45 protein-coding genes, 6 pseudogenes and 1 riboswitch are annotated in these 57537 nt (G+C 36.6%); of the genes and pseudogenes, 21 read left to right on the top strand and 30 right to left on the bottom strand.

All coding sequences use genetic code 11. The annotated features are described in order from the left end of the window. Nucleotides 1-185 precede the first annotated feature (185 nt). The 6 genes and pseudogenes from H0173_RS22745 to H0173_RS22275 form a co-directional block, all read right to left on the bottom strand. Entirely contained in the window at nucleotides 186-1136 is a 951-nt protein-coding gene (locus H0173_RS22745) for a methyl-accepting chemotaxis protein (protein WP_396021211.1), read from the bottom strand. Further along, nucleotides 1131-2186 (bottom strand): annotated as a pseudogene (locus H0173_RS22740) (HAMP domain-containing protein); the annotation flags it as partial. The gene H0173_RS22745 and the pseudogene H0173_RS22740, both read right to left, overlap by 6 nt. A gap of 561 nt (nucleotides 2187-2747) precedes the next feature. Beyond that, nucleotides 2748-5861 carry a DUF4073 domain-containing protein gene (locus tag H0173_RS10325; protein WP_221846370.1) on the bottom strand — a complete coding sequence of 1038 codons (3114 nt, stop codon included), beginning with the start codon at nucleotides 5859-5861 and terminating at the stop codon, nucleotides 2748-2750. Continuing rightward, nucleotides 5833-6297 (bottom strand): annotated as a pseudogene (locus H0173_RS10320) (InlB B-repeat-containing protein); the annotation flags it as partial. The pseudogene H0173_RS10320 and the gene H0173_RS10325, both read right to left, overlap by 29 nt. Nucleotides 6298-6324: 27 nt before the next feature. Beyond that, a complete protein-coding gene (locus tag H0173_RS10315; RefSeq protein ID WP_221846368.1) occupies nucleotides 6325-6939 on the bottom strand; it encodes a CBM96 family carbohydrate-binding protein in 615 nt (204 codons plus the stop codon). A 460-nt stretch (nucleotides 6940-7399) separates the two neighbouring features. Next, the gene (locus H0173_RS22275) at nucleotides 7400-7531 is read right to left on the bottom strand and encodes a hypothetical protein (protein WP_260631134.1); all 132 of its coding nucleotides are present in this window, start codon (nucleotides 7529-7531) and stop codon (nucleotides 7400-7402) included. A gap of 485 nt (nucleotides 7532-8016) precedes the next feature. On the opposite strand from H0173_RS22275, the gene H0173_RS10310 reads away from it, so the two are divergent. The 3 genes from H0173_RS10310 (at nucleotide 8017) to H0173_RS10300 (ending at nucleotide 10690) form a co-directional block, all read left to right on the top strand. Further along, complete coding sequence (locus H0173_RS10310) at nucleotides 8017-8904, top strand: hypothetical protein (protein ID WP_221846366.1); 888 nt, start codon at nucleotides 8017-8019, stop codon at nucleotides 8902-8904. Between the two features lie 176 nt (nucleotides 8905-9080). Continuing rightward, nucleotides 9081-9599 (top strand): hypothetical protein, encoded by a 519-nt coding sequence (locus H0173_RS10305; RefSeq protein WP_221846364.1) that lies wholly within the window; start codon nucleotides 9081-9083, stop codon nucleotides 9597-9599. Between the two features lie 743 nt (nucleotides 9600-10342). Beyond that, nucleotides 10343-10690 (top strand): hypothetical protein, encoded by a 348-nt coding sequence (locus H0173_RS10300; RefSeq protein WP_221846363.1) that lies wholly within the window; start codon nucleotides 10343-10345, stop codon nucleotides 10688-10690. 87 nt (nucleotides 10691-10777) lie between these two features. Here H0173_RS10300 and H0173_RS10295 read toward each other — a convergent pair whose 3' ends face one another. After that, a complete protein-coding gene (locus tag H0173_RS10295) occupies nucleotides 10778-11632 on the bottom strand; it encodes a GIY-YIG nuclease family protein (protein ID WP_221846361.1) in 855 nt (284 codons plus the stop codon). Nucleotides 11633-11908: 276 nt separating this feature from the next. Here H0173_RS10295 and H0173_RS22270 point away from each other — a divergent pair, with 276 nt between their 5' ends. From H0173_RS22270 to H0173_RS10275, 5 genes are all read left to right on the top strand, one after another. Beyond that, nucleotides 11909-12145, top strand: coding sequence for a hypothetical protein (locus H0173_RS22270; RefSeq protein ID WP_260631133.1), 237 nt, complete (start codon nucleotides 11909-11911; stop codon nucleotides 12143-12145). Between the two features lie 153 nt (nucleotides 12146-12298). Next, entirely contained in the window at nucleotides 12299-12748 is a 450-nt protein-coding gene (locus H0173_RS22265) for a hypothetical protein (RefSeq protein ID WP_260631132.1), read from the top strand. A gap of 404 nt (nucleotides 12749-13152) precedes the next feature. Further along, a complete protein-coding gene (locus H0173_RS22540; RefSeq protein ID WP_313770626.1) occupies nucleotides 13153-13455 on the top strand; it encodes a sigma-70 RNA polymerase sigma factor region 4 domain-containing protein in 303 nt (100 codons plus the stop codon). A 475-nt stretch (nucleotides 13456-13930) separates the two neighbouring features. Continuing rightward, the gene (locus H0173_RS10280) at nucleotides 13931-14167 is read left to right on the top strand and encodes a helix-turn-helix domain-containing protein (protein ID WP_221846358.1); all 237 of its coding nucleotides are present in this window, start codon (nucleotides 13931-13933) and stop codon (nucleotides 14165-14167) included. Between the two features lie 163 nt (nucleotides 14168-14330). After that, a complete protein-coding gene (locus tag H0173_RS10275; RefSeq protein WP_221846356.1) occupies nucleotides 14331-14870 on the top strand; it encodes a competence protein ComK in 540 nt (179 codons plus the stop codon). 37 nt (nucleotides 14871-14907) lie between these two features. Here H0173_RS10275 and H0173_RS22260 read toward each other — a convergent pair whose 3' ends face one another. From H0173_RS22260 to H0173_RS10235, 10 genes and pseudogenes are all read right to left on the bottom strand, one after another. Continuing rightward, nucleotides 14908-15288: a magnesium chelatase subunit ChlI family protein gene (locus H0173_RS22260; protein WP_260631135.1), complete on the bottom strand. Its 381-nt coding sequence runs from the start codon at nucleotides 15286-15288 to the stop codon at nucleotides 14908-14910. 33 nt (nucleotides 15289-15321) lie between these two features. Beyond that, nucleotides 15322-15546: pseudogene (locus tag H0173_RS22255) on the bottom strand (ATP-binding protein); the annotation flags it as partial. 158 nt (nucleotides 15547-15704) lie between these two features. Beyond that, nucleotides 15705-16799 (bottom strand): hypothetical protein, encoded by a 1095-nt coding sequence (locus H0173_RS10265; RefSeq protein WP_221846352.1) that lies wholly within the window; start codon nucleotides 16797-16799, stop codon nucleotides 15705-15707. Then, a complete protein-coding gene (locus H0173_RS10260; protein WP_221846350.1) occupies nucleotides 16792-17322 on the bottom strand; it encodes a hypothetical protein in 531 nt (176 codons plus the stop codon). Before H0173_RS10260 ends, H0173_RS10265 begins: the two co-directional genes overlap by 8 nt. 32 nt (nucleotides 17323-17354) lie before the next feature. Next, nucleotides 17355-18575, bottom strand: coding sequence for a hypothetical protein (locus H0173_RS10255; protein WP_221846348.1), 1221 nt, complete (start codon nucleotides 18573-18575; stop codon nucleotides 17355-17357). Nucleotides 18576-18786: 211 nt separating this feature from the next. After that, nucleotides 18787-18849, bottom strand: coding sequence for a hypothetical protein (locus H0173_RS22895; RefSeq protein WP_483862194.1), 63 nt, complete (start codon nucleotides 18847-18849; stop codon nucleotides 18787-18789). A gap of 164 nt (nucleotides 18850-19013) precedes the next feature. Continuing rightward, a pseudogene (locus tag H0173_RS22890) lies at nucleotides 19014-19139 on the bottom strand (DUF7686 domain-containing protein); the annotation flags it as partial. Between the two features lie 66 nt (nucleotides 19140-19205). Further along, complete coding sequence (locus H0173_RS10245) at nucleotides 19206-22523, bottom strand: S8 family serine peptidase (RefSeq protein ID WP_221846344.1); 3318 nt, start codon at nucleotides 22521-22523, stop codon at nucleotides 19206-19208. Between the two features lie 553 nt (nucleotides 22524-23076). Continuing rightward, nucleotides 23077-25704 (bottom strand): hypothetical protein, encoded by a 2628-nt coding sequence (locus tag H0173_RS10240; RefSeq protein ID WP_221846342.1) that lies wholly within the window; start codon nucleotides 25702-25704, stop codon nucleotides 23077-23079. A 240-nt stretch (nucleotides 25705-25944) separates the two neighbouring features. Next, on the bottom strand, nucleotides 25945-27975 hold the full coding sequence (locus H0173_RS10235) for a YncE family protein (protein WP_221846340.1): 2031 nt from the start codon (nucleotides 27973-27975) through the stop codon (nucleotides 25945-25947). A gap of 271 nt (nucleotides 27976-28246) precedes the next feature. Here H0173_RS10235 and H0173_RS10230 point away from each other — a divergent pair, with 271 nt between their 5' ends. Further along, on the top strand, nucleotides 28247-30811 hold the full coding sequence (locus H0173_RS10230; protein WP_221846339.1) for an Ig-like domain-containing protein: 2565 nt from the start codon (nucleotides 28247-28249) through the stop codon (nucleotides 30809-30811). 372 nt (nucleotides 30812-31183) lie between these two features. Here the strand turns inward: H0173_RS10230 and H0173_RS10225 are convergent, their stop codons facing one another. After that, nucleotides 31184-31609, bottom strand: a complete 426-nt coding sequence (locus tag H0173_RS10225; RefSeq protein WP_221846333.1) for a hypothetical protein — start codon at nucleotides 31607-31609, stop codon at nucleotides 31184-31186. A 327-nt stretch (nucleotides 31610-31936) separates the two neighbouring features. Continuing rightward, entirely contained in the window at nucleotides 31937-34174 is a 2238-nt protein-coding gene (locus H0173_RS10220; RefSeq protein WP_221846331.1) for a hypothetical protein, read from the bottom strand. A gap of 589 nt (nucleotides 34175-34763) precedes the next feature. Between H0173_RS10220 and H0173_RS10215 the strand changes: the two genes are divergently transcribed. The 3 genes from H0173_RS10215 to H0173_RS10205 are packed head-to-tail and all read left to right on the top strand — an operon-like array spanning nucleotide 34764 to nucleotide 36750. Then, on the top strand, nucleotides 34764-35750 hold the full coding sequence (locus H0173_RS10215; RefSeq protein ID WP_221846329.1) for an Ig-like domain-containing domain: 987 nt from the start codon (nucleotides 34764-34766) through the stop codon (nucleotides 35748-35750). A gap of 1 nt (nucleotide 35751) precedes the next feature. Beyond that, complete coding sequence (locus tag H0173_RS10210) at nucleotides 35752-36483, top strand: Ig-like domain-containing domain (protein WP_221846327.1); 732 nt, start codon at nucleotides 35752-35754, stop codon at nucleotides 36481-36483. Next, nucleotides 36484-36750 carry a hypothetical protein gene (locus tag H0173_RS10205; protein ID WP_221846326.1) on the top strand — a complete coding sequence of 89 codons (267 nt, stop codon included), beginning with the start codon at nucleotides 36484-36486 and terminating at the stop codon, nucleotides 36748-36750. 243 nt (nucleotides 36751-36993) lie between these two features. Here H0173_RS10205 and H0173_RS10200 read toward each other — a convergent pair whose 3' ends face one another. From H0173_RS10200 to H0173_RS10180, 5 genes and pseudogenes are all read right to left on the bottom strand, one after another. Then, nucleotides 36994-38769, bottom strand: a complete 1776-nt coding sequence (locus H0173_RS10200; RefSeq protein ID WP_221846324.1) for a coiled-coil domain-containing protein — start codon at nucleotides 38767-38769, stop codon at nucleotides 36994-36996. Nucleotides 38770-40035: 1266 nt separating this feature from the next. Then, on the bottom strand, nucleotides 40036-41418 hold the full coding sequence (locus H0173_RS10195; protein ID WP_221846322.1) for a S41 family peptidase: 1383 nt from the start codon (nucleotides 41416-41418) through the stop codon (nucleotides 40036-40038). 142 nt (nucleotides 41419-41560) lie between these two features. Further along, nucleotides 41561-41905 (bottom strand): annotated as a pseudogene (locus H0173_RS22735) (NUDIX hydrolase); the annotation flags it as partial. Between the two features lie 20 nt (nucleotides 41906-41925). Next, the gene (locus tag H0173_RS10185; protein ID WP_221846320.1) at nucleotides 41926-42300 is read right to left on the bottom strand and encodes a hypothetical protein; all 375 of its coding nucleotides are present in this window, start codon (nucleotides 42298-42300) and stop codon (nucleotides 41926-41928) included. Nucleotides 42301-42563: 263 nt separating this feature from the next. After that, nucleotides 42564-42679, bottom strand: a riboswitch (SAM riboswitch). A gap of 384 nt (nucleotides 42680-43063) precedes the next feature. Continuing rightward, the gene (locus tag H0173_RS10180; RefSeq protein ID WP_221846319.1) at nucleotides 43064-44158 is read right to left on the bottom strand and encodes an acyltransferase family protein; all 1095 of its coding nucleotides are present in this window, start codon (nucleotides 44156-44158) and stop codon (nucleotides 43064-43066) included. 747 nt (nucleotides 44159-44905) lie between these two features. Between H0173_RS10180 and H0173_RS10175 the strand changes: the two genes are divergently transcribed. From H0173_RS10175 to H0173_RS10160, 4 genes are all read left to right on the top strand, one after another. Further along, entirely contained in the window at nucleotides 44906-45790 is an 885-nt protein-coding gene (locus H0173_RS10175) for a helix-turn-helix domain-containing protein (RefSeq protein WP_221846317.1), read from the top strand. A gap of 44 nt (nucleotides 45791-45834) precedes the next feature. Next, a complete protein-coding gene (locus H0173_RS10170; RefSeq protein ID WP_221846315.1) occupies nucleotides 45835-46212 on the top strand; it encodes a hypothetical protein in 378 nt (125 codons plus the stop codon). Nucleotides 46213-46361: 149 nt separating this feature from the next. After that, nucleotides 46362-46580: a DUF1659 domain-containing protein gene (locus H0173_RS10165; protein WP_221846313.1), complete on the top strand. Its 219-nt coding sequence runs from the start codon at nucleotides 46362-46364 to the stop codon at nucleotides 46578-46580. A 47-nt stretch (nucleotides 46581-46627) separates the two neighbouring features. Next, a complete protein-coding gene (locus tag H0173_RS10160; protein ID WP_221846312.1) occupies nucleotides 46628-46846 on the top strand; it encodes a DUF2922 domain-containing protein in 219 nt (72 codons plus the stop codon). Between the two features lie 74 nt (nucleotides 46847-46920). On the opposite strand, the gene H0173_RS22730 is transcribed toward H0173_RS10160, so the two are convergent. Further along, nucleotides 46921-47790: a methyl-accepting chemotaxis protein gene (locus H0173_RS22730; protein ID WP_396021210.1), complete on the bottom strand. Its 870-nt coding sequence runs from the start codon at nucleotides 47788-47790 to the stop codon at nucleotides 46921-46923. A 69-nt stretch (nucleotides 47791-47859) separates the two neighbouring features. Further along, nucleotides 47860-48870 (bottom strand): annotated as a pseudogene (locus tag H0173_RS22725) (HAMP domain-containing protein); the annotation flags it as partial. A gap of 359 nt (nucleotides 48871-49229) precedes the next feature. Between H0173_RS22725 and H0173_RS10150 the strand changes: the two are divergent. Beyond that, nucleotides 49230-49784, top strand: coding sequence for a 3D domain-containing protein (locus H0173_RS10150; RefSeq protein WP_221846308.1), 555 nt, complete (start codon nucleotides 49230-49232; stop codon nucleotides 49782-49784). A gap of 97 nt (nucleotides 49785-49881) precedes the next feature. On the opposite strand, the gene H0173_RS10145 is transcribed toward H0173_RS10150, so the two are convergent. Then, the gene (locus H0173_RS10145; protein WP_221846307.1) at nucleotides 49882-50361 is read right to left on the bottom strand and encodes a CarD family transcriptional regulator; all 480 of its coding nucleotides are present in this window, start codon (nucleotides 50359-50361) and stop codon (nucleotides 49882-49884) included. Nucleotides 50362-50594: 233 nt separating this feature from the next. Here H0173_RS10145 and H0173_RS10140 point away from each other — a divergent pair, with 233 nt between their 5' ends. Then, entirely contained in the window at nucleotides 50595-52211 is a 1617-nt protein-coding gene (locus H0173_RS10140; RefSeq protein WP_221846305.1) for an SWIM zinc finger family protein, read from the top strand. Further along, a complete protein-coding gene (locus tag H0173_RS10135) occupies nucleotides 52204-55026 on the top strand; it encodes a DEAD/DEAH box helicase (protein WP_221846303.1) in 2823 nt (940 codons plus the stop codon). The genes H0173_RS10140 and H0173_RS10135 overlap by 8 nt, the downstream gene beginning before the upstream one ends. Nucleotides 55027-55040: 14 nt before the next feature. Here the strand turns inward: H0173_RS10135 and H0173_RS10130 are convergent, their stop codons facing one another. Further along, on the bottom strand, nucleotides 55041-55430 hold the full coding sequence (locus H0173_RS10130) for a hypothetical protein (protein WP_221846301.1): 390 nt from the start codon (nucleotides 55428-55430) through the stop codon (nucleotides 55041-55043). Nucleotides 55431-55645: 215 nt separating this feature from the next. Here H0173_RS10130 and H0173_RS10125 point away from each other — a divergent pair, with 215 nt between their 5' ends. Further along, a complete protein-coding gene (locus H0173_RS10125; protein WP_221846300.1) occupies nucleotides 55646-55909 on the top strand; it encodes a helix-turn-helix domain-containing protein in 264 nt (87 codons plus the stop codon). 242 nt (nucleotides 55910-56151) lie between these two features. On the opposite strand, the gene H0173_RS10120 is transcribed toward H0173_RS10125, so the two are convergent. Together H0173_RS10120 and ssb are read right to left on the bottom strand one after the other, a co-directional pair. Then, nucleotides 56152-56346 carry a hypothetical protein gene (locus H0173_RS10120; RefSeq protein WP_221846298.1) on the bottom strand — a complete coding sequence of 65 codons (195 nt, stop codon included), beginning with the start codon at nucleotides 56344-56346 and terminating at the stop codon, nucleotides 56152-56154. Between the two features lie 4 nt (nucleotides 56347-56350). Then, nucleotides 56351-56707, bottom strand: coding sequence for a single-stranded DNA-binding protein (gene ssb / locus H0173_RS10115; RefSeq protein ID WP_221846296.1), 357 nt, complete (start codon nucleotides 56705-56707; stop codon nucleotides 56351-56353). A gap of 279 nt (nucleotides 56708-56986) precedes the next feature. On the opposite strand from ssb, the gene H0173_RS10110 reads away from it, so the two are divergent. Next, on the top strand, nucleotides 56987-57421 hold the full coding sequence (locus H0173_RS10110) for a YwpF family protein (protein WP_221846294.1): 435 nt from the start codon (nucleotides 56987-56989) through the stop codon (nucleotides 57419-57421). Nucleotides 57422-57537: the final 116 nt, after the last annotated feature.

Raw genomic sequence — 57537 nt, 5'->3', positions numbered from 1 at the left:
TAATCTGTCTACCTAATGGGGAGCATATCAAAGAAATAGGGCTTTTTTCTTAGTTCTTCGCATTAAATTTTACATGTAATGTACTCTGTACAGAAGAGCACCAACTGTTCTTCAATCAGGAAATGACAGGACAGTGAACCTGTCCCTTGACCCTATCAACCACTGAGGAACTCAAATACTTATCCCTATTTCAGCTTAAACTGCTCTACAACCTTTTTAAGCTCATTACTTAGCTCTGTAAGCTGCTCAGCAGAATGAGAAACCGTTTGAATGGCTACGACCTGTTCATCGGTAGATGCACTAACCTCTTCACAGGAAGCGGAAGCTTGTTGGGACATGGCTGCCATGGAGTGAATGCCTCTTAGTACGTCTGATTTACTTCGCTCGATATGATCCATTTCGTGATGGATATGGAGAATGGATAGTCTTAGTTTGTCGACAGTATCGGAAATTGAGCGGAAGCTGGTCTCAGTCGATTTGACAACATTTGCTTGCTGATCGAAATTTTCCTTCGTTTTGATCATTGATTCAACAGCTAGAATTGCTCCGCTCTCAATTGCCTCAATAGTACTCTTTACTTCATCCGTTGCGGCAACAGATTGTTCTGCTAATCGTCTAACCTCTTCTGCTACGACAGCAAATCCTTTCCCAAGTTCGCCTGCACGAGCAGCCTCGATACTAGCATTTAGAGCTAGCAGGTTCGTTTGTGAACTAATCTCTGTTACCGTCTTAATGACCATTTCAATTTGCTTAATTTTCTTTGCTAAATCATGGATGACTTCCTCCATGGAGTCTAGGTATTCACGAGAAACCGTAAAGGAGTCTCTTAAATGATTAACTTGCTGTATTCCGTTTTGATTGATGTTTTCCGCTTCTTGTGCTAAACCAGCCATTTGGGCAGCATGTGAACTGATATCCGTTATTTGCTCGCTTAGTTGATCAGATAATCGATTAGCGGATTCTGCTTCTTGAGCCGAAGATGTAGCACCTTTTGCTACTTCATTAATGGCTGCTGCAATTTCCTCACTGGAGGCATTAGCTTCTTCTGAAACAGCACTTAAGCTTTCAGCAGAAACTTTTACATCATCAACAGAAGAATCTACCCTTTGAAGAACTGACTTTAATTTTTCAACCATCCCATTGAAATGTATCCCTAATTGCCCGATTTCGTCCTTTGTAGCCACTTTTGCTACTACTGTTAAATCACCGTTTGCTATATGGGTAACCGCATCTTTTAAAGCGATAATAGGCTTTGCAATCTTAGATGCTGTGAAATAAGTAACGGCTATAGCCAAAATTAAAGCGATCAAAGAAATAATAATAATATTGATTCTTATTTCTTTTGCCCCTGCTAATAAATCATCATATTTATAAGCTGCTCCAATTTTCCATGAAGTGCTAGGCATAGTATTGTATACGAGAAGCTTTCTTTCACCTTCATGTACATAGGACGACACGCCTTCGGTAGCGCTATAGATCTTTTTTATATAAGGGAGATTCATTAGATTTTCATTGCGCAAAGTTGGATGAACAATTGCTGTCCCCTCCTTTGAAAAAACAAATGCATATCCATTATGACTAATCTTTGCCTTCTCAACCATTTTTGTCATATTGTCCAAGTGCATATCCAGCCCGATTACACCAACAACTTGACCACCCTGCTGAATGGCATAGGAGGCTGTGACCACATATTGGTTTGTGGCCGCATCTATATAAGGTTCACTCCAGACAATCTTCCCAGGATTGTTGGCCGCTTGCTTATACCAATCCCTTGAAGTTGGATCAAAATCAGGCCCCAATTCAACTGCTGGAACAATCTTCAGATCCTTCCTGGCACTGGCTGCGTAAATGGAGGTTACTTCCTTATAAGTATCTAAATAATTATGAAATGATCGTTCAAGCTCGTTAGCTTTATCACTCTCGCCAGCTTCCCCTGTTCCAGCCGCTTGAATGTAACCTGCAACTTCTGGCGAATCAGCTACATATTTCATACTTGATTCATACTGAACCATTGTCATTTGAAGGGAATGGGTGATCTCGGCAACAATACTCTTAGATTGCTCAATGACACTCCCCTCAATTTGACTTTTTGTCTTATGATCAACGAATAGCCCAATGGCTACTATCGTTAAAACTAATAGAGTCGTAAATAGTAAAATTAATTTGCCCTTGATCGACTTAAACATGGCTCTGTCTCTCCTTGATGTATGTAGTTACATCTTTTATTTAATATTTGAAAATTACATCTTCAGAATATCCCTTTTACCACCTTCCTGATTGATTTACAGTAACATATACCTAGGTTTATCTACTTAACCTTTTCAGCTACACCCAATATATACAAAACTATATACCCGGAATCAACTACTTTTTTACATTCCGTTATGTATATTTTACCTACTTAACCATTATTATCGAAAAATACAAGACTATTTAACTAAATTCAATCATCAGGTACAAGGGGACAGGTTCAGTGTCCCAGTCTCCTTGTTGTTTTATTTCAAAAAACGTACTGTATGACTCCCACTTCAAGACTTTAGGTAACTTTAATGGAAGTTTAACAGCCCGTAAAAGAGCAGGCTATAGCAAATAGCCTAGTCTTTTATTTTGCATTTGTTCCATTGCAGGAAAGTAAAATGATATAACATGAGGAATGTTCAGACATTCCCCGTATTTACTTTACACAAAATGGGACAAGGTACCTCTTTCCCAAAAATTAAAAGGACAGCAAGCTGTCCCTTTAGATATTAATTAATTTTTTTAAAGTTGATTTCTTGGTTTTGTTCTAGATATTTGTTATTTCCGATTTGATACATGGCAGGGACGTAGCGGTATACTCTGTATTGTACGCCTTTCTTTAAGATTCGTGGCAATTTATTGGTTTTGTTGATTTTTTCCCAAACAACGGTATCTTTTAATACTGTGATTATTCCAACTAGCCCTGGATGCAGTTCAGATCCCTTCCATAGTTGTTTTTGGTGGCTTGATCCTGTTAGCATATTTTTGGCTAACATAGCTTTAGATGGAGTTTCATATCGAATAACTCCTGTTCGTTCCACCCAAATGTCTCCACCAAGACCGAGCATAGGAGAAATTGCTTCATAAGCAGGAACCGATTGTCCGCCTTTAAGCCCATCGACCTTTTTTAGACGATTTTTGACTAGTTCATATATGGGATCGACCTTTTTTAGACGATTTTTTACTAGTTCATATATGGGAATTTGCTTTTTTGTGTTTAGGCAACCAATTACACCGGGTGCAAGATTATCTTTTGTACATGTTTCCCCATTTTCTCCTTCAACCTGAACAATTGTAAATGTACTGAACTTGGAGACATTAAATTCAAGGCCCCATTCAGCATTCTTAAACGATATAGCTTTTGCTTGAACCATTTCCTTTGTTCCGTCACTATGCTCAATATAAACAGCAAGATTGCCTAGGAATTTTTGGCGTTCATTGGCATTTGCCGGCAAGGTATCTTTTATAGGCAGAATTATGGATACTTGACGACCTTGCATATTTGTTTCGATTTCCATCGGGCGCCCAAGTACCTTAACGTTTCTATTTTTTGCTGCCTCTTGAATTACCTCTTCCTGCTTTGCCCGTTCATCTAGTTGTTTTTGTTGTTCCTTTGATTTGAGAGGGACAATTCTAAAGAATAGATCCTCAATAAAGGTTTCAATTGATTCTGTTGGAATGGAGATGATCACATTATTAGTAGCTAACTCTAGGTTCATATTTCCATCATTTAATTGTTTTACAGCCTGCTTTGGAATCTCAACTATTACTTCCGATACTTGATCATTTGTATCTGGAATAATAATACGAGCCGTATCAGTGCCTTGCACTTTTGCATTTTTGACCGTGTCTTTGGCAATATCCTCTGACATGGTTACGTGATCATGGACCTTACCATCTGCTGTAGTTGTTCGCATAATTGGAGTTTGGGTTAAATTCTTTCCATTTTCCCCATCTACATCGACTGTGATGACTTCAGTGTTAGGTGGGAAATTCGGTTTATCATCATTATTTCCGCTTGATGATGGGTTTATCGTAAAACTAAGACTCTTCGATTTCCCTGCTGGTCTTTCACCATCTGCTTTTACACGAACTAAAACTGTTACTTTTCCCGGAAACCTTGGCGGATTTTCAGAATAATAAGTTGTCCAACTATCTCCATTATTAACCGAGTACTCCATTGTACTATCCGCACCAATGATAATATTCTGTAAATCATTTGCAGTTACCTGCGGTTCTGCTGGCGGTGTAAAGCCTCTTTTAACCTCTAATGTATAGGTTTTAGCAGCTCCCCCTCGTGCAGTCACAACCATCGTTATCTCGTTATTTCCCTCAACTAGAGAAATTGGCTGGGTACCATTATTTCCAAGTGGATAGCCATTGCATACTATAGTTGCAGTCGGATCTAATGTACTTGCAGTAATATCAATACTCTCTATATTATAAGCTACTGACATTTTATAATCGGGTATTGACTTATCAAATTCAGGTGTGAGCTCACCTTGTGAAACGATTATAGTACTTAGATCTGCTGAAACCACATGTATTTTTCTCGTTACTTCTATTGCAGCATTGTTACTAGAATCGGAGACATTGTATTTTCGTTCATACGTGCCTAATTGGTTGGTATTAACAGTGCCAGTTACTTTAACTTTACCCGTTAAATCATGTTCTACGGCGACTTCAGCCTTATAACCAAGTTCTTTATATTCGTTTCCCAACATTATATATAATTCATCGCCGCCTAATATTTCAATAACTGGCCCTTGTTTGTCTATTACTGTAAAGTTTACAGTCGCTTTATCGGTTTTATTTCCACTTTCCTCAATCGTGTAATCAAAACTTGCTGCTCCCAACTGATCAGGAGTAAAGATAATCTTACCATCCTTTATCTCAACAGTTCCCCCTATAGGATTCTGAACAGAAGTAATTGATATTGTTTGGTCCATCTCATTAATAGGGCCTGGTTTATCATTCTGTAATAGCTCTTCAAATAAAATGGCAACAGGTTCTCCAAAATTTAACTCATGAAGATCATCATTTACTGCAATAGGAGGATCATTGACTGGATAAACAATAATGGCCGCAGTAACCGGATCACTTAATTTATTTCCATCTGTTCCTGAAGCAGCTTGAACTTTGAATCCAAATCCAGTTGTTCCAAACTCATCCTTATTAGGTGTGAACTTTAACCCTGCCATCCCTTCTGCAACTGTAATATATTGTTCATCTGCTATAGGTGTAGCTCCATCATTTTTGTAAAGTTCTCCGCCTTGAATATCAGTAATTTTAAAATGAGTGGTTATTGACCCGCCAGCTGTAGTTGGCGTTATTACTAATCCGTCTGTACTTTGTGTATCTTCATTGGTATCAGCATTGGTTACTGTAGGCTTGTCCGCTCTTGCATCAATTGTAAATGTCACATTACCACGGCTTGCCGGTGGGTCATCCTTCCCATCTGTAGTACCATTATCCTGAATTTCATACTCAAAACTAGCTATTCCTCGATAGTTTACTTCTGGGGTAAAAATAACGTTCGAACCTTCTATTCTTACGTTTCCGCCGATTCCTTGATAAACAGAATGAATGGTTAATGTCTCCCCACTCTCATTAGCAGGTCCAGTTAAATCATTCATTAATAGGGTTTCAAATGGAATAACATATTCATCTGAATTTTCCAGAATGGATGGCAATTGATCTGGTTTGGCAGTCGGCTTGTCATTAACCGAACTTACATAGATGGTTGCTTCAACAGCATCACTTAACCCTTTTCCTGTATTATTGAGAGCCGATTGCACTTCAAATGAGAATGTATCACCCTGCAGCGGAGTTGGCATCATCATTTGGCCTAAATTTCAACCCTGAAGCACCTTCATCAGCCGTGATAAAATCACCATTCGAAATCTGGAAAGTTCCATCATTTTTGTAGAGAGTTCCGCCCATAATATTGCTAATTTTATAATGAGTAACACTTGGATCTGAATTGATAACCAGTCCATTGGTGCTAATAGTATCCTCTTTCGTTACAGCTTTAGTAACACTTGGTACACTAGATCGTTTTGTCCATTTAGCATATAAGGTTAGATCCTTGTCTCCCATTTTAATTATTTCATTCGGATAATAGGAAGTACCCATTCCATCCCCTTGAGTATTCCAGCCATCAAAAGTATAACCTGATTTAATTAATGTTCCTTGCCCTGCAACTGTAATACTCTCCCCTAAGTAGTAGCTATCTTCATCTATTGGAGCACTTCCGCCATCACTCCCATTATCATTATAAGCGACAGAATATTCTGCATTCCCGGATTATGTCGTTAATATCAATACAGGACGTTGGCTAGGGGTTGGGTTTGTAGCCGATGCTATTTGGACACGATTCGAAGGGTTAGCATTCCTATCCCCTTGCAATAAGAAAGAGATTATTTTTGTAGAGTCAGAAGTAAGTTCCTTTTTAACAAAATCAGTTACATCAAATTTCTCCAATTCACCAACGACTGAAGATTTGTAATCATGACGTGAAATTTCTGAATATGTTAGAGGATTGTAGGTCGAATATCCGTTAACCCAATTATCATTTGAGATCTCATACAATGTTCCCCAAAGAGAATCTCCATGGGAAATTTGGGTACTCATGACAAAAAGTTCAAGAGTGGCACTAGTTATTTCACCATTCACATCATCTAAATTAAATTGAAACGCCGGGCTTTCAGCACTATCCATAAATTCATCAACAGAAGGCTCAGGATAATATTCACCATCAAAAAATGTAGTACTTTTAGCAGCCCAAACATTTACATTATTTGATTGAGTATCTTGTACTGCCTTTGCGGTCTTTTCAAAAATTCCTAAATATCCACCGCTAACCATAACTAAACAAAAACATAAATATAATTGTATTGTTCTCTTAAATCCCTTAGCCATCATAATCTCTCCACAAATCAAATTTTTTGAATACTCCTATTCTAGTTCTTTAGACCTTTACTTTTTTCTAAATTCGATAAAAATCGACAAAAATCTACCTTTTAGCTTATTTTAAGGCAGAAAAAGGTAAATATTCAATTGTTTTTTCAAAATCTTATTAATTTTCGCTGAGGACGATTTACTATACTCGTATTCATTCCCATCACAGCAAACGCACTGGCTTTAATGTGGTTAAGAACTAGCTTTTGGAACCTTTAGGGGGAAAATTTAATCTATCTCCTTTATCAAGAGATACTCTAATGGATTATGCAGCTTGCACTAAATTTTTCATATCCCAAGACATATCATTGTTATCGCTTGGTATAGTGTATTATCGCTGCATTAACTTGGGATCTGCCTCTCTCTTTCATTTGTAATATAAAACCTACATGAGGCATTCTCCTTATACCGCTTCTTACAGTCATAACTGAATCGCAAATTTTTCACTGCAATCAATAATTTTTTTAGTAGCATAAACAAGCTTTGTATACGCGAAATCCATCGAAATAAACTTTTCTCCAATAAATAAGACAACGCCCTTAGAAACTCCCAATGGCGTTCACTCTTTCTCAACTGCAATTTTCCTTTTAACCTATAAATAGATTTCATTTATATCTGTCAAATTTTTTCTTGTACGATACTAAAAAGCTTACTGACTTTCTCTATTCTTTCTCCCTCATCCTGTCCAGATTCCATAATGTTTGATAATGAAATTTCATCATCTTGTTTCATTGGAACCGGTTTGGAACGCTTTATCTTTTCCATTTAGAGGAGACAATTCCTATAAATCACACTTGATTAAATCCTTAATAAAAAACTTACCATTCCAATTTAATTAAATAGACTAAACTAATAAGAGGATATTATGTTCAATATATGAGAATATATCCTCTTTTCGTATACATATTAGATTCTTTATTTAGATTATGAACAAACGGTACAATATGTATAGAATATAAAAGAAATTTTTATATACACAGGAAAAAAATGGTGTTAAAATTCCTCTCATAATAGTAAAAAAGTAGGGGTGGGCATATAGTGAATTCTATTACAAAAGCACTAGGTTTGATTAGCTTTACGATTTTTCTGCTTGTATTTCAATCTTCGTTTGCATCCGCAAAAGACTTAACAGTGGTAACTATTGAACAAGGTGAAAAAATTGAGGAATTAGTAATTTCTGAGGATTCAATAATAAATGCTGAAGAAGGAGTATTAATTCCAAAATTGATCATAACTAATGGTGCAACAATTGTTGAAATTAATGCTAATGTTCAAACTCTTGAAGTTGCAGCTCAAAATAATGTGGAACTAAACGGCAAGGGTAACATTACAGATCTTGTTATCTCCACAGGTACAAAAGTGACTGTGAATACTACTGGTGACATTCACAAACTTGAAATTACTAATAAGGATGCTAGATTAGTAGTAAAAGAAGGTTCAAAGATTTCAGAATTAAAACTTCCAGAAGGTTCAAAAGCTACGGATATTATTACTAACTATGAACAAGCCAAAGATAGATTTGAGAATATCAGTGATAGCACTACTATACCAAGACCAACACCAGATGAGATAACACCACCGACGGAAGACGAAGCAACACCACCGACGGAAGACGAAGCAACACCACCGACGGAAGACGAAGCAACACCGCCAACTGTTAAGGTCACTGAAGGTTTGCTTGTTGGAAAATATCCAAACGGTCCAAACGGTGCTAAATATATTACTATAAAAACAGATGATGATTCTTATAAACCAATTTTTTATGAAAATCCTTTGCTACAATATAAACATTTCATTAATGGAGATTCTGTAGAATCTAACATTTTCGAATCTCAACTTGAGAGTTCGAAAAGTACCAGAGTAATTGTTGAAGAAGGTATAAAAGATGAATATAATACAATTAATTTGATTATTCCACTAGGATAATTAGAACTTAACATTTTAAGAGCTCTTAGTAGAGCTCTTTTTATTTTGCTTTAAGAATTAGCTTTGCCCCGATTCGAACGGGCTATTTTATAATAAAGGAGATGAAGTATTGACTCTTACTGCGCAATAAACAACTCCAGTTTTTGAGGACTTTTTGAAGAATTTCACTTAAAGTAATGGTATCTCTTGATGAAGATATGAGTTTACATAAAACAAAACTTCATCCTCCTAATGGTTTTATAATCCTAACAAACAACAATGATGCCAAAAGATTTAGTTCTGATTTCCCCAAAAAGTATCATCAAATTATTGAATCGGGATGGGTCGAGGAAGAAATTAGTAATGGAGTTACTTCGTTACGTCGTGCAAATCACAATTTTATACGGTTAATTATGACGCAAAAAGCACCTTCGCTTGCAAGAAACATTCAGCTATCTGTTTGTTTGGTTGTAGAGCAGGTGGAAACTAGATTATACCTTAATCCTCCTTTTCTATTAGCTGCTATGGAAAGTGTTAAACTACCAATATTCTTTGATAAGGATTGGTCCGAAGGGGATTATAAATTCATCGTATCTTTTGAAGATATTGAAGGGCGCAGCTATGAGCAGTTCTTTACTATACAACATAAAGGTAGCCTCAATTATAGCTTCACTCCTATAAACAACCCTGAACTGCAAAATAAAAGCAGTTATTAAATTGAATATTAAAAGATAAAGTTGAATTTTGGAACAGAATTTTCTCTAACGGGGACATTAGTTTAAGAAGGCATATGATTTAAGTGAGTATTTTGCTGCATAGTACAACGATACTATGCAATAGAGAATCGATATTCAACAATCGGGAGCAATTATTGAATAAGAATAATTGCATTACATATTAGTCATGTAAAATATGTAATGCCATTTAATTTATCTATCTTTTATTAATTTAGGTCTTGATAAGTTCTAAGAAATGGCAATTTTTCATATAGGATAGTTCTTCAAAGGCACCTCATCTTATACGGGCACCTCCAGCCGCTTTAGAATTTCTTCTAATTAAAAGACTGCGTAAGACTTCAGCTTATTTCAAAAAGACTGGTCACTTTGTTTTGAATATGCTCCATATTCAGGCTCCTTTTATTTTAAGCTAGTAATTTATGGAGTTCTTCAACTTAAATTTCTTGAAATAGAGACGGTTTTTATTATCTTCCAATCTCACTCACAAGCATCGTTTGTTCTGATATGTAAGAATGTACTTTCAATTTAATCAAAAACAAATTAAAATTTTTAGAAACTAGAGAGACTGTATGGCTTTTCCTATAGAAGCGGATTTCATATCGTTCTCAAGTAGAAACATATTATCTTCATTTTACTTTTATATCTTTCAAAAAAAGGATTCTTAGAGTAACCATTGAATTTATAAGGAGAGAATTTCTTTTATAGGAAGAGGAGAATAGATAATGACCCGTGAAATCATGATCCAAGTAGATAAAATCACATCAGGAAAGAACAATATCATTTCCTTTGTTAGAAAAGGAAAACAAATTGATACAGCCCCTTTGAAATTAAAAAGCCTTTCAGAGGTGTCACAATATGATTTTAATCATCATTTTGACAAGGAAGATCTGGAAAGGTTAAATACAATGTATCCGTCTATTTACCCAAACTCGTCTGACAAAGATATCAACAATTGGGCTGAGGATATGAAAAAGGCCTTTAAAAACTTAATTGAAACTGGGGAATTTGATCGGACTTATAACCATAATGGGGAAACGGTAATGGTCAAATATATTTGGGTAAATGAATAATCTCTTCCCTTCATATTAGCCTCGAATGCGGTACATTTTGCGTCCGCTTCGAGGTAATAGTTTTGTTAATATGTCCCTATTTCACCATTAATTCAAATTCAACCCATAGGATCTAGATCCTAGTTTCTCTTTGTACTTTCGTTCCTCCGCAATAATTTCATTTCTTGTTAATGAAGCAGGCAATGTTTGAAGAATAGAATATCGAAACTTATGTACCCGATCAGGATCCTTTTCCAGTAGCTGCTTGAGCATCTTATTACCGCCATGCCTATTCTTTGCGTATTCCTTCCATCTTCCAAGAATCCCTTCTTTCCCTGAAGCCGAGCCAACATATTGCAAACCTTCTTCTGTATCAAGAATTAGGTAGACACCGCCCACTGAGGAAAGCATCTTATGCCAAACTAAATTAGCAGTTGGGTCGTTCATGATAGCTTTAAGCTCTATATAAGATAGACTCAATTCCAAATAGCCGGGAAAATCACGAACAAAGCCTTTTGGTAGCAATTGAATAACCTCTTTTTCGTTTGTGTCAATTTTCATACACCAAGCTTGTGCACTATTTTGCCAATTAATAACGAGTCTATGTTCAAGCTCCTCAAATCCAGGTAATTTTACTAAATTATATTTATATTTACTATTGAGCTTCGCTTTTCCTCGAAATGGAACATTAATGTCATCAGGAAACCCATTTACCGAAATTGTGCTGATGACTTGATAAACCCCAATAAAAAGAGCTTGATTATTCTTAATTCCGAGACAGGAAACTAAATAATCACAATCCTTGAATTGGTTCTTTTCCTGGTAGGATTGATAGATATCGAAATGTCCAGTAGCTAATAAACCATGCACATCAATATCCCTAGTATCTTGATGTCTAGCAATCTTAATTTTCTTGGTCATATCTAAACCTGCAAATTCTAATACTTTATTAATGGTAATCAAAGACCTCTCTCCTATCATTTTATCTAGGGATATTATACCAGTTTAGATCGGGTCGATTCTTTTTTAAGCTCGAATTTTTAATCATTAGCTTTTTGACAATATAATTGGTATCTCTACTAAACAAACGTTTGATTGAACTTTTGAACTATTAAAAACGGACTCTTGTATTTAAAATTACTTCGCCTCCTAACAATCAAACGTTTGTTTAATCTTATCCACAGCCTGTCCCTCCCCATCCTTTACCTATATTTAAAAAGTAAAAGGTTGTGCATTTGCATGAATATAGAGCCAGGCAATATTAAACAGTTTGAGTCCTTTTTACAATTTAACAGCTTGGAAGAATTTAATTCTCATATTGAAATGTGGATGTCGGTTCATAAGAACAAGCTTGCCAAGGGTAAGCTTGTTGGTTTGAAGCGGCTTATTCACTTTGCTGCGAAGGTGCCGGGTGAATGCAATGCCAAAATTGGAAGGGTGTTAAAGGCAATTCATGATGTGTTGAACGGAAACTGAATTTCCCGCTCAACCTTCAAAAGAATGATTGCGAAGGCAGCGGAAATCGGCATTTTGACTGTCCATGTAACCGAAAAAAAAAACGGTTCTCAGTCAAGTAATCTATATGTGTTCAATCGTTTCCCTAACAGTGAACCACCTATGAGGGAAAAATTGAACCCCCTTAATAAAACTAGCAATCTTAATAAAACTAATATTAATAACAACAATAAAATACGTAACGTGAACGATACATGTCTCGACCACACTTATACAAGTGACCGTGTGCCTGAAGCCTTTATTGGAGTGGTGAAGTACTTCTTCCCTGAAGCGAAGAGCATTGAGGAATTCTGGAGAATGACGAGCATTGCTGCATATCGCCATAATCGAGAAACCGAAAAGGAGCAAATATTATCTATTGCCATCCATTCCTTTAAACAGCTAATAGGAAAAATGAAATATGCGAGGGTCATTAAGCCTGTCGCTTACTACTATGGCATTATATTAAGGAACCTCTATTTTGATGAGCTGGCAGAATTAGGCTTTCCTGCTGACACATCTACGGAAAAATTGCTAACAAACAGTGGGCTGGGTGAGCTTTTTAGAGATGTGGTGTTCGGTTAAATTGGGACAAATCGTTTCTGACGATTAGCATAAAACAGCATCAATTTCCTTAAAACGCCATCAAAGTTCTCTTTTGATGCCTATTTTTGAGTTTTCACCCCTGTTTTTGGCTTCAAATTGGATTTAGAGCTGTTCGCTGGTCTAATTATATTTCGGTAAGGTAAAGCTACCCGGGAATACATGGTAAAGCGCGCTTTCCGAAAGGATTTCCAATGGAAAGCTTTGAACAGATTTCTAATCAATACACTCTGATGATCCACAAGATTATTTCGTCTTTGAACATTTACAAGAACAAGGATGAATTTTACCAGGTTGGCCTCATTGCATTATGGAAGGCATATTAACGTTTTGATCAAGAAAAGGGGCATTTCACAGGCTTTGCCTATTCTTATATTAGAGGGAGAATGCTGACTGAAATGTCGAGAAGCAATCGACATGTGGAGAAAGTGACCCCTGTTAATGAGGAATTTTGGGATTATATCGAAGATGAGTTGAGGTACTGCACAATGGATGAAGAAATTCTTCTGTCCTATTGTCAGGCTGGAAACTTAACAGAAAACCAAACAAAATGGGTGCTTTATACATTCCTAAAGGACCTATCCGTTATGAAAATAGCAGAAATTGAACAGGTTTCTCCTTCTGCCGTGAAAAGCTGGCGTTCAGGTGCTAAAGGGAAACTCCAAAAGGCACTTAACGGACATGAATAGTTTATTCACAGGGAGCAAGGTGTCATTGCCTTGCTTCCAAATGAATAGCCCTTTATTAAAAAATATTTCGAGTCTCTAATAATCAAACGTTTGTTTGAACTTTTTTCCTATTATTTATTTCGACTCTCTAATAATCAAACGTTTGTTTGAATCTTTTTACCTATCATTTATTTCGAGTCTCTAATGATCAGACGTTTGTTTGAACTTTTTTCCTATTATTTATTTCGACTCTCTAATGATCAAACGTTTGATTGAATTTTCCCACTATCCTTAATCTCTTAATCAATCGTTTGATTAATGCTATATACATAAATATTTGTTTCGACACCCTAATGTTCAAACGTTTGTTTGAATTTTCGCCTGACTTCACCTATCCGTCACATCTCTCTCCAAAATGATACGCGAAAGCGTACCACCTTGAATTTTTCCATGTGATAGCTTTTACATAAGTCTATAAGATTGGATGTAGAGAGCGATGGGAAAAGAAGTGGAGATTGCCCTGTATAAATTAATAGAATCACATAATATTAAATCGATTCGGGAATTGGGAAGGCTGGCGGATATTCGGCCAGCTGCATTAAACGGATTGGCCAATCAGAAGAGGCAGAGTATTAGCATTAAGCATATTAAAAAAATTGCTGAAGCCCTCGATATTACAGATACCAATGAAATTATTAAAATCATTGATACAGATGAAGAAACTGAGGACTGATTCACTTTAATCAACCATGCAGTGCAGCCGTCCTCCTTTTTTCTAATCAATCCATTACTCCTTCAACAGTTACCCCTATGAATCTAACCTCCCCTATGTTCATCAAAGCGTTAACTTCTTCCTAATCTTATGAAATCAACTTCCCAAAAAGGAGTTATTGAATATGTCTATGGAGAAACACTATTTCATTACTTCCGAATTTATGTACATGCTGGGTCACTATGACCGCTATGGTAAACTATGTACCCAAATCATTGAAACAACCAGGACCTTTCTTGTTGACATGTCTCCTATAGAAATTCTGGATTTGAGTATCAGTGCCTTTGGCTTTGATTTACGCGGTGCGATAGCCGCTTCCAAAAAACTTCTGGGTGATATTCATATGTGCCCCATTAAGGTAAATCCAATATACCAGATCGTCTTGTTCCCCACTAAATCACTCAATCATCAGGATACTATCTGGTTTAACCCGGATCACATCGAAAGAACTACCAGCATTTTTCGAAAAACAGCCTTTTTACTTAGCAATGGTGATACGCTGATTCTTCCAGCAAAACTATCTTCATTTAATTCAAAACTTCAAACAGCAGACCAATATAACAAGATGACAACAGGATTACCCGGAAGTCATTTCACACTGATGCTTGATCCTAGCAAAAAGCCCGTGAAAAAAAATGAGAGTACTAGGAACCGCAGGAATTAATGGATTACCTGCTTTGCAACGGGATAGCTGATTGCTACTATAGGCTTGCTTGAAAGAAAATAAAGAAAATAAGAGCTAGTTCTCCTTCCCTTTGCAGCCTCCTTCTATTCCCAGCACAAACATTTCCATTGTTTAATGAAATAGCCTCCCACGAAGCCCCTTCCGTTATTTGTTCCTCACCCATAATATCGGAAATCGTTCGGGCTAGACGGTAAAATTTAACCTGAACACGGTTACTCATTTTCATTTGTAAGACAAGCTGCCGCAGGAGCTGGATAACTTTCTCTGATGGGACATTGGTCTTGGTTAATTGCTCATAAGGAACTCTGCCATTGCATATCTCTCTGCCATATCTTTCGTATTGGCGTTCTCTCGCCTTCATCACTCGGTTCCTTATCACTTCTGATGTTTCATTCATTAGCCCGTAGTCCCTTTCAAGATTAACTGATTGTAGGCTGAGGGTCATATCAAATCGGTCACGTATAGGACTTGATATTCGATTTTGGTAGGATTGGATTTGTCTTGGGGTACATGTGCAGTAATGAGAGCTTGATCCTGTATATCCACAAGGACAGGGGTTCATGGCACCAATCAATACAAACGAGGCGGGATATGTGACAATCGAGTGGGTACGGATGATGGTCACCTTCCCAGACTCGATTGGCTGACGAAGCATCGCCGTGAGGACGTATGGATAAAATTACGCAAAATATACCCCTATAAAAAAACGCTTTATATAGGGGTTTATCCGATATTTTATTTAATCCGCATATTAGTTTCCATCACAAATAAAAATGCCCACCACGTTTGTGATGAGCTTAATTAGTTTGTCTTTTAATCTTTTATTTTTTCTACATACATTTTTATGAGTTTGTTTTTAAACCAGTTGGCTTTCTCATTACTCGATAATAAATATACAAAATTTTTTTCATGTGTTTTTAGGGATAGAGTATCGTATCTATGACTGAGTTTATCTAATACCGGCTTAATAAAAGATTTATTTCTTTCAAAAGCATTTATGGAGAATAATATTTTATTCTCTTCAGTACTAACCTTATTTAACTTAAATACTGCTTTTACATCCCCTGATAAAGAAGTAATATAGATCTCATTGTACCTAGATAAGGAAGTTGACATAAATTCAAATAAACCTTCGAATGAATTGCTATCATTCGGTAATAAAGTGTGTTTCTCCGAAAACTCCTTTTTCCCCTTTGATGTTAACCTAAATATTAATTTATCGTTGTTGCTTTTACCCAAAACTATTACAACAGCGAAATCTGTTATAGATATTTCATTCATAAGTTTAATAGAAAGTTTCTTGTTGTTATCGATTCCTATTAAAAATTTGGTACTAAGCAAATCTTTAAAGATAGTTTCAGTTCCTATTTTTTCGTTGAAATTAAAGAAATCAATAAATGAGTCGAGTCCAAATCTTCTAAACTTATTTAGTTCTATGGGGGCTTCTTTATTAAAATTCATAATAATTAATGGTAGGAAAAATAGAGGGATACCTAAAAGGATAGTTGAAGACAACACTAATATTTTATCTGGTGATGTATTCATATCAAGAAAATATCCAACTCCGCCTATAATCCATAAAAATCCACCCAAAAAAGATGTAATTGAAAATAAAACCAAAGTTTGTTTATAAACTCTTTGGTTTTGTAGAAGAGAAATAATCTTATTAAACTTCTTCGTTATCTCTGGAAAAATTATATTTTCTTCAGTTGCATTTAGTTTTATTTCTCTCGCCAAGTCAATGGATGTTTGAACAACTTTATCATTTTGTTGACTAAATACAATAGTAGTTAATGCCAGTAAAGCTGCCACAATTGCCGAAACCCATCCTAAATATTGAACCGAGTCAATTGAAATACCTTGTAAAAAAAAATAAATAGAGCTAGTTATATTTTCAAACCTATTCATTTATCATCAGAATAAACTTTAGAGCAAGGTCTAAAATTTTTCTTAGTACCTCCTCATTGTCAGTAAGTGTATATGTAATTAATCCGTTTGTATAAATTTTCAGGAGTATGGTTTTTCCTTCAATAACAACAATAAAACTCAGCCCGAAATATTCATCAACCTCAAAGGATCTAACTTCTTCGAAAGAATTAAATAAAGTATCTGTTGGAACAGGTAACGGAATCTTCAACAAGTTTATTTTTACATCTCTGTTAACCAATTTCGATAATACTATTTTTAAATATTCCTGATTTTGTACAGAGGATGTGAACAGTATAAATTTATTATCAATCCTATAGAAGTTAATAATGTTCATTGTTCCAAACTCAAAGGAATTGGACCAATGAATTTCACCAGTAGATTTATTTTGATCGTAAAAAGTTATAGAAAGGAATTTGCCGTTTTCCCCATAGGAAAAATTCTTTAATTCCTTTACTGCAACATCAAATGTTTCCACAACAATTGCATTACTAGACAAAAACATAACAAATCCCTCCCTTAACCTTCATTTTATAGCTATTCAGCGCTTTCTATACCATATTTATCTTTAAAATATGTTTCAATTTTACCTGTTTCGTCTTCATCTGTACTTAATAATTCAATTAAATCCTTTTTAATATCTTTCACAAGTTGTGCAAAAACGGATTTAGATCTAAATGCTGTTTTTATCAATTTTTCTCTTAATAAAGCATCTCCGTTTTGAATTGAGTCTTCATTATCTATAAGTTCAGTTATTCCTTTTAAGATATCCAAGCAAATATTCCTTAGCGACGACTCATTGATAAATTCTGAATCATCATAAGTAAATTTTAATACCCCTCTAAAATCAATTGTCAGCTTAGTTGATACCGCCTTATCGTTTGCGGTCAATTTAAATATGGATACCGTGCACTTTGTTATTCTATCGCCGTTATATAATCTTTCAACAACATCTGGATCTTTAAATAAATCAGTACCGCCGAGCTTTGCATTTTTTACTCGGGGGGCATTCTCATTATTAAATGAAAGTGAATCAACACTATGAAGTTGCAACCCAATCTCAGTAAATTTCTTATATATAAGTTGCACAACTAATAATGATAATGGATCAAAATCACTCATCGTTTTATCTTTCATATACCGGACTTTATTCTGAACATAATACTGTTTTATTATAATATCGGTTGTAGACTCACTTATATACTGAATGGCTTTATTATAAAGCTTACTATACCCACAATTTGAGGACATGAAAATGTTATTAGACAGGTCAAAGGAAAGAGTAAATTTCCCATTACTTAATTCTCTTTCTCTCTCCTGTGTAACAGGACTTATATAATAATCAGTATACCTTATTGTACAAGCCACTTTATCAGCTACTTCATCTAAAGTTATCTCTTCTCGTTGAAAGTCTACTGACTCATACTCCCGAATTTCATCTGGAAAAACATCCTCTAATAAGTCATAAAGTTCTTTTGCTGTTAGGCTAGTACTTATTGATGAAACAAAAAAAGGTTCTCCAATTGTGTACCGTTCATTTAATATATTTGCAATATCCTCAAGTATGTAATTTGCTTGGTTTTCTTCATCCCGAATTAGTTGCATAATTTGAAGTTTACATTTATTAACATCGCCTTCAAAATCAACTTGTAGCCCAAAATTATCAGCCAAGTATTCTTCAATGGCAATCAGCCTCTTATTTTTATTTACATTTTTCATGCGTTGGTCAAATATTATGGCAAAAACCTCAAATTGCATCTTATCTCCCCTATCATCCATTTTACAAGATATCAATTTAATCTTAGCATAAAACAACAATCATTATGTAAATCTTTACAATAAAAAAGAACCCACCAAGCACTCATACAACTGCCTACTCAGTGGGTTCTTATTACTTCTTCACCATATAATATTTTCGCTTACTTTGACTGCCTGGTATTATGTGGGGAACTGGCGCCGGAATAGAGATTCACTCCACATCATCTGTAATATCGGACATTCTTAACTTGATTTGAAAGCCCTCATACGACATAACCATCTTACCGACTTCTTCCCAAGAACGATAATAACAAGCGGCACCCCATCTGAGTTTGCATCATATTCTATAACGCCTATGAACTTATCATTAACAATCGAGTGGTACTCCTGTCCGTTTAGAAAAACATTAGTTTCAACCTGCTTTACATTAATCCCATTTTTTACTTTTTTAATTAACATGTTAAGCAACTCATCCTGCTTGACATGTAATTCACCATAGACAGCAAATCTGTAGCCCCATTCTATATTTTCCGCAGCCTCCAAGTATATCCCCACAGGATAGATACGCCTTGTATAGCAGACACCGACATACAGAGGCGATAATCACCATACTCATCATGAGTCATTTTATTATATGTCCTTCGATACTATTACAGTAATTACAACAGTACGCCCACCAAATTTCGTAGTGATACTAGCAGTCCCATTACTTGCTCCGTCCGGAATAATAATAAAACCCTCTTCGCTTACTTCCACTCTTTTCGTATTACTGCTTGTATAAGTAGCTTTTGTGGTTACATCTTCCGTACTGGCATCTGAATAGGCTGCTGTCATTTGTAATTGGTACGTCTTACCTTGATTTAATATGACCTTTTGTGTGTCTGCTGTCAGTTTTATGAGTACTGGTTTTGCCTCTATCGTTGCTCTAGTTTCTTTATCCTGATACATTGCGATGAGCGTATAGTTTCCTTTTGGAGCAGTCGATAAAGCTTTCAACGTTCCCTGGGTGATCGTTATTTGATCTTTGACGAGCTGATCTCCCTCATCTGTTAGATAATAAGATGCTAAGCCTGTTATATCTTTTTTCTTTCCATCTTGATAAGTTGCCGTCAACTTTACGCGAACTGTTTTGCCTAGTTCTAACAATACAGTTGATTGCTCGAACTCCACTTTTGTTACTACTGGCTCTACCGTTATTGCGGTAACGACTGAGCGGTTACCATATTTTGCAGTAATATTTACCGTTCCATTTGTTGCATCTGCTGGAATTGTAATAAGTCCCCGTCCACTAACTGCCGCTCTTTTCGTATTACTGCTTGTATAAGTAGCTTTTGTGGTTACATCTTCCGTGCCGGCATCTGAATAGGCTGCTGTCATTTGTAATTGGTACGTCTTACCTTGATTTAATATGACCTTTTGTGTGTCTGCTGTCAGTTTTGTGAGTACTGGTTTTGCCTCTATCGTTGCTCTAGTTTCTTTATCCTGATACATTGCGATGAGCGTATAGTTTCCTTTTGGAGCAGTCGATAAAGCTTTCAACGTTCCCTGGGTGATCGTTATTTGATCTTTGACAGATTGATTATCCCCATCTACTATGACGTATGATGCCAAGCTTGTTATATCCTTTTTCTTTCCATCTTGATATGTAGCCGTCAACTTTACGCGTGCCGTTTTGCCTAGTTCCAATAATACTGTTGATGGATCGAATTCCACTTTTGTTACTACTGGCTCTACCGTTATTGCGGTAACGACTGAGCGGTTACCATATTTTGCAGTAATATTTACCGTTCCATTTGTTGCATCTGCTGGAATTGTAATAAGTCCCCGTTCACTAACTGCCGCTCTTTTTGTATTACTGCTTGTATAAGTAGCTTTTGTGGTTACATCTTCATGGCTAGTATCTGAATACACAGCTGTAATTTGTAATTGATGCGTCTTACCTTGGTTTAATATGATCTTTTGTGAATCCACCCTGATGTTAGTTAGAGCAGGAATAAATTCCACTTTTTCTCTAAATTCTTTATTGTGATAAGTGGCAACTAGTGTGTAGCTGCCTTTTCTAGCAGATGGCAAGGCTCTCACTGTTCCATTATTTATCGATATTTGATTTTTGACAGAATTACCATCACCATCAATTATGTCGTATGACGCTAAATTTGTAATATCCTTGGTGCTTCTGTCTGAAAAAATAGCAGTCAACTTAAAGTAGACTATTTTTTCAGGTACTAATACAATTGTTGATTGATTCAGCTCTAATTTTGTTATTTCCGGCTCTACCGTTACTAGTATTGTTACCTCTTGATCACCGTATGTTGAAGTAATTTCAACGGTTCCATTCGTTGCATCTGCCGGGATGGTAATAAGTCCCCCTTCGCTTACTACAGCTCTTTTCGTATTGCTGCTTTTGAAAGTAGTTTCCGTTGTCACATCTTTGTAGGTGTTATCCGAATAATTTTCGTAAATTTGTAATTGATGCGTCTTACCTTGACTTAGAAATACTTTTGAAGGTTTTGCTTCTAATGAGACAATGTTCCGGCTAAATTTATCTATCTTTTTAAGATCAATCCTTGGTTTAGTTATATTATTTCTATAATCATTAATCATCTTCCCATTATGTTGCAGAAAAGTTAATATTTCCTCAACTGAAGCGGAAGGTTTCATTTCTTTCAATATTGCCCATGCCCCCGCAACATGCGGAGCTGCCATTGAAGTACCGCTCCAAGATTCGAATTGATTACCGGGTACAGATGAAGTTATATCCATTCCAGGTGCTAATAAATCAAGGATTTCTGCACTATTTGAAAAGTATGCAACAACATCACTTTTGGAAGTAGCGCCTACACTTATCGCCGAAGAAATACATGAAGGTGCAGAAATACCATCTGTATAGCCATTGTTTCCGGAAGCAATCACTACTGCAATTCCTGCTTTTCTAAGATTATCAATAATTACTTTTCTCCCATATTTTTCATTTTCTGATTCATCGCAATATCGAGGATTCCATCCCGCTCCTAAACTCATATTTACTGATGAAATATTGTATTTATTCTTTAGTTCAAGGACACGCTCAAGTGCAGAGATTTGATCAGAACTATATGATAGAACCTCATATCCATCTCCACTTTGTTTCGGGAATTTAGAAAATACTTGAATCGCAATAATATTTGCATCTTTTGCAACACCTGATAATTTCTCCCCATAATATGTAATTTCTTTCCCAGCTATCGTTCCAGCGACATGAGTCCCATGTCCACAACCATCAATTGATGTATCACAATCCATTCCTGACCCTATTGCTGTAGATTCTTTATTTCCATCTGGGCAAAGTGATGCAGAGCCCCGAATTGAATCTGTTGTTGAAAAACAAGCTTCAGATATAACTTTGCCTTTTAAGAAGGAATGGGTATTATCTACACCCGTATCTAACACTGCTACAGTTTGACCTTTACCAGTAAAACCCAAATCCCAAGCAGTATTTGATCCAATTATTCCATTACTCTCTGCCATCACGAGTGGAGTAGGAATATCCTCCTCAATGCTAACAACATTTGGATTTTGCAATAATTGTTCAAATCCCTCTTCTGTAACACTTAAAGCAACAAATGGAATCGTTTTAAATGTTTTCACTTCATCTATAGCCAGTTTTGATACCGTTTCCAAGTTGCTGATTAGATTTTTTTGAACCCTTTCAATCGTTTTACTGTCTTTTATTTCATCAGGCATATGGCTGCCATTTGTTAGACCAACAATAATACGAATTTTTTTATTATCATTTAATTTCTCTCTTAAACTATCAATAGCATCATTCGTATTCGATGTATCTTCTGAAATGACATTTTTCTCAGTACTAAAATTATTATTCTCCGCAAATACTGGCAAAACATTCATTAATGATCCATACAAAGTTAATAAGATAGTAATTACTAAAGTTATAAATCTTTTATACAACCTACTTCACTCCTCACTCAAACATAAAAGAGACTAATTCCCCTTCTTTTCTAGATTACCATATGGTAAATATACCATTAAATGATTTTTTTGAGAGTTAATCCAATATTTAAGATAATCATGAGGTGCTCTTATCTCGAGCTAACTATGTTTATGAAAATATTGGTCATTACTCCTACTCTTTTCATAGTTATTATTTATAAATAGAAAAAGAGAGATACCTATAGGATGTTTGTAAGCTTCATTGATGATCATAGTTTTTTGGAGGAAATTTTCTTAAATAAACAATCGAGAAGAGTGATTAATGAGGTCTTTTTCTGAAAGAAGTGTACATTACGTAATCTCCAATAGTAATTTTCGGATTACACATAAAGATCGTCCTCGTTGGTTTGGTCACGTAAATTTTAATGGATAGGAGATTTTTTGTTTGATTTTTTAATATTAATACATCAAGAAGGGGCTCCAAACAATCAGTTACCCTGACTATTCGGAAAGCCCCTTCCTATATAGTATTTATCTATAAACCTATTAGTTATTTACAACTAAAAAGGTATTATTGAGTTACAGTAGCAGACGTAAATGTTAATACATTATCATTAACATCTTTAACATCTAATCCATCTACAGCTTTAATTGATAATCCTTTAGCAAGATCTTCAGCTGCTACAGCACTGCTTAAAGTTAGTACTAAAGTATTTTGAGCAGCAGATTTAAGAACGTTTGCAGTAGTTACAGTTGTTGCAACTTTTGTACCACCAACATAAAGATTGAAGTCACGATCAGCAACATTTGTAGTATCATAAACTGCTTCTGAGAATGTTAATGTAATTTTATTGTTTTCTGTTAATACAGCTTTGGTAACTGTTGGACGAACATTTTCAGTTAATGATAAGTCGTTTTTGAAGAATGGATCCATAGCAACAGAAGAACCAAGTGCTTTAACGTTTTGAACAGTAATGTTACGAACGCCTGTGAAAATGTTAGAGTTAGCTTTAAGCTTTAAAGTAACTACTTGAGTTTCAGCAACTGAATCATAAGCTGCTAATGTTGCTGATTCAATCACAGCACCATCAATTTTATAGTTAGCAATATTTGTTGCAGAGGCACCGTCAACTTTACCTGTAAATGTAACAGTAACTGTATCATTATTAGTAGCTGTAAGAGTCGGAGCTGCTAGTTTAGTTGTATTAGCTGCTGCACCATCTACTCCACGAGTGAAAGAAGCAGAAGCTTTTTCTAACGCTACTCCTGATAAGCTAGTTACACCTGAAGCAGTTGCAGTAATCGCATCGACTTTATAATGTCCGCCTTCAACTGTTGCAAAATCAGATAATTTAACACGTAACACTTTTTTGCTTGTAGTAGATGCATACGTTGCAGCAACATCAGTGCTTCCAACAGAAGTTGTTACATAGTCTTTCACATAAGAACCTGAGATAGCAAGGTTACCTTCTGTAACATCTTTATCATAAGTTAACTCTAAATATTCAGCGTTATCAGAACTAACCACTAACTTTGAACTAGTTGCTTTTGGTGCAACTGTATCTTGGCTAAATGTTACTACTTTCGTTACTGCATCTCCAGCTTGGTTTGCTAAATCTGCATAACCAGCGTTTACAGTTACGTTTTGAACACCAGAAAGATTTGAGTTAACAGTTACTTTATATTCACTACCTGAAACTTTTTCAATTTTTGCAACAGTGTTGTTAGATACTGTTACGTTGTTTGTGTTAATAGTTCCTGAAGTAGCCGGTAATACTACATCTTTAGAGAACTTAATGTTGAAAGTTTTCACACCAGTTTGTAAAACAGATGATACAGATGGTTTAACTCCATCAACTTGTTGTTTAGTAATTTGAACTGTAGCTGGGTTTGGTGATACTAGATTTCCAGCTTGATCTTGAAGACCAATAAAAGTAACTGTAATTGGCTTATTAACAAGAACAGCTGCATCTGATAAATCTACAACAACTTCAGTAGCACCTTCTGTAACAGTTACAGATGCATTTGCTACTGATGTACCATCAGCATAAGTTAGAGTTGCATTACTAAATGCTTTAACTGGCTCAGAGAATTTGATTTTCACTTGATTTGCAGAGATTTGTTCAGTTCCTAAAACTGTAGGAGCTGTAGTGTCAGCAGCAAATTTAGTTACTTGTTTGTATTCAGCAAGGTCCTTGCCATTTAGAGCTTTTAAGCCATCAATTACAACATCATAACGATTAACTACTGGCGCTGATGTCGTAAGAGTTAAAGTTTTGCCATCTGCACTTAATGATGCATCCGTTACAGTAACAGCTGCTTGTCCATCAAGCTCATTTAATGTGAAAGTTGCTTTGATTGTACCGTCAGTATTGAAAACTGAGTTTTTGTCAATTGCTGTATTAAAAGTAACAACTAATTGAGTTGCACTAATCGCACTTACTGATTTCACAGCAGGTACTAATTGTCCTTCTAATTCATCTAAAGTTTTTACTAAAGATGCTTTCATTACGTCATTCTTAACGTCTTTCATGAACTTAGCAGCTTCTGAAAGGTGCTTTTCAACGTCTGCTATGTTGTTAGCAGCAAGAGCTTTTTTCGCTAAGTCTAATTCGATTTTTACAGATACTTCGTATTTTACGCTGTCACGTACTGTTTCAGCAGATTTCTTGTATTGATCGCGGACAGCATCACGTGTAGTTTGTCCATAAACGCGGTCTAAAAGGATTGCTTGCTTACGGATTTCCGTAGAAAGTGCATGGTAAGCTGCTTCAGTATTGTCATCGATTAGGTTTTTATCGATTTGTGCTGCAAGAGCTGCTTTCTTTTCAGTAATCTTTTCACCAGCTGTAATTGCATCAATGTAAGCCATTGTGCGGTTGATGTGTAGGGTTACGTTTTGCTCAATATCAGCTAAGTAAGCAGTTTTTTGGGCTGCAGGTAATTTATTGATAGCTGCAACTGCTGCATCACGAGCTGCTTTCGCTGCATTGTATTGTGCATATGGACGAGTTTTTCCATCTGCTGAACCTTCAGTAGAGATAGCCCATTTTAAAACTGTGCCAGCATCTTTCGCTTTTTTTACTAGAGTCTGAACATCAGTAGACGCCGCTTGAGTTCCAGCCGGAGCTGTTGCTACGAATGCAGATGCTGCGATTGCTGTTGCACTAAGTACTTTAATTGCCTTTTTCTTATTCAAGGTAAATCCCCCTAGATCAATATTTATATTATTATATTAATATACCAACTTTATGTAAGGCTGGTGAAACTCTCCCTACAAGGAATATATTAAATTAATTACCTCTCTAGATAAATGCAAAAAATATGCCAGCAGTCGTTGATTTTGGTTATTTAGGATAAAAATAGTAGAAAAAATTACGATTTTCCCATAAATTTGGGTATAAAAAAATCAACCTACCAAAATAGGTTGATTTTACTATTATTGCTCTATTTCATATTTCCATAGGTCTGCTTGATTTCGGAAATAGAGATTTCCTTCTGAATCCTGAGCAAGCTCATAAGCTCCCTCTTGCATTAAAATTTCTATTTCCATTGTCTTTCGGTCAACTTTAAACAGTCTGCCTTCTACTGTTCCATATATGTTTCCATCAATACCTTCTATTATTTTGGCATTTCGGAAACGTCCTGAAATGAGATCGAAAATTGGCTTTGTTCGAATTTCCTTAGTGTCAGGATTATAGGATACTAATGTTCCGTCAGCCATTGCCCATATTGTTCCCTCTTTGTCAGCAATAATACTTGTAATCATGCTGGCACTTAATGGGAGGTGAATATACTCCTTCTCCTCTGGGTAATCAGGTCTGAAGCGGAAAAATCTCGCCCCACGCTCATTTACTTGATAGTTTGCGTGAATTGAGGTGCCTCCATAAATATAATCACCATAGTATAAGAATGAAACAAGGCTTTGATTATATATATAGTTTTCATAGACTTCTTGTTTATTCTTCTCTAGATCGTAAATGGCCAATGCCCCGCCACCCATGCTTGTTTCTGGATAGGTACCGACAAATACCATATTCAGCTTTGGAACAGCCGTAATTGCTGTAGAACGCTCCTGACCATAGTCGCCAAGACGCATAATTTCTCTTGGATTTGTAACATCCCAAGGCTTAGTTAGATCTAGTTCCAGCACACGAGATTTCGGGTAAGCTCCAATATATAGCTTATCCCCCATAATCGTCATCGATTCAATCTGGCTAATATTCTGATGTAGAACCGATTGTTTTGTCTTCGTGTTATAGATAGCTAAACCACCTGACATATAGCCATTAATAAAAATATTCTCTCTTTTTTCATCATGGATCATGGTATAAAGTGTGACTGGCTGAGGCGGCAGCTCAAGCTTAGTAATCTCGTAATAACTTGTTTCTAAATTATATTTTAATACATTTCCAGCATTATCAAGTAAACCTACAAGTGTATAGCCAGGGTAATTCTCATCGTCTAATTCCACGAAATCTAGTGTTAGTAATTCGGTTCCTGTTAATAAAGGAACTTCTAAATCAATATGTTCATTTGTATTTAGGTCGTACTTATATAAACGATTATGCTTCGAATAATAAATGGCATCCTCATTTGGGGACAATAGTGAAATGGTTCTAGAATTCAGTTCAATTTCATCTACCTTTTTTAAAGTCTCCTTATCAAAAACCACCAAGCGGTTTGATGGATCCATTCGGGCATATACTTCATTTCCTATTATACGAATATCGCGAACATATTTATCATTCTTATACTCTTCTGGAAGAAATGCAGTCTTCTTCTTTGTCTTTAAATCAAACTTTACAAGATCCGCCTTTGATCCAACACCTATGTATAAGGTATCACTCTCTTGGTCATAAGCAACAGATTTAGCGAATTCCTTCTTATATAATACCTGCCCGAAATTCACTAACTCATCCTGATGTGAATCATACTTAAAAACAGATCCGCCATAAGCAGTCGAACCAAAAATGATTCCATTTACTGCATCTAGGTCCTGAATTGCAGTATCCTTTGGCAGTGTCAATTTATTGCCGTGATCATGAAACTCTTCCGTGTTCGGGTTATAGCTATATACATTCCCCTCTGTTGTACCGCCAACCCAAACTGTTCCATCTTCATCTACATCTAATCCCCAAGCACTTGTTGAATGAGACAAGGTATATGTATGCTTCAATTCATTACTATTTAAATCTACCACAGCTAAAGCAGATGGGGTACCGTGCATGACAAAGTACATATAAGGATTCCCTTCTTCATCTGTACCAGCAGCTGAAGTTAGAGCTGAAGTCTGAAATACCTGTGGTCCAAGTAGATTAGCATAGCTCTTCTCATGTTCAATGATTTCTTCATCTTTGTTATCCAATTCAATTTCATCTTCGCCTTGATTCTCTGCAAATCCCTTTGTTTGTCCAAATGACAAGAAAAGAGGCAATATCACCAAGAGTGTTAATATCTTTCTTCTCATCCAATCTTCTCCCTTCCAGAACATTATAGCAAATATTAGTCTAGTAGGCAGGTTTTTCCTAAATGATAATTAATAGAACGAAAAAAGTCCTAGAGTGGCATTTTTCCCTTAGGACCGATAGGATATTTTATAAATTTATTTATAATGATGAAACTTTTCATAAAGTTATTTTGTCTATTTAACTATAGTATGAAATCTTTTACAATAGAAATATAGTAAATTCATTATGTTTCCACATATTCCACTTATTTCATACCAAGGGGGTTTATTAATGAAGAACAAAAAGACAATGAAAATAATTAGCGCTTCTGCCATAGCAGCTTCAGCTTTTGTTTCCACAACTGCTACTAATGCTAATGCCGCAACAGTAAGCCAAGCGGACAAGCTTGTTCAAGCTGCCAAATCAGCAGGGACTGTCTTGAAGTGGACTATATCAATTGAAGGAACAGCAGATGGGAAAACTCGACCATGGGAAGCGTATAACAATGCTAAAACAGCTTATGATCAAGCAGTTAAAGCTGTTAATACATTACCAGCAGCCCAAAAGAACAAATACCTGGCTGAACTCGATCAAGATGTAAAGCTACATATTGACCGCACGATGCGCTACATTGATGCTATTACAGCGGGAGAAAAGATCAAAGAAAAGCAACAGACATTAGCCTATCAGCTTGATATCAATACGATTAATGATCAAACAGAGACAGCCTTCCACGAGCTTTCAACAGAAATCCGAAAGCAGGCGATACTTCTAGACCGTGTATATGGTCAATCTACACGTGATCTCATTCGCTCTCAATATAAGCAAGCTGCTGAAAAGGTACGCGACAATGCAAAATATGCCGTTACCGTGAAAATTGAAATCGATTTAGCTACAAAGGCATTAGCGGCTAATAATTCTACCCAAGCGGAAAAACATATCGCAGAAGCAAAGAAATATATGAATTATGTTGACAATACGGTGATAAAAAATGTCCTGAACAATCGTTTAAGCTCACTAGAAACAACTACCACCCTAAAGGTACAAAAGGTTAGTGCCGCTGAGCCAAGACGAATTAAAGTTGAATTTAATAAAGCAATGCTTGCCGGCTCCGGAACAAACAGTGCTGAGAACACGAAAAATTATACAGTTTCCAGTCGTTCTATTAGAAGCGTTACGCTCTCTGATGACAAAAAATCAGCAATTATCGAGCTATACGATTCACTTTATACCAATACAACCTATTCGGTTACAGTGAAGAAAAATATTCAAACCGCTAATTATGAAACATTAGGCCAGTCTGATTCTACTTCTTCCTTTACTTTTACTAAATCTACAAAGCCGACTGTTAGCTTCGTAACAACTGATTCGAAAGGAAATCTTGAGATCAAATTCTCAGAGATGATTGATTCAAACTCACCGGTAAGTGTTACTCTTAATGGAAAAGAAGCTAGTATTAATACACTTTATAATGATACTGATACGGCTGTTATTCCAAAAGCTGAACTTGATCGCATAGGGTTACAAAAAGGAAAGAACTATTCTATCGTTGTTACCGGTGCTAAAGATTTACTTGTAAACTCACCAAATACGATGAATAAGTATAGTGGCACATTTTACTATAACTCTTTGGCGGATACTTCGCTCCCAGTAGTTAGAAGTGTACAAACGAAAGGTGAGAGAACGTTCACTATTGAGTTTAACGAAACTCTTATTGACCTTACTGCTAGCCACCTTGTCATTACAAAAGGCAACACAGCCATTCGCCCTACATCTGTTAAAGACATTTCAGGGAATAAAACAAAGTTTGAAATCGAGCTACCTGCTTCAGTTTATGGGACAAACGAGAGCTCTGTTCGATTGAATGTACAAGTGAAGGATTATAAGGACTTAGCTAATAATGTTGGACGGTCAACTGATTATACAATTAACATAACAAAGGATGTAGCGCCTCTTAAGTTTATTCGTGCTAGCTATGATAATAAGGCAAATGAGTTTCATATATTTTTCGACAAAACGCTAAAAACAGGTACACCTTTAGTAGCAGACATTACCGCCTATGGTCCTGATGGAAAGACATTTACACCTAAACCAAAAGCGAACAGTGACACCAAAATGATTATCGATGCAAAAAATCTGCCTGATGGAGATTATACTTTTAACATTAATGAGGGAACAGTTAAGGATAATTCCAGCTCTCAAAATGGGAATGAGTGGTTTACAACTTCGATAACAAAAAGAGAGGATATGGAGAAACCAAAGGCTACAATCCTTGCATCATCGGTAAATGGCCAATTCAAAGTCTCATTTAGTGAGCCAGTGACCGAGGAGACAGCGACTTTATATTCAAATTACCAATTAAATAAGATTTCTTTACCTTCAGATACCCAGTTTGATTTCAGCATTGACAAAAAACTTGTCATAATTACCTTGCCTGAGGGTCATATTGAAAAATCTGGCATACAAACAATTACAGTTACTGGTGTAAAGGATCCTTCTGGTAATATAATGGCTAGTACCTCACTCGGTATTACTATTAAAGAAAATAAACAACCTGAACTTGTGTCTGCTGTACTTGTAGGTAGTAATATCAGGCTTACATTTTCGGAAAATATTCAGCTTTTGGACAGCGGAAAAACTAGTTTTGATATTACGAGTGATAACGATCCAGTATCAGCAAGCGACTATAAGGTAGAAAGCAACTCTAGCAACAAAAGAGAAATTATAATTTCACCTCTAAGTAACAGTGAATTATTTACATCTGGCAGTATATTAATTAATACAAAAACTAATGCAACGATTAAAGATGATGCAGGAAATACAATTAAAGCGGGTATTTCTAAGACCATTAACTAATAAAATTCAAGGTATCAATTAAACTTGTTAGAGCATAGCATTAATTGTAAAGGGGAGTAATCACTTTGGTGATTACTCCCCTTTTATTAATTATTGATTAAAAAACAATTAAATTAATTAAGAAAATAGAGTAATATGGAGTTTCCATCAAACAGACTTATATCACCTAAAAATGCAAACCTTTCCCATCATGTCACCCCAGCGCTATAGAATATAGAGCTAAGGTCGTTTGATTTGGTCGACTTTGTTTTATTAAATTAAACTTAATAATATTCTCATAGTCTCACGATAAATCCTTCACTATGCCTAGTTCCTTTTTATTAACTTACATTTATTTACCCATTTAAGGTGCGACTGTTAAATAAATGAGGACTATGTGATTTCCATATTTGGCTGTAATGTTAACTGTACCGTTTGTTGCTTCAATTGGGATCGTAATGATTCTTCTGCACTTACTGTTGCTCTTTTTACGTTACTACTCGTGTAAGTTGCTTGTCGAGTAACAACTTCGGTACTATTATCTAAATAATGTGCTGTAATTTCTAACTGCTGTGTATCACCAGGTTTTAGTGTGACCCGTTGGGAGTTCCAAGTGATTTTTGTTAAAACTATCTTAACATCAATATCTGTACGTACTTCTTTATCTTGATATTTAGCAATTAATGTGTAAATTCCTTTTTCTGCTGTTTGTGAAGCTTTCAGTATTCCATTGCTGATCGATATTTTATCTTTTTCTTTCAGGTGGTGACAGGCACCTTCCCTAAATCCCACAGGTAAGATTGCAGTCTTTTCTTCCATCTACCTGCTTCATTTACTCTGTATCACCTTCGGCAGAAAGGATTTTGTCTTGTCTTGCAGACTCATCTAATGTTATCTAGCCTTATATGAAGTTCGTGTTCCTCAGGCCAGAGGTTTGCCGTTCGCTTTTTTCAGATTCTGCGTCACCACAGACACCCTTGCGTTAGGCTACTGCTACTGTTGCCTTCACAGTTCGGGGGACTCTCACCTTATAGGCTGCAACCATACTTATCGCACAAGAAAAGCTCTGCAGAGATATATCTCCACAGAGCTTTTCTAAATATCTTTCGACAAACTTTGGGTTGTGACACGCACATTCCCTAATTATTAATATAAAACTTTAGATCCATTAAAAGTTAAGCTCAAACCATCTTTACTCTTAACATTTGTAAGACCAGATAATTTTACTGTATCTGCATCAAATCCTGAATCTAATTTTGTTGGTTCTCCCAGTTGGATTACAACCTTATTGTCATTATTTACAGTTACTTTAGTTCCTGCGCTGCCCACAGTAAATACTGCTTTCTTTAAATCTTTATCTGTGAAAGTAATAACTGTATTGTTTGCAATTATTCCAACATCTTCATATTTATCTGCTCCAGCACCATCGCTGTCAAATGAAGAGAATGTAATCTCAATCTTATCTCCACGAGATAAACGTCCTTCATTTGTAGCTGCTTCAGCCACAGTATCTACTGTAAATGCACCTTTGATGATTTTAACAGTTTCTGTAGGTCCTACTGTTCCAACAACAGCATCTGAATCTGCAAATTGTTGTACTTTATATACATTTACAGTGTTATTAGCTGGTGCTACGCGTGCACTCCAAGTACCGTTAGATGAAACAGTATCATCAGTTACAAGTGTAGTTCCATCAGCTTCGAATACTCTGATTTCTCTTCCAGCTTGACCAGTTCCTCTAAAATCATAGTACTCGCCAGAAGCAATACGTGCAGTTTTTCCATTTGATGGATTAGTTACTTTAACTACTGAAATTGATAGTGGTACAGTAATATTGAAAATATTTACTGAATTATCTGGATCATAGTCCACAGCAACTTTTGTGTATTGTGTTAAAGATTTTTTGAATTCATCATATGATACAGTAATTCCTTTTATTTGGAAAATGTCAGAAGATTTATCAAACGGAACTTTATTCGTACCAAATACAATGAAATCTTTACTAGAGTCAACATAATCCACTTCATCACCAGTAGCAGCTGTATTATAAATATCAACTTCTACGAAAACTGTTTTTCCACCCTTTAGTACATCATCTGAAGTCGTTTTAATAATTTCAGGACGTAATTCTGCAGCTGCTGCAGATGTAATAATAACTGTAACTTTACCATCAGTTCCTGGTTTTACAGTATAATACCCATCACCATCAGCTGTTAATGCACTCGCTTTAGTTCCATTAATTGATACTATACCTGAATTATCATAATCATCTGCATCCAAATCAAAAAGATTAACTTTTACATCAGATCTATATGCTTTTCCATCAGTATCCTTAATACTAAAAGTATATTCGCGGAACTTTCCAGCATCTACATAAGCAGTATTTGTTGGTCCAACAATTGCATCATTAGATGCTCCAGCTTTTGGTGAAGTAAATGATTTCTTTGCTTCCCCTTTATAATAAAGTGTATATGTTTCATCAGCTTTTTGACCAGAAACTGTTAAAGTTACTGTTCTGCTGTCATCACTTAATTTTGTAGATGTAACAGTTAAGCCTTTATCAAAAGAAAAATGTGCTACAGGAGCAATATCTAATGCTTTTGTAAATTTAACTTCAACAGTTGTTGAATCAACTCTAGATACAGAAACAACATCTAGTGGAAGTGCGTCCACTGCGTCATTTAAGCTCTTAGTTAAATCAGCTTTGAATTGTTTAACTTCTTTCAGTGCATATTCAGCTTTTTCAACATGGTCAATTGCTTTAGCATAATCTTTGTCAGCTGTATATTTAGTTACTAATGCTGTATGATCAAGCACAGTCACTTCATTAACAACACTTTTGTATGATTTTTCAGCTGGATCTTTAAATGTTTTTAAGATACCATCACGAGTTGATTGACCGTAAACTTTGTAAAGTAATTCAGCTTGCTTACGGATTTCAGCTGTTAATACATGGTAGCTTGATTGAACAGCTTTAAGATCAGCAGCTTTGATTGCTTTATCTAATGCTGCTTGCTTATCTCTAATTTTCTCACCAGAAGTAAGAGCATCGATGTAAGCTTGTGCACGTTTAATTTGAAGATCTGAATCTAAAAGGCGTGCTTCATAAACTGCTTTATCAGCACCTGCTAATTTTGCTACTTCAGCTTTAGCTGCTTTATTTGCCGCCTTAGCTGCATTGTATGCAGTATATGGACGATCTACAAAGTTAGCAGTTCCCTCTGTTGAAATTGACCATTTTAGTACAGTTGCAGTAGCCTCTGCAGCTTTAACTAATTGATCTACGTTTACAGCCGCAGCAGCTTGGTTAGCTGGTGCTGCAGCAACGAATGCTGAAGCTGCGATAGCTGTTGATGTTGCGAGTTTAATAGCTTTCTTTTTCATAAACTTGTATTCTCCCTTCATGCTATGTAGTGCATTTTTTTTGTTAGCAATGAATAAACCAATGGTTGTGTTTTCCTCTATACCCACTGCTTACCTAACTAGTAAAAAAGTATACCAAACTATTATCATTAATGCAATAGTTACCAATGTATATTTTTTTTGCCAAGTGGTGATAGGTTTTCCAACTTTGGTTTATTAATCATATGATAATATAAAGCTTACTAAATTTCTACAATTTTTATCATATTTTTATTAATTTTGTAATATATTTACTTTCCAATTTAACAATTCACACTCCTCTAATCTATGCAATAACAAAAAAAGTTGCATATTAAATAAAAAAATGGCTTTATTAGAAAATTTTTCATGTTTTTTTCCGTAATATTTGTTACACTAGGAGGTAAGAAGGTTTTCTCCCAAATGGATGCTTTCTTTAACTTGTATAGTACGATTGTACTAACCTTCGCTTCAGCGTTCAGGAAAGGCCGCCAATTATGGCGGCTTTTTCCTATTTTAGGGTAGAGAAATGTCGAATTTCGCTGTATATTAGGAGTAATTAGACATTACATATGAAGGTGGTTAGTTATTTATGAAGACAGTAAAGGTAATGGGAGTTTGTTTCATTTTGCTCCTTTCCATTTTCGGTCCTGCTTTTCACAATTCAGCCGGCGCCACTACATATCCGCAAATTGATAAGACAATTCCAGCCGCCGGGGATCAGAATGTTCCGATCGATTCCGATATTAAAATTCAGTTTAATAGCCCAATTGTCAGTATTTCCGCTCAATATATAAAACTATACGAGAAAACAAATGGCATATATTATGATTTTCCCATTAAAACCGTTCGTAAAGATAATCAAACTTTACTAATTATTCCTGATGGTACCTTACAGTTTAATAAGGAATATCTCGTTCAGATTAATGGACCTTCCATCGGACTTCAAAACGGGACATATTCTCAATCTCTTTCTTATTCATTTCAAACGAACTACATAGACTTCTATGAATTAATGGTTATTAACGAAAGACGGCTGACGAATTTACTGGATAACTATGCTCCTAGGCAGATTAAAGCCTTCGCTCCAGATAGATATATAAATGAAATAAATATTATCCATAAAAAGCCTGGTGCCATGAAAGACGATCAAACTTCCTTTAGCGGCATCACCAATATCGACATTACGACCAAGAGTAATGGTGTCGACACTGTTCACGTCGATATTATGAAGAACGGAAAAGTTCTGCAAAAGGGATACGCTGATCCTGTCCCTGCCAAATCGAAAGGAGCAGGGCAAAAAAGTTTAATGTTCGACATTGGTTTCTCTAAAGTTCCTGACTTCTATGATGTACGTGTGACAGCCCTTGATAGTGACCAAAAGATCCTAGATTCAAAAATACTGAAGTTTGCGACCGAAAACGGAAAAATGATTAATTCCTATAAGGAAGCTTATAAATATCAAACTGCTGGAAAGAGCTACACCTTATATGAGCTCCTATCTAATGACAAGTTGTTTACCACTCTGCTTGCAGAAAGTAAAATGCAGGATATAAAAGTACAGGTTGAGGATCGATAAGATGGGGAAAAAGTTCATTCTTCTTTTGATTGTCTTACTCCTAGTTATGTTTCCTGGAATTCTTGTTGGGCAGGCTTCTATAAAAAAGGTTGTATTAGATGAAAGGACGATTAAAGATCCATTAAAGAGCTGGTCTATTACCTTTACCGAACCGGTTAATAAAGGAACGATCAAAGAGCAAAACTTCTATATTATAGATGGCAATCAGAAACAATTGAAAACAAAGCTTAAGCTTTCAGCTGATGAAAGCAAAGTAACCATTACGCCCGAAACGTCCTATAAGGTAGGCGTGCAATATTATTTATACATTAAAGGGAATGTGAAATCAGGCAATAATGCATTTTTGAATGAGCATACGGTCTTACCCTTTAAGCTAGCTAGTGCTGAAAATTCCAAGAAAGTGTCGAATGAACAGACAAAAAACGACAATCGACAGGATTCAACAAACACCAGTAAGGTCGATCCTAAACCTAGCACCACACAAAAGCCAGATAAAAAAGAAACTCATTTAATGAGCACTCAAGCACTGCGCCATTCGCATTTTGTTGAAATTACCGTCAAAGTAAGTGATCAGGTGACAAAGGTGAAGGCAGGCAGTGATGAGTTTGAATATAAGGGCAATAACGAGTTTGTCCTTTATAAACCAGACCAAAAAAAAGGCGAAAAGCTATCCATTAAAGGGTACAGTCTTACTAATAAGGTATTGGAGACGAAGGAGATCATGATTCCATAAATGATAAAAAAAGCCGTTATTAATACTCTCATATTTACACTCATCATCATCAATTTAATTATTTGGCCTTCCCTTTTTTTGGACTTTAAAGGCGAGGACAAAGCAGCAAATGAAAGCGAAAATTCACAAGTGGCGGATGAGGGGAAAATTGATTTGATAGAAGTCGAACCAAATAATGAAGAAACAACTGCCGACGTAGAACATGTAAATGTTGAAACCGAAGAACAAAAACCGAAAATTAATTTCAAAATTCTTCGGATTGAATGAAACCTTTTCAATCGTCATCTCGTCTTATAGATGGACACTAGTAATGGATTTTTTCCAATGGATAGTGTTTACCTAACTGGGCAGCTAGTCTGCCGTATTTTGTCAGTATCCTGAATCGGGGTGCTGGCTTTTTTGTTTCCAAGGTCACATACCTAGATAAATTCCTATAAAATCATTATATTTTATTAAAAAACCATAATAGCCCCAGCAGATTAACCCTGCTGGGGCTTGATATTTATTTGCTTATTCAGGGCTATGGGTTGCTGTTGGGGCCGTATTTCTTTCAGCAATCTGATTTCTATCTTCGTTTCTCATTTGCAGATTGCCTTCTGCTTTTAATTGAGGCAATTTTTCCTCATTCCCTGAATTTTGAGTTCCTAGCAAATTTAACAGAAGATTTATTCCTTCCTCATAATTGGCATTTCCTTTTTTTCCTTGTTCCGTATTGCCTTGATTTCTTTTGTCAGGATTATTTGAAGCTTGCGGTTTGTGACCCTGATTATTATCACCATTGTTATTTCCTTGGCCTGGCTTAGTTGGATTTTCTTTATTAGAGTTTTCCTTCTCTGTTTTGTCTTCTTTACCCGGTTTTTCTTGATTTCCTTCTCCAGGCTTGCTAGGTGCCGGCGTTTCTTTGTTGTCTGAATTCTCTCCCACTTCTAGCTTCTCTTCACCTGCATCGGATTCCTCACCTTGCTCCGTACCATCTTCATTTTCTTCGTTTTCTTCTTGCTCTCCAACACCCTCCGGTACTTCGTCTTCTGCTATTTCCTCGTCCTCTTCGGCGACTTCATCCTCCACTTGATCTTGACCTTGCTGTTCTTGTTCTAAACGCTCTTGCTCAAGTCTATCCTGCTCTTCCTTGGCAAGTCTTTCTTTTTCTAATTTTGCTGCCTCTTCTTCTTTCTTTATTTGTTGGTCAAGTTCTAGAATGGCCTTTTCAATAGCGGACATATCTTTGTTTTTAAGACTTATTTTCTCAATATCAGTGACGACACCCGCTAATTTTTCTAATAGCTGCTGGATTTGCTCCTCAGAGAGATCTGTTGAGTTTTCAAGATATTCTTTTAAAGCACCAATACCTGTTAGAAAACGGTCCTTCTTTTCCTGCAGTTCCTTCAATTCAGCAATTTGTTGATCTATAGCTGCAATTTGTTCATTTAATGCCGTGATTTGAGCCTTAATACTTTCAATATTAACTAACAATTCTATATTTGCCTGTTGCAATTCTTCAATACTTGTTTTCAGTTCTGCAGCATTCTCACTAAGTTGCTTGACTAACTCCTCGTTAATAGCTAAATTCTCATCCAATTTAAGCATTAGTTCTTCTGTCATAAACTTATTCTTATTCATTTCCTCTAAAATGTCTTCGAAAAATTGAGGGTCAAAATTACAATCTCTGATGGCCGCTTCCTTGATCTCATCAATATAATTAATAATCTCATTGATATCATCTAGTTTAACCTGTATTTGTTCCTTCGCCACTGGGAAAACATTAGAAATAATATCTTCCAATTGTGCAACTAATTCATCGATCTCTTTGATGACTTCTTCAAGCGCTTTTATTTCCTCTTCATTCGCAGTAATCGTGTTTTGAAGAGCGATGATTGCTCCTTCCAAAGCAGCAATTTCTGCCTCTAATTGCGCTTGAGCTGCTTGAAGGCCATCAATTGTTAACATATCACCCCCGGATTCTTGAGATGGTGTGCCTCCCTCTATCTCTTCTTCAACTTCTTCTATTTCATCAGGTTTTTTCAGGTTAGCTAATTTTTCATTCATGGAGTCTACATTGACTTCCTCTACTTTCCCTAAGACTTCACTTAGGATGGCCTCTGCTTCCTTTTGGAGTTCATAGGTGCGTTCCTTCATCTGCTCTATCGTTTGAGGAAAAATAAAACATGCCTGAATATCCATTCCTTGATCATTCACAGAATTAAATACACTATATGTAGGAGTTACCAGCTGCCCGCTTCCTAATAAAAGTGATGAAATCGCTACACTAGACGAAAATGTCTTCAACATTCTTCTCCTTTGCTTCCTTTTACGACTCCTATTTCGAGAAGACCTTGGTACCAATGTTATGTCCTCCTTTTTCGTTATATAGAACAAAACGATTAAAAAAATAAGCAACATAGAACGTGCCCATTGAATTATATTTACCATTATACAATAGAGTTTCCGATTTTTAAACAAAAACGAACAAAAATTTCCTAATAAAGAACAAACGACGATTTTCGATTATTTCTGAGGAGTTTTTTGCAGTTAATAAATTTTTCCCCCTTATTATAAATAAGTTACTAAAAGGCACAGTATCTTAATACTCTTTTTTAGAGAGGAAGGCTGTTAATTATCTCCCCAATCAATTTGCTCCAAAAATTAAAGCGGAGACGTTAAGAGTTACTATTGAAAAGGGATTAAGCTATTGCCCTTTTACCATGAACTCACCGTTCTATTTAGGAGGAAAATGAGGCTACCTTTCTTATTCCTTTGAACGTGGAATGTAACTTCTTCTTTTTTTCCAGGAACCCCCTTTTTCTCTTTGATCGGGCAATGAAACTTCTTCTCTTTTACCGTAAACTCCTTTTTTCCCTTTAAACGGGCAATGAACCATCCTCTCTTTCACCGGGAACTCCCTTTTTTCCATTAAACGGGCAATGAAGCTTCTTCTCTTTTACCGCAAACTCCTTTTTTTCCTTTAAACGGGCAATGAAGCTTCTTCTCTTTTACCGCAAACTCCCTTTTTTCCTTTAAACGGGCAATGAAACTTCTTCTCTTTTACCGCAAACTCCCTTTTTTCCTTTAACGGGCAATGAACCATCCTCTCTTTTACCAGGAACTCCTTTTTTCCCTTTAAACGGGCAATGAACCATCCTCTCTTTTACCGGGAACTCCCTTTTTCTCTTTAAACGGGCAATGAAACTTCTTCTCTTTTACCGGGAACTCCTTTTTTCCTTTAAACGGGCAATGAAACTTCTTCTTTTTTACCGCAAACTCCTTCTTTCCCTTTAAACGGGCAATGAACCATCTTCTCTTTTACCAGGAACCCCCTTTTTCTCTTTGATCGGTAAATGAAGCTACTTCTCTTTTACCGCAAACCCCCTTTTTCCCTTTAGACGGGCAATGAACCATCCTCTCTTTTACCGGGAACCCCCTTTTTCGCTTTAAACGGGCAATGAAACCAATTTTCATTTACCACAGTTTCTCTCTTAATCTTCGAACGAACAATGAAACTATTACTCTTTAAGTATATATAAAACAAAGAAAGCCTAGAGGATTCCCCCTAGGTCATTTCACTGTTACCTCCAAATAAATCCCCTTCTGCATTTGCTTAGCACTCTTGCTTGTCCACTTCGGATGGATCAACAGCAAGTATTTGCCCTTTGACTGCAGATAGGTTTTCGGTGTAATCATCATTTTATAATTATCGGCTGTTTTTACATCCACTGGTACTTCTTTACCGCCTAATTGAATTAACTGCACATCCTGCGGGTTCAATTTGGACCAATCCATCTCCATGTTCATGGCCACGGTGAATGTTTTTGTAACTGGAACGTCCTTTAAAGCAGGCAGCTTCTGATAGTCTGAATGCTGGGCAATCAGCTGATCACGATGAGACGTGATCACTTCTTCACCTACGGCTGTTTCAATGTTCGGGGATACCCCTATTTCATGAACAGGAATCCCCTTTGGTGAATAGAAATGAGCAGTTGTTAATTTTAACAGGCTGTTGTCACTTAATGGGAATAGAGACTGCATGGATCCTTTTCCAAAGGAGGTTTGCCCGTAAAGGACTGCACCTTTTTGTTCTTTAACAGAGACAGAGACCATTTCCGAAGCACTTGCACTGTATTCATTTATGAGAATATGCGTTGGACTTGTAAACTTCACCTTCTGCTGAATAGCTGCGTAAACTTCAGGCTGATCTGATTTATATCGTAGCTGAAAGGCATAGGTGACATTCGGGAATAGACCTGCGACTTCCTGGGCCGTGGAGACATACCCTCCTCCATTATTGCGAAGGTCAAATATCCAGCCTTTTGCTCCCGTTAATTTTCCTATAGCATTTGTAATTTGCTCTGTTGCGTCCTGTGAGAAACTATGGAGACGAACATAGCCAATATCGCCGCCAAGCATTTGATATTCCACATTTGGGATTTTAATTAATTCTCTCGATATCGACTTGGTTACCTTTCCACCTGTATCGACTGAAATAAATTGTAAGGTGACTGTGGTATTCGCTTCACCTGTGATAATGGAAACTGCTTTTTGTACAGATTGTCCGACCAAACTCGTTCCATTAGCACCGATAATGATATCTCCCGCCTTCAGTCCTGCACGTTCTGCTGGACCTCCTGAGATCACGGATATGATCTTGACTCCGTTTTCATCCTCGTCTAGAACAATCCCAATACCGACTAATTGCTGCTCAATCCCATTTGTAAACTGAGCATATTCCTGAGCGCTCATGTAGACTGAATAAGGGTCAAGCTGTTTGGTAATTTCTTTCGCTGTTGGCTTAGATAAGACAGAATCCGGCACGTCTTCTATGTAATGTTCCTTGATTAGCTCCCGGATTTCATCAATTGGTTCTGCTGCGGAAACAGCTGACACATTTGATAAGAATAATAATACTACTAAAAAACTAATATACTTTTTCAAGTTACCCATGGTGCCGCTCCCTTCGATGTCAAACACCGTCCATGGAGATTGACAACTTTCTACACGAACGGCAACTTATGACAATCATTTAAGTTCTATATTAATATATTCCCAGATGAAATTATAGTCATATTTTGTCTTTTTAGGTGAACTATTGTGACTTTATTTCTTTATATTTTTCTAGAATAGGAATCAAATAATCCACCATCGGAGATTGCTCATTCTGAATAAATTCTTCTATGGATGTTTTTTCTAAAGGGACGAATAGAAGCTCATCAAACTCTGGCTGCTGGCCTTTCTCGATCAATCCATTATTGTAATGAAGGAAAAGATCATGGAGCTCATCTGCGTTATAGTCGACTGATTTTTCATAAATAACCGCCCAGAAGTCATGTGATCCTTTATGCTTGAGAAACTTAGGAAGGAAGGAATCAATATCAATACCTATTTCTTCCTTAACTTCTCTTTTAATATTTTTTTCTAAATCAAAAACATCATCTTTTAAATCTGATTCTTCTAATCCCCCGCCCGCAAACGGCCAGGTGTTGACGTTTTTCCGTTCATTCGGCCAATAACGATTTGGTTATCGTTTGTAATGACAGCAGCACAGGTGTAAATGACTTTACATGGATTTGCACTATTTTCGTGGCGCAGTGTATATAAATAATGTTTATAATCGGTTTTGGCTACTGTTATTACCAGACTTTTTGGAGTGGAGGCTATATCAATCATCGTAAAAACTTCGCCGTTTCGTAAGGATGGATTATCTTTTATTTGTTGCTCCCAGTAATCATTATGTTTGCTTCGAATGACGGCAGGCAACTGAAGAGGATGACAATCAAACCTAACTTCAATATTTGCAGGCGCATTTTCAATTATGATCGGTTTCATAGAATCCACGTCCTTCTTGTATTTTCCTCATTTTACCACCACAAAACTTGACCAGCTAGCATTTTGAATGTGTCCATTCAATCACTTGATAGAATGAGGTAGATCGAGCGTATTCAATACCCCGTGTATTGATAAGTAAGCTTGTCGTTCCTTATGAACTTCTGTCTGTTTGCTGCAAATATGAAAAGCTTACTATCTTCCCAACGATTGCATCATCAAATTTTTCTATCGTCAATATTTCTTCATAACTATCTGTTAAAATAACCTCATTTATCAGGTTAAATATATTTAAAGATTCTCCACTATAATTGGCACCATTTCATACTATCTGGTTGCCAAGGTTTCATAGAGTCAGTCCCTCTACCTCTCTTGATAAGAAGAATTGCATATTAATGTTAGAATTCATCTATACTACTTTTCTCCTAACCATCAATGAATAAGAAGGCCTCTATTGAAAAATCAAAATATTACTAAAGTAATATCCTGTGACAGGTTATGGTGAGAAATTAAGAAAACAAAGGATCTTCTGCAAAATCCACTAAAATATACGAAAAACAGAATATTACTATATATGTTTTAATAAAATTATGAAATTCTAGTTTCACGGTAAGCTACTTACCAAATCCTAGCTATCGTCTCTTATACAAATTAAGAACAATAGCCTTTCAAATCTCTTTTGTCACCCCAATTTTGGGGTGAATTTTTTTTGGCCACAGGGATGGGACATAGGGACGGTTCCCTTGTCCCAAAACGCACTTCCCCACTACTTCATTCCGAACAAAAACCTCAAAACCTTTAACCTCCGAATAACTATATGATAAATCAGCATAATTACAGCAAATGCAGCTGTTATAAGAAACAATAACTTAACCGGAACTGACCATGGAAGGTCTTTGATCAAAAACCCAAGTATGACAATAATCGGCTGGTGCAGCACATAGAACGGCATCGAAGCTTCACTTCCATACTTTAAAGATCTATTAGAAGATGAAAAATACTTATCTGCTAAATAGAAAATACATATCACCCAGCTCCAGCAATTGATTGTTCTAATCGCAAAAAAGGCAATTTCCTCCATTGAACCATTTACTGGGAGATCATCCATAAACCACAGTATATAAATAGATGAAGTAACAACTGCCACAAGAAAGTGGATAATAAAAGTCGACCGCACAATTTCTTTAAAGCTTGGGCTTGAAAAAACATAGAAACCATAAATAAAGACAATTAAATAAAATCCGAGATCCCAGCCACCTAATGCCTGTGTATGTACAACACCTGACAAAAAAAGAATAAACGGCATGACAATAAAGTGAATTTTTCCAATTTCGTTCTTTAGATTCATTTTTTGGAACAGCGGAAGGGTCAGCAAGGAAAAAATTAAAAGCACAAGTAAATACCACAAATGCAAACCGAAAAAGGCAAAGTTCCCCTCCCCTCCAAAGTCTAGGTATACCCCGTCAAAAAAATGCGGTAAAAATTCAAATAAGGAGCCACGAAATTGGCCGTTCACCAACCTTTCTATATAAACCTGAGGCGGAGTTAAGATCATGACGCCAAACAACAGCGGTACACCGAGCCTTACAAGCCGCTCCTTTATATACTCATTTGCTCTTCGTTTTCTTAAAGCATATGACGTACTAATACCTGAAACAGCGAAAAAAATTGGCATAATCCAAGCCCCTACAAATAAAGAAAACACCAGTATACCATCTGAACCCAACTCGTTATTTTTCACATGCCAAGGAAACGGATTAAAAAACATCGAACAGTGATACAAAAATACCGCAGCTGTAGCTAATACACGGATCCAGTCCATGTCATATTGCCTTTTTATTACAGAAATGTCTTTTCCCATGATTCACCCCGTGAAAGGACCAAGGGACCCACCCTTTTGTCCAAATTTACAATTTTTACATTTAATATATTACTAAAGTTTCAGGGATAAATCTCCCTAATTATAATATTTTTGTAAAATCACCAGGAACTTCAACATTGTGTCATGAATACACATAAAATTAATACAATTTAGTAGGGGGTGATTGACATTGAACACGTCCAAAAGAGCTTTTTCACATTATTCTTGAATAGGTTATGATCAGCGAAAATACTTTTTTAGCTTCCAACCATTAGAGGGCTTTTTTGATGGGGATAGAGGGAAGTTTGATTAATGGGGATATTTGTTGTTAGGTCGCCTGTGAATTCATATTATTTTTAGATAAAGAGACGTCCGCAAGCGTTTTCATTGCACTTTTCCTTGCCTGAGAACAATGAATTTCACTCTGCTCAAATTGTTTAATTTAATCGAACACCAAATTGGGGTAAATTATTGAATAGAAAAACCTCATTCTATTCATAAAAAAAGTCACATAATGTTAAAATTTATTATTTTATTTTCTCACATTAAAGTAATACAGTATACTAGTAAATTGATATAATAGTATATTAGTAATTGATATAAACGCCTTAAAATTTAGCCCTACTATGCTAAATAAAATAAAACGCACACTATCAGAATATTCAAGTTATAGGCCACCTTTCCCTATATAACAAAACAATGAATATGATACTATTGAATTAGAGATTGCGGAAATGAGGGATTAATATGAAACTAGAGAAATATTTATTTGGAGAAATCCTCCAATCCTTTCGCGAATATAAAAGTTTATCATTAGAAGAATTAGCCGGAGGGATTTGTACAGTTGAGGAGTTAGTTTCTTTTGAGAAGGAAAGAGCCTATCCTACACTTGATGTACTCTATAAATTTGCCAAAAAGCTAGATATGGAATTAACTTATTTTTTCGACATTGCTTCTAAAACTACTATCCACTATCCAAATGCTGTTATTCAGTTGATTGAAAAGTACAAGAGAGAACGTGATTACGTAGCAATTAACAATATCATTCAATCAGAAAAGTACAGCCCTCTATTTAATCAGAAATCTCTTAAGCAGTATTTAATGTGGCATCAGGGGATTTGTTATCATCATCTTGATGGCGACTCTGATCGCGCGTTTGATACATTGAGTAAGGCAATCGCCTTAACAAACCCAAAAAGAGTTTCCCTTACCGAAAGAGAAATAGAAATACTTACAAGTATTGGGCTTATCTTCTATGACACAAAAAATTATCGCAGTGCCGTAACTATTTTCCTAGAGGCTTTAAGTAGTATCGAAAACCTTCCACACGTATTAAATATGAAAGGGCAATTAAGAATTTTATTCGGCTTATCTCAAGCGTACACCAAATTAGACATGTATGAAGAATCTCTTTCTTATTGCTATAAGGGATTAAATCTCTGTATTAATGAAGAGTTGCTGTATCTCTTAAATGAATTTTATTACCAAATCGGACACAACTATGTAAAAATAGGCGAAGTTGATAAAGGAAAATACTATTTAGAAGAGTGCCTTCACTTGTTAAGATTGGAAAAAAAGACAAGATTATTGAAAATAATGGAAATTGAGATTGATAATCTACTTAACTCTTGATACAATCTACTTATCTTAAAAAATATGGGAAAGCTGGTGCGAAAGTGAAAAAAATACTAAAAGTAACTGCTATATCATTTTCTATTTTAGGCCTAGGAGCTTTCGGTTCTAATTTCTCTAACTTAGCCGATTATCCTGTACAGCATAGTGTAGATCCTATTGAACTTGCGGATTATCCTGTACAACATAGTGTTGGCGGTTTTAAAGTAGCTGATTACCCTGTGCAACATAGTGTTGGTGGTTTTAAAGTAGCTGATTACCCTGTGCAACACAGTATTGGCGGTTTTAAAGTAGCTGATTACCCTGTGCAACACAGTATTGGCGGTGTTAAAGTAGCTGATTACCCTGTGCAACACAGTATTGGCGGTGTTAAAGTAGCTGACTATCCTGTGCAACACGGTGCTAAATCAGATTTAGTTTAAGTAACTGTTTCATGCAAACTCTTTTTATATATGCAAAAAAGCGGGTGATTTAAATAATCATCCGCTTTTTTCATGCATTTAGCTTTTCTTTCCTCCTCACTGTCCTTCCTCCCTCCTTATATATAAAGAGTGAGAGGAGGTGATCACCAATGGCACAGGCACTCATGATTGAAACAAGACTTCGTCTAAGCTTCGAAACAGGCTTAAACGAAAAAGGGGAACCGATGTTCAAAACAAAAACATTAGGCAACGTGAAGAAAACGGCAACAGCTGATCAGATTCACCAAGTAGCACAAGCCATCGCTTCATTAAGCAGCGATCCTCTATCAACTGTCGTTCGGAACGATAGCTTTGATATTGTTGGCTAATGGAAAGGGAGTTAATAGAAGTTCCCAGAGAAAGGAGGAGAAGTAATATGGCGAAATCACTCGAGTTAACCTTCGTAACAGATCTCGGAAAGTTATCACGACTTTCTATTGATAACCCGAAGGAGCCGGTAGATCAAGCTGCTGTTAAACAAGCGATGGAGCAAATTATTGCAGCTGATTTGTTCAATACAGCAAACGGTGTTCTTGCTTCTGCAAAAGAAGCACGAGTCATTGAGCGTAATGTCACTGCGTATGAATTAGTTTAATTGGTTTTAAGAAACACAAAACTTAATGATAAATGAGGCCAGTCTGCTCCTATGCAAACTGGCCTCTTTGCCATTTATATTTTAAATTTCTTAATTAATTCTTTCAGATCCTCAGCCATATAGGATAGAGAAGAGGCAGAGGCTGTAATTTCCTGCATGGAAGCTAATTGTTCTTCTGTTGCTGCTGTCACATTTTGACTATCAGCTGTTGTTCGAATAGCGATTTCTTCAATGCTATAAACAGCGTTTACAACCTGATCCGTTCCAGCTGATGATTCCTTTATAGAATTAGAGATTGTTTGGATTTCCATGTTAACATTGTCAATAAATTGTTTAATCTCATCAAAAGCCGTTCCTGCACTCTTCACAAGATCCATACCTTTTTCGATTTCATCTGTTCCTTTTTCCATCGATTGAACTGCTTGATTCGTATCAATTTGAATGGAGGAAATGAGACCTCTAATCGTTTCGGTTGATCGAGATGATTGTTCTGCTAATTTACGAACCTCATCCGCCACGACCGCAAATCCTTTTCCATTTTCTCCAGCCCTTGCTGCTTCAATAGCGGCATTTAAGGCAAGCAAATTTGTCTGGTCAGCAATTCCCGAAATTACATCAATGATTTGATTAATGTCAATGGATCGTTTCCTTAGATCTTCAATCACTCCGCTTAATTCGTTAATCGTTTCATGAATATTTGCCATTTGCTTTGCAGTTAATCCAATTGTTTGATTTCCATTAGAAACAATGCTGACTGCTCTTACAGTAGTATCACGGACAGTTTCAGAGTGAGCTGACATCTTTTCCATTTCTGAAGACATGGCCTTTACAATATGATTACTTTCCTCAACCATTTTTGACTGTCTTTCCGTTCCGGTAGCTACCTCTTGGATTGCATCAACAATTTGCTCTGTTGCTGTATTATTTTGTTCTGCACTTGCCATCAGCTGCTCAGAGGAGGCCGCAAGCATTTCGGATTTCTCATCCACATTGCGAATCAGTTCACGAAGAGCCGCAACCATTTTATTAAAACTAACCCCTAAATGACTAATCTCATCATTATTTTTCACCTTAAAGCTCTGTGTAAGATCCCCTTCACTCACCTTGTCAGTCGCCATCACCAGCTCATTTAAAGGTCTCGTAATGGAATTAATGACAAAATAGGAAAGGATAGCACCAATAAGAATAAATAACCCAACCATTATTAACGTAGTTATTAGAATGGGCTGCGTATCATGGCTAATTTCATTTAAATTCATGAAACCAGCAATTTTCATCCCTGTTCTTTCATTTGTTGTGAAATCTATTTGGTGACGGCCATCTGTTGCCTGCCCATCATGTTTTTCAAGCAGAGACTGTACCCAGCTGCCTTCAGCTTTCGTACCCGGTGCAATTTCTGGATGAACAAGAAAATTCCCTTCAGCACTTAAAACGACCGGATAGCCTTGTGATCCAATTTTAATCCCATCTGTCAGCTTACTCAACGCGTCTAAGCTAAGGTCCATCCCAAATACACCTGAACCATCCTTAAGTGTATGGGTAATCGTCACAATAACACCGCCTGTAAAGGCATCAATATATGGCTCCGTTATATGAGTTTCCTCACTGTTTGCCATTGAATCCTTGTACCAGGGGCGCTCCCGCGGATCATAACCAGCAGGCAAATCCTGTTCAGGATAAACTAAGAAATCACCTGTTTCCTCTGAACCTACATATACACACATCGTATCTGGATTTAATAAGTTATATTCCTTAAGACTTTCAATTGTACGTTCAAACTCTTCTTTCGAAAAAGAGTTCTTATTAAATTGCTTTGAAAAATAAGTTGCCGCATTCTCTTTAGGTTCAATAAAACTAGTAATAAATTTATCTATAACCAAAACATTTTCACTTGAACTAATCTGGATTTTTTCTTTTATATTGCTTTTCGCATTTAAATAGGAAGAGAATCCAATCGTAATCGATGGCACTAGCAAAATTAATATAAAGGATAGAATTAATTTCTTTCTGATAGTAAGCGTCATTAATGGTTTTCTCTCTCTCTTCTGCTTCATTGTGACAAAAACCCCTTTTCTATGAATGTTCATATCTCCACCCTATAACTGGAAAAAGTCATATTTTTTACTAAATTATAGTTCAATATTCTACAATCCTCAACAAAATTCGATAATTTCTTAAGATTTTTGTTTTATTTTTATTTCAGGGAAGTTTATCTATTTTGATAGTTACAATTTTTAAAATAAAGGAGAAATTTTACTACTATTAACAACCTAATATTACAAAGAAAATAGTATTTGTAATGTAAATACTAATAATCTGAAATATTCCTGTTATCTCTGTCTGTTATTATTCTCCTTATAAGAAATCAAAAGGAGAATCTCTAATGAAAAAGCTAGTTCTAACTATCTCAACAGCATTTTTTCTACTAGTTGGGTTTTCGAATGCTGCATTCGCCGCTGAAAATACATATCAAGTGAAAAAAGGAGATACTCTTTGGTCCATCTCTAAAAAGAAATATGTTTCCGTTGAAAAAATAAAATCTTGGAATAACCTTAAATCCGATTCTATTAAACTTAATCAAGTTTTGAAGATATCACCACCTACTCAAGCGGCTAAACCTGCTGCTCCTGCTGTGAAAGCAGCGGGCTATAAAGAAATTACAGTGAAAGCAACTGCTTATACTGCAAGCTGCAAAAGCTGCAGCGGCATTACTTATACAGGAATAAATTTAAAAAAGAATCCCAATGCAAAGGTCATTTCGGTTGACCCAAGTGTAATTCCTCTTGGTTCAAAGGTATTTGTCCCTGGTTACGGCGAGGCGATTGCTGCCGATAAAGGATCATCAGTGAAGGGCAATAAAATTGATGTCTTCATTCCAAATCAGAAGCAAGCCATCTTATGGGGAAATAAAACGGTGAAAATTAAGGTTTATCATTAAATATCAATCATTCAGAACTGACTCATTTTTTTGAGTCAGTTTTTTTAAAAAAATAAAAAACCACCAAAGGAATATTGATGGTTAGAATATAGCCTATTTAACTAGTTCGTTTTCGTTTTAATAACTGGGCTGCCTCTTCCTCCGAAATTCCCTTAACAATCGATAGCTCACTGATAATATTCCTCTGCGCTTGATTAAGCATCTGTCTTTCACTCGTATTTAGAGATTTCTCCTTATTACGATGAAGTAGATCCCGAACAATTTCAGCTGATTCACTCATATCCCCTGACTTCAACTTTTCCATGTTCGATTTGTATCTTTCCTTCCACGGGAGAGAACAATCAGACTCAAAATGGTGAAAATCAAACAGAATGTCGTTTATCGTTTTGCGGTCTAATACAGATCGAACACTCGATTTCTCCATAGACTCTACAGGAATCATCACGCTCATATTATTCAAAGGAATATGAATCACATAATAATCCTGTGTCCTCCCGAGAATTTCCCGCTCTTCTATGGCCTTAATGATACCTGCCCCATGCATTGGATAAAAAACCTTGTCGCCAATTTGAAACATATCATCGCCTCCATATTTGCTTACAAATATATGGTAACATATATTGATTTTTTAATCAAATTTATAAATATATCACAAAACATTTTGTTTCGTCAATACCTTTTTCTTGTGTATAATAAGAAATTAATATAGAAAAATCAATACACCGAGCCCTGCTATTGAATCGGCGGAAAAAGATTTTGATTAATGATATAATTATTTTTATTGTCTACGTGTAAAAGGAAGGTGTTTCTATGTCAACCATTCCAGAGCATTTGCTTGAACCTTTGGATTTTGCTGCAAATGAGTTGAAAGGTTTGTTGAATCCAAAGTTGGATGAGGATGAGCGGATGGTTCAAAAGGGACTTCTGTTATTTCGCCAAGGTCTGGTTTCTCAAGATCGCTTTGATCAGAATAATGTTTCGGGTATTGTACAAGATGTGATGCCAGCTAAAGTATTGCTGGATCTTGATTTCATTAACTTAAGTGAATGCTCGTGTCCGGCAGATGGCTTTTGCCGTCATCAGCTTGCTGTGTTCTTCTATCTCCTTTCACAAGCAAAGAGTGTGACTGAATGGGTGGACCAATGGAGACAGCCTGTAAAGGAAACTAAAACGGTTCAGCTTTTGGGCATTCAGCGCGCCAAGGATTTATTATCCTCCTCAAGCAGACAAAAGCCTGATTATGACAATTGGGTTGCGAGTATTCAAGAAAGCTTCGATACGATCATGACCGGAAACGGCGAGCCGAAGCCTTATTATATGAACGAGCTCTATCAAATATATGAAAAGCGCTGGAAGGCCAATGCACCCTTTGAGCAGGAGTGGAAGCACCTTTATTATTTAATCGGTTACTTTTTCAGCTTTAAAAAGCTTATGGAACTGAGCTTCTCTCTTGGACACACAGGGATTATTATTAACCAATACTATTACCACCTCTATCAGGATCTATTGGAGGATATTTTGGAAGAGACTGACAAGCTATCTGTTCACTCCCTCCCATTTGCCTTTGATGAATTTATTGAAAAATTTAAAGAAGATTCTACAGACATTCTGACCTATGAATCTGACCTTGAATATGAACAAATTCAACTTTATCGTTTGCTATGGACGAAATTCTTCAGGAAGAAGGCTTGGTGTCAGAAAGAAGTTGAAAAACTGCTTTCCATAGAGGATAAGAAGTACCCAGTTGTTGTGGCCATCATTCATCAATATGTCCTTTTGGGAAGGGATGAAGATGCCCTTCAACTTTTGGGGGTACCTGATAAATGGCTGACACCGTATTTCATCAACTGGATTGAATACTTAACCTTTCAGAAAGAATGGAAACGAGTCGGCCCATATATAGAGGAATTTATTAAAAAGCTTCAAGAGTATTTGCGTAGTGAGAATTACTATTATAAGAGCAAGAACTTCACTAGTCTTGTTATGAAGATAATAAAACCTTATTGTACAGAAACGGATAGGCTTGATTTATATGAAAAGGCGCTTGCAGAAATGCTTCCTTTCAGCTTTAGTGAATATGAATATACACTTTTCGAAAATGGGGAATTCAGCCGCTGGATCGATCTTCATGCACTGATGATTTCTGATATTGATGTTCTCCCAAAAAGCAGAATTAAGGAAATTGAAAAAAGCGAGCCCTCCCTGCTATTGCCGCTTTATCATCAATCTGTGCAAAGACATATTGAGCATAAAGGCCGAGATCATTATCGAGCGGCCGTTCGGAAATTGAAAAAACTTCGGACGCTGTACAAAAAATTGAAAAGACAGGATGACTGGACATTTTTCCTTGAAGCCCTGCTTGAAAAAACAAAACGGCTTCGTGCCTTTCAGGAAGAATGTAAAAGGGGTAAGCTAATCGATGCTTGAAATCAGAAAGATCAAAATTAATGTCCAACAAATGAATACGAATCTATTCCTTCTTTCTGCCCAGAATGTGGAGGGAAATTTCCTAAGTCCAAGCTTTTGGAGCGCTCTGCTTTTCAATTACCATGAAGAGAGCTTCTATGGAACGCTTTTTCAAGAGGACAAAAACATTGAGCCTCATTGCATTCCTCTTAACGCCTGGCAGCTCGTTACTTTATTTGCTAAAGAACAGTTCAACGGGTTTATCGAGTGGGATTGGGATGATGAGGCACAAATTTGTCTAGCCTCCTCACTTCCGATCTATGAGGCCATTCTTGAGAAGGAATGGATCCCAGATTTTTCAGCATGGGAAAAAGGCGAATTTCGCTGGTCATTGCCTGAACGAGTTGTACAGGAATTCGGACCCTCCTTTTGGGAGCAAAAGGTCGAGGAAAAATCGGTTATGGAATTCACGCACGAGCTATTCCATCATGCATTAGATTCGTATTTTGAACGGAACAGCAAATTAAAAGCAGAGTTAAGCCAAAAAATGAACACATTGAGAAACAGCGACCTTTCCCCTCGTGATCTTGCTGCTTATTTTGATGAAGAAAGCTGGCAGGAATGGATCGGTTTAAAGGAAAATGATGTTCCGTTCACGATGGGCTTAAAGCTTGAAGAACCTACAGATGTTTCTGAATCGTGGGATTTAAGTATTTTTCTCCGCGGAAAGAAGAACCCGGAGGTGCTTGTGGATTTACATGATGAGGTGAACTATCCGCGCGGCTGGAAAAAATATGAGAATGCCATTGCGAAGGAGCAGGAGCGTTGGATCCATGTGTTCCCTTGGCTCAAAGGAGAAAAGGGAATTGCTGCACATTTATCAGAGGATGAAGCATGGACCTTCTTAACTGATGCGAGTGAAACGCTGCTTTCCCTTGGGATCGAAATCCTCCTTCCATCATGGTGGCTGGCTATGAAGAATGCTAGCCTGAAGGTAAAAGCGCGGTTAAAAGGCTCATCCTCCAGCCACCGTCCTTCCTTTGTTGGTCTACAGGCGATGCTGGATTATGATTGGCGTATTTCCATGAATGGTGTGGATTTATCAGAGGATGAATTCCGCAGTATGGTGGAGGAGAAAAGACGGCTTGTCTATATTCGCGGTAGATGGATTAAGCTTGATCCTACCTTTGTTCGGCAAATCCAAGATTTAATGAAAAAGGCGGAAAAAGAGGGACTGCACGTTCGGGATTTAATTGAGCAGGAGCTTCTTTCAGATGAATTGGAACAAGAAGAAGACCTCGAAAATCCGAAAGCTTTTGCCCGGATCCAGATTGAATTGAACCGCCAATGGAAACAAATGGTGAAACAGCTTCGTGATATAAAGGATATTAAGCTTGAGGAAGTCCCAGCTGATTTTCAAGGCGATCTTCGCCCCTATCAAAAACTCGGCATGAGCTGGATGCTGTTTTTGCGCCGGTACGGATTTGGCGCTTGTCTAGCTGATGATATGGGTCTTGGGAAAACCGTTCAGCTCATTTCCTATCTATTAAAAGTAAGGGAGCAGGAAAAAAACAGCGGGCCTGCATTAATTATTTGCCCAACTTCTGTGTTAAGCAACTGGCAAAAGGAAATTGAGCGTTTTGCCCCTGGTCTGAACGTGTACCTCCATTATGGTGGAAATCGTCCAAAAGGAGACGAGTTTACGGAGAAAGCGACTGGTTCTGATATTGTCCTTACATCTTATGGGCTTAGTCATTTGGACTTAGAGGAATTTGAGCGTTTGGAATGGAGCTCTATCAGCATTGATGAAGCACAAAATATAAAAAATGCGCAAACGAAGCAGTCAAAAGCGGTACGTAAACTTAAAGGAAAGCATCATATTGCACTGACCGGTACACCAATGGAAAACCGCTTATCTGAGCTTTGGTCCATCTTCGACTTTACAAACCACGGGTACTTGGGCAGCATGGGACAATTCCAGAAGCGCTTTGTTCTCCCAATTGAAAAAGATGATAATGAGGAGAAGGTCAAGCAACTTCAAGCCTTTATTCGCCCTTTCCTTCTGCGGCGAACGAAAAAAGATGAAGAAGTGGCGCTAAATCTCCCAGACAAACTCGAGCAAAAGGAGTACTGCCCATTAACAGCAGAGCAAGCCTCCCTTTACGAACAGCTTGTAAAAGATACATTCCAGCAAATCGAAAATCTTTCGGCTTTTGAGCGTAAAGGGTTAATTTTGCAAATGCTAAGTCGCTTAAAACAGCTCTGCAACCATCCGGCTCTTTATTTAAAAGAAGAAAAACCATCAAAGCTGCTCGAGCGCTCAGCTAAGCTGGAAAAATTAAACGAACTGATTGAATCTGTCCTCAATCAAGAGGAAAGCTGTTTAATTTTTACCCAATATATCGAAATGGGCAATATTATCCGGCAAATGATTAAAAAGAAATACGGTGTCGACGTGCCATTCTTGAACGGCAGTGTTCCGAAAAATGAGCGTGACCGGATGATTGAAGGCTTCCAAAACAACGAGTTTCCGATTTTCCTCCTTTCATTAAAAGCGGGCGGAACCGGCTTAAATCTGACAGCTGCCAATCATGTCATTCACTATGACCGCTGGTGGAATCCGGCCGTTGAAAACCAGGCCACTGATCGCGCCTACCGAATTGGGCAAAAGCGCTTCGTTCACGTCCATAAAATGATTTGCACTGGCACACTTGAAGAAAAAATTGATGCCATGCTCGAGAAAAAACAGTCATTAAACGACCAGATCATTCAAAGTGAAAGCTGGATTACTGAGCTTTCTACGGAAGATCTAAAGGATTTGGTGTATTTATCTTAATTCAATTACAGCCTTCAATTACCTTGAAGGCTGTTTCTTATTTTAGCTCCCTTTTTCGCCTTTGGCGGGATGGCCATATAGGATACCTTTCTCCCTTCTTTTATCAAGAAACAGGATAGGTATCTCGGGTCACCCAACTGTTCAAGCTCTTCTACAAGGATAATGCCTACTTCAAAATCAAATAAATATTGAATTGGTTTCCTTGTATCATCATCTATATAATTAAAGCGGAGTATTGTATTTCTTCTAAGAGGTACTATATGAAATGATTTGGACGGCTGAGGATGTAATAATTGGAGGGCATCAAAAAAACTAGGCTCATAGTCAATATTTAAACATCCATCATTGAGCTCCCCTCGATAATAAAAAGTTGACATTACATTACTTTCATCATTAATCGACACAAAAGACACTCCTTTAGGACTATTCTCCTAATTATATTCGACACTTTCTTTTTAAATCCTTCATTTATTAACCCACTAATTACCAAATATATAAAAAATCGGCAATTAGTGATTAACTTCACTAGATTATAGGTGATAATTAAGAATAATTGCGTTTTTCCAATTATTTCCTCGTTAAATTAAAGGGAAAAGAACTGGTGAAATGTGGTGAGAACATGTCTATATTGAAAAAGCTGAAGCAGCTGAGAGATAAACGTAATTGGAGCCAGCATTTTGTGGAGAATCTAATGAATGTCGATCGTTCCACTATTAGCAAATATGAAACGGGACAACTTCTTCCAACCTATCAAGCTCTTATCCAATTAGCTGAAATTTACAAAGTGGACAAGACCTTTTTACTAGAAGAATTGGAACAGCCACATCTGAATAAGCATACATCAGCAACTCCCTATATTAAAGAAGGAATCCATAGACCATGATTTGGACCTCATTATACAGCTCCTCCAGAACTATCCGGATCTAAAAAAATCACTTCAAGAGCTACACAGTTTTGATGAAAAATCGAAAACCTTAGCGATTAGGCTATTTCAATCTCAAATCACAGTGTTAAAACAGCGATAGAAAAATCCGGTGCAATTCGCACCGGAAAATTGAGGAGGTTTGGGGAGACGATTGTTTTTTTCTATGTGTGGAAGATTTGAAGGAAAAATGAGGATCAGATTTATGAAGGATATTTAGAAAAATTAGCTTTTTGCTCAGTCTCCTCAATTGAATAATGAACTAAAAATAGGGACTCACGAAGCATAACCTCGAGCTGGTTCACTCGGTCGGCTAAATCGTTCACTTTTTCATTTGATTTACCGAGCATTCTTATTAATGCCTCAACCAATACTTCTAATTCCCGCTCTTTTGTCAATGCACTATGCCTCCATTCCTACGGCTGCCAACGCTTCCTCTCGCCTTTGGTCGAGGAACTTTACTGAATCTGCTAAAACCTCCGTAACATACACTCTTTTTCCCTCTTGATTATCATAATGCCTCGTTTGAATTCGGCCAGTAATTCCGATTAACGATCCCTTTCGGCAATAACGCGATGTATTTTCCGCAGTTCTGCCCCAGAGCGTGCATTGAACAAAGTCTGCGTCAACTTCCCCTTGCTGATTGCGATAATGCCGGTTGACGGCTAATGTCACATTTGTGACCGCTGTTCCCTCAGACGTTCTCTTTAACTCCGGATCTCGTGTCAATCTTCCTACTAAAGTTACTTGATTTATCATTTTTTAGCACCTCCCTATAATATGTCTTAATCTTAACCATAAAACATGAGGATGGTAAAAAGTCGAAAATTGAATTTTCGAAGGAGTTTTTTGGTTATAATGATGAAATATGGGGAGTTAATGGACAATAACAGCTCCAAAATTGAATTTTGATGATTTTGTTAAAGAAATTTCGACAAAGTGAAAAAGGCCCTGTCCCGTCTGGAAATTCGATTCCCTAGATACACTATGTTATAATTTCCGTAACAAAAGCTAAATGAGATGAACGGGAGGAAAAGGATGAAGACATTTAAGCTCATCACATTGCAAGTTGTTGAGGAAGATTCATTGGTCGATATCGACCTAATAGACGGGTTGATCATAAATCAAGAGAACGAGCAAAACACTTGGATGCTAGAGGCCTATGTGAACAAATCCTATCATGATTATTTTCAGGAGCTGTATGAAAAAGGGGAAGATGTAATCGTTCAAGTGGTGATCACGAAGAAAGAGAATAGCCCTGCAGCTTTTCAAACAAAGATTTTAACCATTAAACAAGTATCGGACAAAATAAGTATTCTATTTGAAGGCAAGCTGATGAAAACAAACTATGATTACGCGGAAATCGTTTTGAAGAAGCTTATCGGACAAGGATTATCGAGCGAGGAGCTTTTGCAGGAGTTTAAAAAGATTCTTCGCGAAAAGCCGAAAATCACAGCAGCTAAAAGTGAATAGTAATCAAAGGCTGTTTTCTTAAACTATGTTGTTTTTAACTACACAATGAACCGTTCCTTTCCGCTACAGGCACTTGCTTTCCGCGGGGAGGAAGTCGAGCCTCCTGATATGAACGA

It is taken from the genome of Bacillus sp. S/N-304-OC-R1 (genome assembly GCF_019749375.1).
GTDB lineage: Bacteria > Bacillota > Bacilli > Bacillales > Cytobacillaceae > Cytobacillus.
Note: the sequence above shows the minus strand (reverse complement) of the source record. Positions and strands in the feature narration are given on the sequence as shown.

Bases quoted from the DNA above. Each gene is read 5' to 3' on its own strand.
- H0173_RS10260 (WP_221846350.1), bottom strand. From the start codon at position 17,322: ATGTTTTTGTCTAGTAATGCAATTGTTGTGGAAACATTTGATGTTGCA.
- H0173_RS10145 (WP_221846307.1), bottom strand. From the start codon at position 50,361: ATGTTTCAAATTGGCGACAAGGTTTTTTATCCAATGCATGGGGCAGGT.
- H0173_RS10325 (WP_221846370.1), bottom strand. From the start codon at position 5,861: ATGATGATGCCAACTCCGCTGCAGGGTGATACATTCTCATTTGAAGTG.
- H0173_RS22540 (WP_313770626.1), top strand. From the start codon at position 13,153: ATGCTGACTGAAATGTCGAGAAGCAATCGACATGTGGAGAAAGTGACC.
- ssb (WP_221846296.1), bottom strand. From the start codon at position 56,707: ATGATAAATCAAGTAACTTTAGTAGGAAGATTGACACGAGATCCGGAG.
- H0173_RS10255 (WP_221846348.1), bottom strand. From the start codon at position 18,575: ATGCAATTTGAGGTTTTTGCCATAATATTTGACCAACGCATGAAAAAT.
- H0173_RS10225 (WP_221846333.1), bottom strand. From the start codon at position 31,609: ATGGAAGAAAAGACTGCAATCTTACCTGTGGGATTTAGGGAAGGTGCC.
- H0173_RS10135 (WP_221846303.1), top strand. From the start codon at position 52,204: ATGCTTGAAATCAGAAAGATCAAAATTAATGTCCAACAAATGAATACG.
- H0173_RS10315 (WP_221846368.1), bottom strand. From the start codon at position 6,939: ATGGCTAAGGGATTTAAGAGAACAATACAATTATATTTATGTTTTTGT.
- H0173_RS10210 (WP_221846327.1), top strand. From the start codon at position 35,752: ATGGGGAAAAAGTTCATTCTTCTTTTGATTGTCTTACTCCTAGTTATG.
- H0173_RS10140 (WP_221846305.1), top strand. From the start codon at position 50,595: ATGTCAACCATTCCAGAGCATTTGCTTGAACCTTTGGATTTTGCTGCA.
- H0173_RS10275 (WP_221846356.1), top strand. From the start codon at position 14,331: ATGTCTATGGAGAAACACTATTTCATTACTTCCGAATTTATGTACATG.
- H0173_RS10305 (WP_221846364.1), top strand. From the start codon at position 9,081: ATGGTATCTCTTGATGAAGATATGAGTTTACATAAAACAAAACTTCAT.
- H0173_RS10165 (WP_221846313.1), top strand. From the start codon at position 46,362: ATGGCACAGGCACTCATGATTGAAACAAGACTTCGTCTAAGCTTCGAA.
- H0173_RS10110 (WP_221846294.1), top strand. From the start codon at position 56,987: ATGAAGACATTTAAGCTCATCACATTGCAAGTTGTTGAGGAAGATTCA.
- H0173_RS10300 (WP_221846363.1), top strand. From the start codon at position 10,343: ATGACCCGTGAAATCATGATCCAAGTAGATAAAATCACATCAGGAAAG.
- H0173_RS10280 (WP_221846358.1), top strand. From the start codon at position 13,931: ATGGGAAAAGAAGTGGAGATTGCCCTGTATAAATTAATAGAATCACAT.
- H0173_RS22745 (WP_396021211.1), bottom strand. From the start codon at position 1,136: ATGGTTGAAAAATTAAAGTCAGTTCTTCAAAGGGTAGATTCTTCTGTT.
- H0173_RS10150 (WP_221846308.1), top strand. From the start codon at position 49,230: ATGAAAAAGCTAGTTCTAACTATCTCAACAGCATTTTTTCTACTAGTT.
- H0173_RS10230 (WP_221846339.1), top strand. From the start codon at position 28,247: ATGAAGAACAAAAAGACAATGAAAATAATTAGCGCTTCTGCCATAGCA.
- H0173_RS10195 (WP_221846322.1), bottom strand. From the start codon at position 41,418: ATGGGTAACTTGAAAAAGTATATTAGTTTTTTAGTAGTATTATTATTC.
- H0173_RS10205 (WP_221846326.1), top strand. From the start codon at position 36,484: ATGATAAAAAAAGCCGTTATTAATACTCTCATATTTACACTCATCATC.
- H0173_RS10265 (WP_221846352.1), bottom strand. From the start codon at position 16,799: ATGAATAGGTTTGAAAATATAACTAGCTCTATTTATTTTTTTTTACAA.
- H0173_RS22260 (WP_260631135.1), bottom strand. From the start codon at position 15,288: ATGAATGAAACATCAGAAGTGATAAGGAACCGAGTGATGAAGGCGAGA.
- H0173_RS22270 (WP_260631133.1), top strand. From the start codon at position 11,909: ATGAATATAGAGCCAGGCAATATTAAACAGTTTGAGTCCTTTTTACAA.
- H0173_RS10215 (WP_221846329.1), top strand. From the start codon at position 34,764: ATGAAGACAGTAAAGGTAATGGGAGTTTGTTTCATTTTGCTCCTTTCC.
- H0173_RS22730 (WP_396021210.1), bottom strand. From the start codon at position 47,790: ATGGCAAGTGCAGAACAAAATAATACAGCAACAGAGCAAATTGTTGAT.
- H0173_RS10180 (WP_221846319.1), bottom strand. From the start codon at position 44,158: ATGGGAAAAGACATTTCTGTAATAAAAAGGCAATATGACATGGACTGG.
- H0173_RS10175 (WP_221846317.1), top strand. From the start codon at position 44,906: ATGAAACTAGAGAAATATTTATTTGGAGAAATCCTCCAATCCTTTCGC.
- H0173_RS10160 (WP_221846312.1), top strand. From the start codon at position 46,628: ATGGCGAAATCACTCGAGTTAACCTTCGTAACAGATCTCGGAAAGTTA.
- H0173_RS10125 (WP_221846300.1), top strand. From the start codon at position 55,646: ATGTCTATATTGAAAAAGCTGAAGCAGCTGAGAGATAAACGTAATTGG.
- H0173_RS10185 (WP_221846320.1), bottom strand. From the start codon at position 42,300: ATGAAACCGATCATAATTGAAAATGCGCCTGCAAATATTGAAGTTAGG.
- H0173_RS10220 (WP_221846331.1), bottom strand. From the start codon at position 34,174: ATGAAAAAGAAAGCTATTAAACTCGCAACATCAACAGCTATCGCAGCT.
- H0173_RS10235 (WP_221846340.1), bottom strand. From the start codon at position 27,975: ATGAGAAGAAAGATATTAACACTCTTGGTGATATTGCCTCTTTTCTTG.